The sequence below is a fragment of the Snodgrassella sp. CS2 genome, assembly GCF_050310315.1.
Taxonomy (GTDB): domain Bacteria; phylum Pseudomonadota; class Gammaproteobacteria; order Burkholderiales; family Neisseriaceae; genus Snodgrassella; species Snodgrassella alvi_E.
Genome location: NZ_JBNPBA010000003.1, coordinates 209,012 through 263,268, shown reverse-complemented (window position 1 = coordinate 263,268; position 54,257 = coordinate 209,012). Strand labels below are relative to the sequence as shown.

42 protein-coding genes and 5 tRNA genes are annotated in these 54,257 nt (G+C 40.1%); 19 read left to right on the top strand and 28 right to left on the bottom strand.

The window, feature by feature from the left end:
- The 9 genes from ACQP6D_RS06475 to gmk all read right to left on the bottom strand — a co-directional run.
- A partial coding sequence (locus tag ACQP6D_RS06475) for an ESPR-type extended signal peptide-containing protein (RefSeq protein ID WP_427857724.1) occupies nt 1–1,635 on the bottom strand: 1,635 nt, incomplete at its 3' end.
- 1,027 nt (nt 1,636–2,662) lie between these two features.
- Nucleotides 2,663–2,738 (bottom strand) — tRNA-Ile (locus ACQP6D_RS06470).
- 100 nt (nt 2,739–2,838) lie between these two features.
- Complete coding sequence (gene rpoD, locus ACQP6D_RS06465; protein WP_370386953.1) at nt 2,839–4,800, bottom strand: RNA polymerase sigma factor RpoD; 1,962 nt, start codon at nt 4,798–4,800, stop codon at nt 2,839–2,841.
- A 59-nt stretch (nt 4,801–4,859) separates the two neighbouring features.
- A complete protein-coding gene (gene dnaG / locus ACQP6D_RS06460) occupies nt 4,860–6,644 on the bottom strand; it encodes a DNA primase (protein ID WP_427857758.1) in 1,785 nt (594 codons plus the stop codon).
- 77 nt (nt 6,645–6,721) lie between these two features.
- Nucleotides 6,722–7,165, bottom strand: a complete 444-nt coding sequence (locus ACQP6D_RS06455) for a GatB/YqeY domain-containing protein (RefSeq protein WP_267408724.1) — start codon at nt 7,163–7,165, stop codon at nt 6,722–6,724.
- 161 nt (nt 7,166–7,326) lie between these two features.
- Nucleotides 7,327–7,539, bottom strand: coding sequence for a 30S ribosomal protein S21 (rpsU, locus tag ACQP6D_RS06450; RefSeq protein WP_100141358.1), 213 nt, complete (start codon nt 7,537–7,539; stop codon nt 7,327–7,329).
- 277 nt (nt 7,540–7,816) lie between these two features.
- On the bottom strand, nt 7,817–10,345 hold the full coding sequence (locus ACQP6D_RS06445; protein WP_427857723.1) for a RelA/SpoT family protein: 2,529 nt from the start codon (nt 10,343–10,345) through the stop codon (nt 7,817–7,819).
- Nucleotides 10,346–10,359: 14 nt separating this feature from the next.
- Nucleotides 10,360–10,563: a DNA-directed RNA polymerase subunit omega gene (gene rpoZ / locus ACQP6D_RS06440; RefSeq protein WP_100141356.1), complete on the bottom strand. Its 204-nt coding sequence runs from the start codon at nt 10,561–10,563 to the stop codon at nt 10,360–10,362.
- Between the two features lie 48 nt (nt 10,564–10,611).
- The gene (gene gmk / locus ACQP6D_RS06435) at nt 10,612–11,223 is read right to left on the bottom strand and encodes a guanylate kinase (RefSeq protein WP_267391045.1); all 612 of its coding nucleotides are present in this window, start codon (nt 11,221–11,223) and stop codon (nt 10,612–10,614) included.
- A gap of 167 nt (nt 11,224–11,390) precedes the next feature.
- Between gmk and ACQP6D_RS06430 the strand changes: the two genes are divergently transcribed.
- The 3 genes from ACQP6D_RS06430 to ACQP6D_RS06420 all read left to right on the top strand — a co-directional run bounded on the left by ACQP6D_RS06430 (nt 11,391) and on the right by ACQP6D_RS06420 (nt 14,302).
- The gene (locus tag ACQP6D_RS06430; protein WP_370389907.1) at nt 11,391–13,016 is read left to right on the top strand and encodes a CTP synthase; all 1,626 of its coding nucleotides are present in this window, start codon (nt 11,391–11,393) and stop codon (nt 13,014–13,016) included.
- 149 nt (nt 13,017–13,165) lie between these two features.
- Nucleotides 13,166–13,663 (top strand): DUF3465 domain-containing protein, encoded by a 498-nt coding sequence (locus tag ACQP6D_RS06425; protein WP_427857722.1) that lies wholly within the window; start codon nt 13,166–13,168, stop codon nt 13,661–13,663.
- Nucleotides 13,664–13,726: 63 nt separating this feature from the next.
- Complete coding sequence (locus tag ACQP6D_RS06420) at nt 13,727–14,302, top strand: HdeD family acid-resistance protein (protein ID WP_267408728.1); 576 nt, start codon at nt 13,727–13,729, stop codon at nt 14,300–14,302.
- A 102-nt stretch (nt 14,303–14,404) separates the two neighbouring features.
- On the opposite strand, the gene ACQP6D_RS06415 is transcribed toward ACQP6D_RS06420, so the two are convergent.
- From ACQP6D_RS06415 to pilM, 9 genes are all read right to left on the bottom strand, one after another.
- Nucleotides 14,405–15,598, bottom strand: coding sequence for an aromatic amino acid transaminase (locus tag ACQP6D_RS06415; protein ID WP_267391049.1), 1,194 nt, complete (start codon nt 15,596–15,598; stop codon nt 14,405–14,407).
- A gap of 107 nt (nt 15,599–15,705) precedes the next feature.
- Nucleotides 15,706–16,413 carry a tRNA (guanosine(46)-N7)-methyltransferase TrmB gene (gene trmB / locus ACQP6D_RS06410; protein WP_427857721.1) on the bottom strand — a complete coding sequence of 236 codons (708 nt, stop codon included), beginning with the start codon at nt 16,411–16,413 and terminating at the stop codon, nt 15,706–15,708.
- A 56-nt stretch (nt 16,414–16,469) separates the two neighbouring features.
- Entirely contained in the window at nt 16,470–17,552 is a 1,083-nt protein-coding gene (gene aroB / locus ACQP6D_RS06405) for a 3-dehydroquinate synthase (protein ID WP_427857720.1), read from the bottom strand.
- A 6-nt stretch (nt 17,553–17,558) separates the two neighbouring features.
- Nucleotides 17,559–18,101 carry a shikimate kinase gene (locus ACQP6D_RS06400; RefSeq protein WP_427857719.1) on the bottom strand — a complete coding sequence of 181 codons (543 nt, stop codon included), beginning with the start codon at nt 18,099–18,101 and terminating at the stop codon, nt 17,559–17,561.
- A gap of 266 nt (nt 18,102–18,367) precedes the next feature.
- Nucleotides 18,368–20,551 carry a type IV pilus secretin PilQ gene (gene pilQ, locus ACQP6D_RS06395; RefSeq protein WP_427857718.1) on the bottom strand — a complete coding sequence of 728 codons (2,184 nt, stop codon included), beginning with the start codon at nt 20,549–20,551 and terminating at the stop codon, nt 18,368–18,370.
- 37 nt (nt 20,552–20,588) lie between these two features.
- Nucleotides 20,589–21,125: a pilus assembly protein PilP gene (locus ACQP6D_RS06390; protein ID WP_370387425.1), complete on the bottom strand. Its 537-nt coding sequence runs from the start codon at nt 21,123–21,125 to the stop codon at nt 20,589–20,591.
- A 52-nt stretch (nt 21,126–21,177) separates the two neighbouring features.
- Nucleotides 21,178–21,837 carry a type 4a pilus biogenesis protein PilO gene (locus tag ACQP6D_RS06385; RefSeq protein ID WP_427857717.1) on the bottom strand — a complete coding sequence of 220 codons (660 nt, stop codon included), beginning with the start codon at nt 21,835–21,837 and terminating at the stop codon, nt 21,178–21,180.
- A 13-nt stretch (nt 21,838–21,850) separates the two neighbouring features.
- On the bottom strand, nt 21,851–22,519 hold the full coding sequence (locus tag ACQP6D_RS06380; protein WP_370387423.1) for a PilN domain-containing protein: 669 nt from the start codon (nt 22,517–22,519) through the stop codon (nt 21,851–21,853).
- A 1-nt stretch (nt 22,520) separates the two neighbouring features.
- Nucleotides 22,521–23,570, bottom strand: a complete 1,050-nt coding sequence (gene pilM, locus ACQP6D_RS06375) for a type IV pilus biogenesis protein PilM (RefSeq protein WP_427857716.1) — start codon at nt 23,568–23,570, stop codon at nt 22,521–22,523.
- Between the two features lie 180 nt (nt 23,571–23,750).
- On the opposite strand from pilM, the gene ACQP6D_RS06370 reads away from it, so the two are divergent.
- From ACQP6D_RS06370 to ACQP6D_RS06310, 13 genes are all read left to right on the top strand, one after another.
- Nucleotides 23,751–26,102 carry a penicillin-binding protein 1A gene (locus tag ACQP6D_RS06370; RefSeq protein WP_427857715.1) on the top strand — a complete coding sequence of 784 codons (2,352 nt, stop codon included), beginning with the start codon at nt 23,751–23,753 and terminating at the stop codon, nt 26,100–26,102.
- 339 nt (nt 26,103–26,441) lie between these two features.
- Nucleotides 26,442–27,374 carry a polyphosphate kinase 2 gene (ppk2, locus tag ACQP6D_RS06365; protein WP_100151997.1) on the top strand — a complete coding sequence of 311 codons (933 nt, stop codon included), beginning with the start codon at nt 26,442–26,444 and terminating at the stop codon, nt 27,372–27,374.
- A 167-nt stretch (nt 27,375–27,541) separates the two neighbouring features.
- Nucleotides 27,542–28,795, top strand: a complete 1,254-nt coding sequence (locus ACQP6D_RS06360) for a glutamate-5-semialdehyde dehydrogenase (RefSeq protein ID WP_427857757.1) — start codon at nt 27,542–27,544, stop codon at nt 28,793–28,795.
- Nucleotides 28,796–29,033: 238 nt separating this feature from the next.
- On the top strand, nt 29,034–29,888 hold the full coding sequence (gene htpX, locus ACQP6D_RS06355) for a protease HtpX (protein WP_267391058.1): 855 nt from the start codon (nt 29,034–29,036) through the stop codon (nt 29,886–29,888).
- 798 nt (nt 29,889–30,686) lie between these two features.
- The gene (locus tag ACQP6D_RS06350) at nt 30,687–31,874 is read left to right on the top strand and encodes an acetylornithine/succinyldiaminopimelate transaminase (protein ID WP_370389211.1); all 1,188 of its coding nucleotides are present in this window, start codon (nt 30,687–30,689) and stop codon (nt 31,872–31,874) included.
- Complete coding sequence (locus tag ACQP6D_RS06345; protein ID WP_367578317.1) at nt 31,871–32,581, top strand: Sir2 family NAD-dependent protein deacetylase; 711 nt, start codon at nt 31,871–31,873, stop codon at nt 32,579–32,581. The genes ACQP6D_RS06350 and ACQP6D_RS06345 overlap by 4 nt, the downstream gene beginning before the upstream one ends.
- Nucleotides 32,582–32,677: 96 nt before the next feature.
- Nucleotides 32,678–33,610, top strand: coding sequence for a hydroxymethylbilane synthase (hemC, locus tag ACQP6D_RS06340; RefSeq protein WP_427857712.1), 933 nt, complete (start codon nt 32,678–32,680; stop codon nt 33,608–33,610).
- Nucleotides 33,607–34,338, top strand: a complete 732-nt coding sequence (locus ACQP6D_RS06335; RefSeq protein WP_427857711.1) for a uroporphyrinogen-III synthase — start codon at nt 33,607–33,609, stop codon at nt 34,336–34,338. Before hemC ends, ACQP6D_RS06335 begins: the two co-directional genes overlap by 4 nt.
- Before the next feature lie 51 nt (nt 34,339–34,389).
- Nucleotides 34,390–35,775 (top strand): uroporphyrinogen-III C-methyltransferase, encoded by a 1,386-nt coding sequence (locus ACQP6D_RS06330; protein ID WP_427857710.1) that lies wholly within the window; start codon nt 34,390–34,392, stop codon nt 35,773–35,775.
- Nucleotides 35,772–36,974 (top strand): heme biosynthesis HemY N-terminal domain-containing protein, encoded by a 1,203-nt coding sequence (locus tag ACQP6D_RS06325; RefSeq protein ID WP_267391064.1) that lies wholly within the window; start codon nt 35,772–35,774, stop codon nt 36,972–36,974. The genes ACQP6D_RS06330 and ACQP6D_RS06325 overlap by 4 nt, the downstream gene beginning before the upstream one ends.
- A gap of 60 nt (nt 36,975–37,034) precedes the next feature.
- A complete protein-coding gene (hemE, locus tag ACQP6D_RS06320; protein ID WP_427857709.1) occupies nt 37,035–38,099 on the top strand; it encodes a uroporphyrinogen decarboxylase in 1,065 nt (354 codons plus the stop codon).
- Between the two features lie 200 nt (nt 38,100–38,299).
- Entirely contained in the window at nt 38,300–39,793 is a 1,494-nt protein-coding gene (gene cls / locus ACQP6D_RS06315; RefSeq protein ID WP_369608415.1) for a cardiolipin synthase, read from the top strand.
- A 363-nt stretch (nt 39,794–40,156) separates the two neighbouring features.
- Complete coding sequence (locus ACQP6D_RS06310) at nt 40,157–42,250, top strand: TonB-dependent receptor domain-containing protein (RefSeq protein WP_427857707.1); 2,094 nt, start codon at nt 40,157–40,159, stop codon at nt 42,248–42,250.
- A gap of 69 nt (nt 42,251–42,319) precedes the next feature.
- Here the strand turns inward: ACQP6D_RS06310 and ACQP6D_RS06305 are convergent, their stop codons facing one another.
- From ACQP6D_RS06305 to ACQP6D_RS06280, 6 genes are all read right to left on the bottom strand, one after another.
- A complete protein-coding gene (locus ACQP6D_RS06305; protein ID WP_267404852.1) occupies nt 42,320–43,423 on the bottom strand; it encodes a Tim44 domain-containing protein in 1,104 nt (367 codons plus the stop codon).
- 490 nt (nt 43,424–43,913) lie between these two features.
- On the bottom strand, nt 43,914–44,555 hold the full coding sequence (locus tag ACQP6D_RS06300; RefSeq protein ID WP_100141331.1) for a trimeric intracellular cation channel family protein: 642 nt from the start codon (nt 44,553–44,555) through the stop codon (nt 43,914–43,916).
- A complete protein-coding gene (locus ACQP6D_RS06295; protein WP_427857706.1) occupies nt 44,542–45,255 on the bottom strand; it encodes a pseudouridine synthase in 714 nt (237 codons plus the stop codon). The genes ACQP6D_RS06300 and ACQP6D_RS06295 overlap by 14 nt, the downstream gene beginning before the upstream one ends.
- 38 nt (nt 45,256–45,293) lie before the next feature.
- Nucleotides 45,294–46,685: a sodium:proton antiporter gene (locus tag ACQP6D_RS06290; protein ID WP_370387415.1), complete on the bottom strand. Its 1,392-nt coding sequence runs from the start codon at nt 46,683–46,685 to the stop codon at nt 45,294–45,296.
- A gap of 265 nt (nt 46,686–46,950) precedes the next feature.
- Nucleotides 46,951–47,526: a DUF1415 domain-containing protein gene (locus ACQP6D_RS06285; protein ID WP_267391071.1), complete on the bottom strand. Its 576-nt coding sequence runs from the start codon at nt 47,524–47,526 to the stop codon at nt 46,951–46,953.
- A 91-nt stretch (nt 47,527–47,617) separates the two neighbouring features.
- Nucleotides 47,618–48,100, bottom strand: a complete 483-nt coding sequence (locus ACQP6D_RS06280) for an Lrp/AsnC family transcriptional regulator (protein ID WP_100141327.1) — start codon at nt 48,098–48,100, stop codon at nt 47,618–47,620.
- A 662-nt stretch (nt 48,101–48,762) separates the two neighbouring features.
- On the opposite strand from ACQP6D_RS06280, the gene ACQP6D_RS06275 reads away from it, so the two are divergent.
- The 3 genes from ACQP6D_RS06275 (at nt 48,763) to ACQP6D_RS06265 (ending at nt 52,597) form a co-directional block, all read left to right on the top strand.
- Entirely contained in the window at nt 48,763–49,959 is a 1,197-nt protein-coding gene (locus ACQP6D_RS06275; protein WP_427857705.1) for an MFS transporter, read from the top strand.
- Between the two features lie 257 nt (nt 49,960–50,216).
- On the top strand, nt 50,217–51,407 hold the full coding sequence (locus ACQP6D_RS06270; RefSeq protein WP_427857704.1) for an FAD-dependent monooxygenase: 1,191 nt from the start codon (nt 50,217–50,219) through the stop codon (nt 51,405–51,407).
- A 26-nt stretch (nt 51,408–51,433) separates the two neighbouring features.
- A complete protein-coding gene (locus ACQP6D_RS06265; RefSeq protein ID WP_427857703.1) occupies nt 51,434–52,597 on the top strand; it encodes an FAD-dependent monooxygenase in 1,164 nt (387 codons plus the stop codon).
- A gap of 1,230 nt (nt 52,598–53,827) precedes the next feature.
- On the opposite strand, the gene ACQP6D_RS06260 is transcribed toward ACQP6D_RS06265, so the two are convergent.
- The 4 genes from ACQP6D_RS06260 to ACQP6D_RS06245 form a co-directional block, all read right to left on the bottom strand.
- A tRNA-Leu gene (locus ACQP6D_RS06260) sits at nt 53,828–53,918 on the bottom strand.
- Between the two features lie 39 nt (nt 53,919–53,957).
- Nucleotides 53,958–54,032: transfer RNA gene (locus ACQP6D_RS06255), tRNA-Cys, on the bottom strand.
- 20 nt (nt 54,033–54,052) lie between these two features.
- Nucleotides 54,053–54,126 (bottom strand) — tRNA-Cys (locus tag ACQP6D_RS06250).
- Nucleotides 54,127–54,178: 52 nt separating this feature from the next.
- Nucleotides 54,179–54,254: transfer RNA gene (locus tag ACQP6D_RS06245), tRNA-Gly, on the bottom strand.
- Between the last annotated feature and the right edge of the window lie 3 nt (nt 54,255–54,257).

Below are 54,257 nucleotides of genomic sequence, written 5' to 3'. Positions count from 1 at the left end.
ATTACCTTTATTATTAAGAGTAATTTTGCCGGTCTGAGTATTCTCAATATCACCAGAAAGATTACTAGAAGCATTATTATTTACAAGAATGCTACCAGCACCATCGTTTTTAATGTGACTAGTCAGATTTTTATTATTTTCAACCGAAATATTGTCAGTAGAGCGTAGACCGCCCTTATTGATAATATTTCCGCCCATAGTATTATTATTGATAATAGCAATACTGCCGGTATCGTTATTAATAATCTGATTGGGATTAACCGAACCATTACCATCTTCGTTAACTTTACCTGTGTTTTGTAAAACAATTTTACCCTTACTATTATTTTTAATGTTTCCAGAAAGAATATTTGAATTAGTTGCTTCAAGTACTCCTTCATTTTGATTACTCAATACGGAACCTTTTTCATTATTAGTAGATTCCAATACTCCATCATTATTGACTACTAAAGTTCCTCTGCCTTTATGAACTACTGTATCAACTGCACTACTAGTTTTAGCAGTTGTCGTATTGTCAAAAGTAGCTATTTCCCCATCAGCTAGATCTTCATCTGAAGTAATAATAGTGTTCTGACCATTGTTAACTTTTAAATTACCGTGATTAATATATTTACTATCGGCTCCTATTGATACCCCTGATGCAGTAATATCAGTTTCTGATGTGTCTGCCGAATTAATCGTCATTGTGGTATCTCCTTTAGATTCAAAGGTTCCACCAGCTGTAATACCAATTACAGCAGTATCTTTCTCTTCAGCCTTTTTGATAATATTTGTATTTTTTCCTACTGATATTTTTCCTCCATTAACAGTAATGCTTGAAAGAGAAGTTGTTGAATCAATATCTAAATTTCCTTTGATATCTATTAATGTATCAGGATCTCCTTTAGATTGTTGAGATATGGAAGATGCAGTTCCGTTTTGCTTAATTACAACATTGTTAGCACTAATTTTACCTCCAACGTTATTTATTGCAGTGTTTGCTTTAGTCGAGCTGTCTTTTACTCCTGTATTATCAATATTAATATCTCCATTAACATTAATTTGACTGTTTTCATTATAAATAGTGTTGTAACTACTGCCAGTTGTAGAATTATCTTTAATTGTTAAATTTCTACCTATCTCTAATGTCGAACCATTAACGTTTTTTAGGATTTCTGAACTAGCAGCCACTCCGGTATTATTGGCGTTTAAATCCTGATGAATGGTAGATTTGGATTTATTTTGATAGAAAGCTTGACTGCTTGACCCTGGTCTTGTATTTGTTGTTGTTATATTATCTGCTTCTAGTTCTGAATCGCCAACTAATGATATAGATTGTGCAGAACCTTTTTTTGGACCATCAGCAGTAATATTGGTTCCTGAAATTTTTGAACCTTGCTTGGCGGTTATTCTATTATAAATTTGCTCTGCGTCTAGGTTACATTGATCACCTGATGTGGCCTGAATATCTGGATAATTTGTATCTGCATTAATGATTGGATCACATGCTGCATATGTGCTTAAACTTGCTAGAGCTAAAGTAATAGCTACAACGATTTTGCTACAATCATTTTTGGTTTTGCCACGTACAAGTTCCGAGCAGGCTACCCATGTATTGGTAGATTCACTCCATTTGGATTTGTAGATGATATTCATCAGTTTTCCTTGGTTTTGCAGATTCTATAAAATAAATCTTAACTCTTGATTAAAATTTAATTAATTAAGCTTATATATGTAATTGGATAATGAATTAATACTAAATAGTATTAATTCATTATAGAAGATATGTTATATCGTATCCAAATAAAGTTAACTTAATGCTAATTGTTTGTGTCAGTTAGTTTGTTAGCATTTTTTGTGTGAATCATTAAAAATTCTAATATATTCATATATATAATCATTTGACATACCTATGATGTTGAATAAAACATTCAAAATAAAAAAGTGTGGTTAACTTTACTTTGTTATTTTAATACACCCTAAATGTTATGAACCTATTTATAAGTGTTAATAGAAAGTTTTGTTATTTATAGGGAATATTATTTTATGTTTTTTGAATGTGGTTGTTGCCAGAGCTTCTATTGGCGGGAAATTCAGGCTATAAAAAGAAAAATAAATAATATATAAATAAGTGTATGAATTTTGCAACTAATTGGTTGAAGAGAATGTTTTGCGTTAACTAAATTTGGATATCAAACTATATTAGTCATTATGTTGAGTTTTAATAATCAAAAAATCTTGGTTTAAAGATGGCTGAATTTAATCAAAAACATTCTTTTTATCGCTTGATTTTGTTTTTAAAAAGCAGTAAATGTTAAAGAGAGGAACGGATGTTTCAAAAAAAATAAGTTAAATATCTATATTAAATATTTAATTTTAATTATTTTTGAATAACCTTGGTTGTGAAAAGTTGCATTTGTTTAAAAGCAGAATCGAAATAATTTTATTGTAGGTTTAAACCAAAAAATGAAAAATTTTGATGTTGTTGAATTTATATCTTAGATTTTGTGGGTAAAAAAATCTCATGAGATGAAAATTCAAGCTTTATGCTAATTTTTTATTGAGATTAAATAGTAATAGTAGAATAGATAAACTAAATCTCTGATAAATAGATAGCAGATAATTAAGAAATCAGCACTGTTAAATTAGATACCTAGCTGATACAAAATCATATGAGGTTTTTTGGTGGGTCCAGTGGGTTTCGAACCCACGACCAAGGGATTATGAGTCCCCTGCTCTAACCCCTGAGCTACAGACCCGAGAAAGGCGTATTTTAGCTAATACGTCAGACGATTGCAAGGTTTTACATAAAAAATCATCCGCAGAGTGCGGATGATTTTGGTTTTAAAAGTAAAAAATTTACTGTTTGTTTTCGTCACTGTCGAGAAAGCTCTTTAGCCGGTCAGAGCGGGTAGGGTGACGCAGTTTGCGTAATGCTTTAGCTTCAATTTGACGAATACGTTCGCGGGTAACATCAAACTGTTTGCCCACTTCTTCGAGTGTATGATCTGTATTCATGTCGATACCAAAGCGCATCCGCAAAACTTTGGCTTCGCGCGGTGTTAGGCTTTCGAGTACATCTTTTGTGACTTCCCGCAGACTGGAATACATGGCTGCGTCTGCCGGTGCGACGTTATTCGCATCTTCAATGAAATCGCCCAGATGTGAATCATCATCATCGCCAATTGGTGTTTCCATGGAAATCGGTTCTTTGGCAATTTTCATGATTTTTCGGATTTTATCTTCCGGCATTTCCATCAGTTCAGCCAGTTTGGCTGAGTCGGCCTCTTCTCCGTTTTCCTGCAAATACTGACGGGATATCCGATTCATTTTGTTGATGGTTTCAATCATATGTACCGGTATGCGAATAGTACGAGCCTGATCTGCAATTGAACGGGTAATAGCCTGTCGTATCCACCAGGTGGCATAGGTGGAGAATTTATAGCCTCGACGATATTCAAATTTATCCACGGCTTTCATCAGGCCGATATTGCCTTCCTGAATTAAATCCAGAAATTGCAAACCACGATTGGTGTATTTTTTAGCAATAGAAATTACCAGACGTAAGTTGGCCTGAATCATTTCTTGCTTGGCAGCGGCGGTTTCCTGCTCACTTTTGACCATGTTTTTGTTAATCTGTTTCAGCTCATCCAGTGAAATCTGAGCGGCCTCTTCCAGATTAGCCAGTTCAGTTTGCTTTTCAATAATGGCATACTGGAAACGACGTAGTGCTTCTGTCCAGACGCGGTTTAGAGAAAGTTCTTCATCTACCCAGCCCAAATCGGTAGTGCGATTGGCAAAGCTTTTGATAAAGTAATCACGCTCCATATGCACACGATTCAGAGCTATATCGCGAATATCTCGTTCCAGCTGACGTACTTGATTGACGCGCATGCGCAGGTTTTCACATAAGCTTTCAATCTGGCGGGTAGCAAAGCGTACCTGTAATAATTGCTCTGCAATTTCCTCTTGCAGTTTGAGGTAGGTAGCGTCTTTGCTGCCTTTTTCCTGAAGTGCGGCAACCATGGCTTCATAGCGGCTCTGAATTCCATCGAAGTGTTCTAGCGTTTTTTGGCGCAGCTCTTCCAGATTAGCAGATGCTGCTAGCGCAGCGTTTTCTTCTTCGTTTTCTTCAGAATCATCGTCTACGTCAACACTGTCTTCATTGTCGTCCTCTACATCAGTATCCTCATTTTTGCTGTCGATACCAATACCCAGTTCATCGAGAAGTTCTTCATGTGGGTCGACAATAGCCTCTACAACTTCATCAACTTTGATTTCTTCTTTGCGTACAGCATCAATCAAAGCCAGTATTTCAGCTACAGAACCTGGGCAGGCAGAGATGGCCTGAATCATGTTGCGCAGGGCATTCTCAATTTTTTTGGCGATAATGATTTCATCTTCACGCGTTAATAGGTCTACCTGACCCATTTCGCGCATGTACATACGTACAGGGTCGGTGGTTCGTCCAAATTCATTATCTGCATTAGACAGAGCTGCTTCAGCTTCGGCTACCGCATCGTCGTCAGTCATGTTGGCGGTGTTATCGCCCATTAGCAGACTTTCGGCATCAGGTGCTTCTTCGGTAACCTGAATCCCAAGACCAGATATCATCGAAACAATGTTATCAATCTGGTCGGCATCCGACATTTCATCCGGCAAAGCATCATTTATTTCAGCATATGTAATGTAACCACGTTCCTTGCCCTGAATAATCAGCTGACGCAGTCGTGCACGTTGTTCCTCAGCGGTTAACGGACGGGTATCGTCTTGTTCCTTACTGCTATCAATAGTGGTTTTTTTGGGTGTTGGGTTTGCCATATTTTACTCAATATATTGCAGCAGCTATGGCGCTGCAAGGGGTTAAAATAGACGTCAGGCTAAGCTGACGGCATTTTGGGCGGGCTTAAGAGCAGCAGGAGTAACTGTTTTTCGTCGGCACTGAGACGTCCATGCTGGAGTTTGCGCTTCAACGCATCAATCTGCTGGGTCTTAAGACTATCCAGTAATTTTTGCATGCCCTGTTTGAACGTGGTGCAGTCATCTTCATTTCCTGGCTGCAAGATATCCGGTGAATCCAGATAATCATGGATAATCTGCCGAATGACGGGTTCAAATTCTGTATTACGCATCAGTTCCAACACAGCTCCGCTGTTTAACGGTGTTACGGAGGCTTGTATGCGTTCAGCCAGCGCAGCGAGGCATGCATAATCGCCGTGCAGGTCCAGATATTCTGGTAGTTCTATAAATGCGGCCCATTGCGGATTTATCAATAGTGCACGTATCTGTTTTTGTGCCAGTGACATGACAGGCGGTTGTCGGAAAGTGTTCTGTGGAAGACGGTAACTTTTCTGTCTGACAGGTGCTGATCTAGGTTGTTCTTGTCCCAATAGCTGAGCTAAATTATGTTCATCTATACTCACTTTCTGGCTGAGTTCCTGGCGCAGTAGGAAAGACAATGCTGGTGCCTTGATTTGAGCTAGCAAAGGGCTGGCAGTTTTAATCAATTCTGCTTTACCTTCCTGAGTGTTAAGGTCAATCTGTGCAGTTAGTGTTTGCCAGAAGTATGCAGACAGTGGCAAGCTTTGGTTCAGTAGTGCATCTTCAAATGTGCTTAATCCATAGCTACGTACATAGCTGTCGGGGTCATGTTCAGCTGGTAAAAAAAGAAAGTGTAAAATTTTGTCATCTTTTAATTGTGGCAAAGCATTTTCCAATGCTCGCCATGCAGCTTTTTTGCCGGCAGTGTCACCGTCAAAGCAGAAATAGATATGATCGCTTTGCCGCATCAGCAAATGTATGTGTTCTGCCGTGGTAGATGTGCCAAGTGCAGCTACAGCATATCCTAGACCATACTGTGCCAAGGCAACGACATCCATATAGCCTTCTACGACCAGTACTCGCTGTGCATCTTTGATTGCGGCGCGTGCTTCATATAGTCCGTACAGATTCCGCCCTTTATCAAATAGGGGCGTTTCAGGTGAGTTGAGATATTTAGGTTCGCTTGCATCAATAACGCGAGCACCAAAACCGATAATTTGTCCACGGGTACTACGTATGGGGAACATAATGCGATCGCGGAAGCGGTCATAATGGCGGCTGTCTTTTTCGATAACCATGCCACTGTTTACCAATGCATTGCTGGGATAGGGCTGAAAAACTTTGGCTAGAGCCTGCCAGTCGTCCGGTGCATAGCCAAGGCCATAATGGATGATGATTTCTTCACTGAGGCCGCGCTGCTGTAGATATTGCTGTGCACGCATTGAGGTTTTTAGCTGTTGTTGATAGTAGGTGGCAGCCGCAGCTGTAGTTTGCTCTAGTGTCTGCTGAATCTGTTTATGAACTTTCTGTACATGTGGATTGGAGTTTCCAGACTGTTTTGGGACAGTCATGCCGATGCGGTCTGCCAGAAATTGTACGGCTTCCTGAAAGCTCAATCCTTGATATTCCATGACGAAGCCAATGGCGGATCCATGTACACCACAACCAAAGCAATGATAAAACTGTTTGGCAGGACTAATTGAAAACGAGGGGGATTTTTCTTTGTGAAAGGGGCAGCAGGCCATGTAGTTGGCACCACTTTTTTTAAGTGGTACAAATTCTTCAATGACATCAACGATGTCTATTTTATTTAAAAGCTCGTCAATAAATTCGTTTGGAATCATGCCAACCATGCCCGTCAATTGCTGCACATAATTTCTAGACCTGATTATCCTGTCTCTTTTTTTGAATGTTGAATTAATTAGGCCAAGAGCTGTTTGATTTTCTTACTAACTTCACTCATATCGGCTTTGCCTGCCAGTGTTTTTTTCAATATGCCCATTACTTTTCCCATATCACTCGGTTGTGTGGCACCCACATTGGCAATAGCATCTTTAATGGCAGCTTCAATAGCGGTATCGTCTAGCATTTCGGGCAAGTAATTTTGGAGTAAGTTAATTTCTGCTTGCTCCTTTTCGGCAAGATCGTTTCTTCCACCCTCGTTAAACATGCGTACCGATTCTTTCCGCTGTTTAACCATTTTGCTGATAACTGCAACGAAGCGGCTATCGTCTACCTCGATTCTTTCATCTACTTCAATCTGTTTGATAGCAGCTAATGCCATACGAATGGTAGACAGGGATGCTGCATCGTGATTGCGCATTGCTGATTTCATGTCTTCCTGTAATTTTTGTTTCAGGCTCATAATGGGGCTCGCAGTAAGTGAATTGGTAATTATAGAGATTTGCTGTAAAAATACGTTTTACTTCAGGTTTTACCTGTAAAAAGCAAATACCGCAAGCAATGCCTGCGGTATTCTGATTAATTGTAATTTCCCGGTTATTAATGCAAAGCCGAAAGTTCCAATTAATAATTTTTAGGTGGCAATTGCTGGCTGCGTAGGCGTTTCTGTAAGCGTTTAACGGCTGCTGCTTTTTTACGTTTACGCTCAGTTGTTGGTTTTTCATAAGCTTCGCGTGCGCGCAGTTCGGTCATCAAGCCTGTTTTTTCAACAGAGCGTTTGAAACGACGCATAGCAACTTCAAAAGGTTCATTTTCTTTTACACGAATAGAAGGCATGTTTTTTTCCTGAATAAATAATTATATTACTGATTGTATATCAGATAGATAAATACTAAATAAAGGCCACTAAAGGCAAAGGCGGTGTTTACGGTTCCGCATTACCGTTTACAACATCACCTCCCAAGGTGTAATTGAGGCTATATCTGTTAGAATTTAAAGTAAAACGGATATAGGGTTATTTTAAATAAATAAGGAGAAGATTATGGCTGATTAAATATGATTCGTCAAGCCAGCTGGAGGGGTACGTTTGTGACATCATTAAATATGATGAGCGTTATATTCTGTTTACACGACGAATCTGAGGAACAGAATGTAAATCGCGGGTAATATGATTGAGCTGATTTAAATCTTTTACCTGTAACACAAAACGAAATTCAATAAATCCTTCCACACCTTCGAGTTTTTTTGAGGTGGTTTCTACAGATGTAATATCACCGCCATTGGAAGAAATAGCCTGAGCAATGGTGGCCAGTAATCCATGACTATCAATAGCATTGAGGCATAAAGTTGTCTGATAGTTATTTGCTTGTAGTAAATCCCAGTTTGCATCCAGTTGAAGTTCAGGGTCTGTTTTCAAAATCGTATTACAAGTATCACGATGAATAATAATGCCCTGATCTTTGATTAGCAAAGCTTTAATGGTGTCACCAGGAATAGGGTGGCAGCATTTGCCTAAATGAATATGAGTTGACTCATTGCCAGTCAAATTAATTGGTGCCAGTTTAATGGTGTCATTAAAATGCTCGCCAGCCAGTTCAGCTATATGCATGGCTACAGATACTGGCTGTAGTAACCCCATACCTACTTCGCAGAGAACATTTTCAAAAGAAGTATTTTTTTGGCGTAAATCGGTCAGATACTTGTCTTTTAAAGAGTCTGACAGTAAAACGTTTTCTGGCAGTAGGCTGGATAAGGCTTTTTGTAATAATTTTTCGCCTAAGCGTATGGCATCGGAACGATCCATTTTTTTTATTTGGCTGCGAATGGCACTACGGGCATGGCTTGAAACGGTAAAGCCGAGCCATGCCGGAGTAGGGTGGCCATTGCTGGAGGTAATTATTTCTACGGTATCACCTGTATGCAGACGGGTACGTAAGGGCATTAAATTGTGATTAATACGTGCAGAGACTGTTCGATTGCCGATATCTGTATGAACAGCATAGGCAAAATCTACAGGTGTGGCACCTTCTGGAAGAGTAATGATTTTACCTTTAGGGGTGAAGACATAAACTTCATTCGGAAATAAATCTGTTTTTACATGTTCCAGAAATTCAATGGCATTGGCACTATGTGCTTGAATGTCGAGAATACTTTGCAACCATTGATTTGTACGCATTTGTGCCTGATCAAAACTATTCTGCTCTCCATCTTTATGCATCCAGTAGCTAGCGATACCACGTTCGGCTATTGTATCCATTTCGTGTGTTCGTATCTGAACTTCAATAGGTAGCCCGTAGGGTCCAATTAAGATGGTATGCAGGCTCTGGTAACCATTGTTTTTGGGAATTGCAATGTAATCTTTAATTCGTCCAGGTTTGGGTTTGTACAAATTATGCAGAACACCCAGAGCGGTATAGCATGAAGGTATGTTATTTACAATAACCCTGAATGCATAAATATCCATTACATCGGCAAAATGGAGATTTTTACGACGCATTTTTTCATAAATGCTGTATAGGTTTTTTTCTCTACCTCTTACCTGTGCTTCAATATTGGCGCTCACAAGACGTTGACTAAAGGCTCGTAGTACTTTACCTACTATGTCGCGCCTGTTTCGTCGTGAAGACTGAATGGCTTTGGCCAGTACTTCATAGCGGTGGGGGTACAGATGTCTAAATGCTAAGTCTTGCAATTCACGGTATACATGATTCAAACCAATACGATTGGCCAGTTGCGCATAGATTTCCATGGTTTCTTGTGCGATACGCCTGCGACTGGTCGGTTTTTTAGCAGACAGTGTGCGCATGTTGTGCAGCCTGTCTGAAAGTTTGACAATTATGACACGAACATCTTGTGTCATTGCCATAATCAATTTACGAAAGCTTTCAGCCTGTGCTTCCTGCTGGTTGTTATATTCAAGTTTTTCCAGTTTGGATAGCCCGTCAACCATGTTGGCAATGGTTTCACCGAATTCGGCAATAATTTCTTCTTTGGTAGTACCAGTGTCCTCTAGTACATCATGTAATACACCGGCACATAAAGCCTGAATGTCTACATGCCATTCTGCTAATTGAGTCGCCACGGCTAGAGGATGGGTGATATAAGGTAAGCCGCTGTTACGGAATTGTCCATGATGTGCATGGGCACCGAATTTGCAAGCTCGGGACAGCATTTGTAAATCTTCTTTACTGAGGTAAGAGGCAGTGTGTAGAAGTTTATTTTCTGCTTCGTTAATAATGTCCTGATAGCTCGTTTCTATCTGTTGTTGACAGCATTGTAGCTGGTCGTTTGTGCCGGTGCATGATGAAGTATTAATTGCATCAAATATTTTCATTCCCACCGGGCCTATAGCTGAGCTGGGTAAATCACTGTCTGAAGAAGATAAATCTTCAAAGGCTATTTTGATCAGCACGGCTGCTAGTGCTTGTACTCGTTGCTGATTTTGTGCCAAAGATGTAGTAATGGCAAAACTGCGTTTAAGTAGAGCAGTTTTGCCATCTTTTTCGGCCAGAGTGTATATATAGGCACACGCTTGTTCCAGTAATTCCCAGCGTTCCTGTTTATTTAAATACTCTGTTTGTGCAAAGAGAGTGTTACGCCATTGTTTAACAGGTGGTTTATAGGTCTGGCTGGGAGGGTACATGGCTGTTTGCCTTATTATTTTTGTTGGTTGAGTAACTCTGCACCAATTTGTCCACTGGCTATCTCGCGCAAAGCAATGACTGTAGGTTTGTCATGGTCTTCTTCTACCAGTGATGTTGCGCCATTAGCCAGCTGGCGTGCTCGCAGGGCAGCAATCATGGTCAGGTCAAAGTGATTAGGGATGCGTCCGATACAGTCTTCTACAGTAATGCGTGCCATAATATAAATTCCTATAGAAATAATTGTTAAACATTAAACTTGAAATATTTATTTTCCAGATAAAATCCGAGTAATGGTTTGTTGCTGCGCCTTCGCGCATAACCCAACCGAACGGATAATTGCTAATAAATCCTGCTCTGCCTGATTAAGATCTTGATTAACAATAACATAATCAAACAAAAGACTTTGTTCAATTTCTTCACGGGATTTTGCTAAACGATAGGCTATCACGTCTTCGCTATCAGTGCCTCTATTTTTAAGACGTTCAGTGAGTTCTGTCATCGAAGGAGGTAGTATGAAAATACTGGTAGCATTAGGCAGTAAACGGCGAATCTGTTCCGCACCCTGAACATCAATTTCTAAAATAACGTTGTAACCTTGCTGGGTTAATGATTCTACAGCCTGTAAACTGGTGCCATAATAATTGCCATAAACATTGGCATGCTCAATAAAAGCATTGCTGGCAATCATATCCTCAAATTCACTACGGCTGACAAAATGATAATGTACACCATTTTGTTCACCCTCACGCGGCATTCTGGTTGTATGGGAAATAGATATGCGAATATTCGGCTGACGCGCACTCAGGCGCGAAACAAGTGTGGTTTTGCCAGTACCTGAAGCAGCAGAAACAATGAAAATATGTCCAGATTGCAACATAATATAAATTTAAGGATTACGGTGACTAATTATGCCACAGCCGTGATTATTACGCCAATCCGAGCAAGCAGATTATTGCATATACTTGCAGAGTTTGAAAAAGGGAATGTCTTTCTTTTGGTGTTATTTTCAGCTAAAATGCTAAATTCAATTTCCTGCTGATTGTCATGACCAAGTTTATTTTTGTAACTGGCGGTGTGGTCTCTTCACTGGGTAAAGGCATTGCCGCTGCGTCTACTGCTGCTATTTTGGAATCTCGTGGTCTGAAAGTGACCATGCTTAAACTGGATCCTTATATTAATGTGGATCCGGGTACAATGAGCCCTTTTCAGCACGGTGAAGTATTTGTCACTGATGACGGTGCTGAAACTGATCTAGATCTGGGTCATTATGAACGCTTTATTGATGCTACCATGCAGAAGCGTAATAACTTCACTTCTGGCCAGGTTTATGAAAGCGTAATTCATAAAGAGCGGCGTGGTGATTATCTTGGCGGTACTGTTCAGGTAATACCGCATATTACAGATGAAATTAAACGTAAAATACATGAAGGTGCTGCCGGCTATGATGTAGCAATTGTCGAAATCGGTGGAACTGTAGGTGATATTGAATCTTTGCCGTTTTTGGAAGCCATTCGGCAAATGCGTAGCCAGCAGGGCAGAGCAAATACTTTATTTGTTCATCTATCTTATGTTCCTTATATTGCCGCTGCTGGTGAAATCAAAACCAAGCCAACCCAGCATTCAGTCAAAGAATTACGTGAAATTGGTATACAGCCGGATGTGCTTATTTGTCGTATGGACCGGCCGATGCCTGAAGAAGAAAAACGTAAAATTGCATTATTCTGCAATGTAGAAGAGCGTGCTGTTATAAGCTGCTATGATGCTGATAGTATTTATGAAGTACCAAGAATGCTGCATGATCAGGGTATTGACAATATTATCTGTGAACAATTGCAATTAAACGTTCAGCAGGCTGATCTGACTGCATGGAATAAAATTGTTTATTTGGTACAACATCCGAAACATAAAGTCAAAATCGCCATGGTTGGTAAATATGTGGATTTGACTGAGTCGTACAAATCTTTATCTGAAGCATTAAAACATGCAGGTATTCAAACCGAAACAGAGGTAGACATTCATTATATTGATAGTGAAATACTGGAAACAGATGGCACTGCATGTTTGCAAAATATGGATGCTATTTTGGTTCCGGGCGGTTTTGGTACTCGTGGTGTTGAAGGTAAAATTGCAGCTGTACGCTATGCACGTGAACACAAAATTCCCTACTTGGGTATTTGTCTGGGTATGCAGATTGCACTAATTGAATACGCACGTGACGTTGCCAATCTGGTTGGTGCTAATTCTACCGAATTTGATTTAAAAACACCGCATCCAGTTGTTGCTTTAATTAGTGAATGGCAAGACCGTGATGGACAGATTGAAAAACGTGATATCAATACTAACCTTGGCGGTACCATGCGTTTGGGTGCTCAGGAAGTTAAATTGGCCGATGGATCACTTGCCAAAACCATATATGGCAATGAGTTTATTCGTGAGCGTCATCGTCATCGTTATGAAGTGAATAATTATTATCTGCCACAGTTACAGCAGGCTGGCTTAGTAATTGGAGGTGTATCTACTGGACATGAACAACTTGTAGAGGCCATTGAATTACCTGACCATCCATGGTTTTTTGCTTGTCAGTTCCATCCAGAATTTACTTCAACGCCTAAAAATGGACATCCATTATTTACTGCTTTTATCAAAGCTGCATTAGCTCATAAAAAATAGTTTACTATTTTATTCAAATTAGTATTTCAGGCTACTGGTGTTATCCAGTAGCCTTTTTTTTAGATTAACCTATTAATGTTTTGCTATCTTTGATTACATTTTGTATGATGGTTTCAGTGCTGATTCTGTAGATAGATTAATTCCCTATTATGAAAAATATTATTTTTCTGGTTATCGTAGCACTGGGTTTTTGGTGGTGGCAGCATAGCTCTGTTGATGACCAGCAAAAAAGTCAGGCACATGAGCAAATAATTGATTCATTTAAATCAATTCGCAGTAATTTTTCTAAAGAACCTTTGTCTGTATCTCAGATACGCGAAGCTATTTCTTTAAATCAGGCTCAAAATGAGAATTTGGACAGAGTTCAGGTTTATGGTGATGGCTATGTTATCAAAACTTTACCAGATGATAATAAAGGCAGCCGTCACCAGAGGTTTATTTTAAGTACAGGTAGTAGTACGGTTTTAGTGGTACACAATATAGATATCGCTCCGCGATTAGAAAATTTACAGCGTGGTGACCAAGTAGCTTTTACTGGTGAATATATCAGTAATAAAAAAGGCGGGATGATACACTGGACTCACCATGATCCTGGACACCACCATCCTGATGGCTGGCTGATGTATAAGAAGAAGCGATACCAATAGTTTGCTGAAATAGCATGTGTAATATTTATTATTTGCAGTTTACATTTATCTAAAGGAAATAATGTGAATACTCTTTCTTTTCGTAGACCATTAGCTGATTTGTTGTCTGAAAATTGGTGGATAGTACTAGTTCGTGGGTTTGCAGCTTTAATCTTTGGTTTATTAACTTGGTTTTATCCATTTATTTCGATACTGGTTATGGTGATGTTTTTCGGCTTTTATGCGTTGGTTGATGGTGTAATGGGTATTGTTCTTTCCATCAATGGACGAAAAACTCATCAGGATTGGTGGCTGATGCTAATTTGGGGCTTTATAAGTGTACTCGCTGGTTTCCTAACTTTTTTTGTGCCAGGAATTACTTGGCTGGTACTGATTACTTTTATTGCGATTTGGGCGTTAGTAAGTGGTGTTCTGCAAATTGTAGCAGCTATTCGTCTGCATAAATCTGTTGGTGGTGCAGGATGGATGATCACAGCGGGTGTATTATCCATGTTAGTTGGTATTATTTTGCTGGTAAATCCTATTCAGGGCGGAATAGCGCTGACTTGGGTAATTGGCATTTATGCTGCTTTGTTTGGTGTAGTTAATATCGCTTTGGCATTCCGTATGCGTAGACTGGGTAGGGAAAATGCTAATTGAGCTTTAATTATTGAGAAATAATAATTAATAGAATAAATGGTAAAAAAACTGGCTGGCTAAATCTTGTCCAACCAGTTTTATTTTTTTAATCAGTAATATTTCTTATTTCAAGACCTCAGCCATGGCATTGGCAACATATTCTATATTGCTACTGTTTAAACCGGCCATGCACATTCTTCCGTTTTCAACCATATATACCCCATATTCACTTTTTAAACGGGCTACCTGCTGAGGATCTAAGCCTGTAAAGCTGAACATGCCACGCTGTTTAATAAAATAGCTGAAATCACGATCAGGAATTTTCGTCTGCAAGACTTCATATAATCGAGAACGCATTTTCCGAATTCGATCGCGCATGATATACACTTCTTGCTGCCAGTGTTCATAAGATTTAGTGTTGCTAAGTACTCGGCTTACGACGTGACCACCGTAGGCAGGTGGACTTGAATATAGACGTCGTACAGTGAATTTGAGCTGACTCTGAACTAATCTGGCTTCTTCTGAAGTTGGACATACAATACTCAGACCACCTACACGTTCACCATAGAGCGACATGTTTTTGGAAAAAGAGTTACTGATATAAACGCATAACCCAATTTCTACTGCTTTGCGGATAGCATAAGTATCGGTTTCTAAATCGTCCCCAAAACCTTGATAGGCTATATCCATAAATGGTATTAGCTGTTTATTTTTAATAATATCTAAAAGCTGGTCCCACTGCTCATGACTGGGATCTACGCCAGTGGGATTGTGACAGCATGGATGTAGTAAAATAATACTGCCTACATCGAGTTGTGTCAGAAATTGTTTTAATTCTGTAAATTTGATTCCGATAGTTTTAGGGTCATAATAAGGATATTTATGTACTTCGATTCCAGCACCCTCAAATATGCTGATATGATTTCCCCATGTAGGATTGCTTACATAAGCTTTTGCCTGTGGAAACCATTGATGAATAAATTCTGCTCCTACGCGTAGTGCACCTGATCCACCCAGACTAGCTATGGTAGCAACACGACCAGATGTAATGGCTTCATGGTTTTTACCTAATAACAATTTCTGGCATGCCTGCCGATAAGCAGGCAGACCATCCATAGGTAAATAGTCGTGTGGCTGATTTTCTTCTACTAATTGTGACTCTACTGTTTTAATACATTCGAGCACAGGTACATGGCCGTTATCATCATAATACACACCTACACCAAGATTTACTTTTGAGCTGCGTGCATCCTGTTTATATTCATCCATCAGACTCAGAATAGGGTCACCTGGATAGTATTTGACATTCTGAAACATTTCAGTTCCTTAGAAAACAGCAATATTATTTGACAGAAAATGATTGCTGTAATGCAATCTAAGGTGATTGTACCCTAAATGTCTTTACTTTTTATTAATTTTGTCTGTTATTTTTTTACAAAAACTAAATCCCATACACCATGACCTAATTTTTTGCCTCGTGCCTCAAATTTGGTTTCGGGACGGTAGTCAGGGACAGCTGCATAAGTTTCAGCAGTGTTGCGCAACTCAGGAAAGCAGTTTAAAACTTCAAGCATTTGTTCTGCATATTCTTGCCAGTCTGTTGCAAGATGAACGTAGCCATTTGATTGAAGTTTTGGAAGTAGTCGTGCAATAAAAGATGCTTGAATCAGGCGCCGTTTATGATGTCGTTTTTTGTGCCAAGGATCAGGAAAAAAGATATGAATACCTTGCAGGCAGTTATCTTCAAGCATGTGTTCAACCACTTCAACTGCATCATGGCGCATCACTCTAATATTTTGTATATTCTGTTCTTGAATCAGCTTTAATAGATTTCCTACCCCAGGCCCATGCACATCAATAGCTAGAAAGTCGCAATTAGGAAGGTTTTGTGCAATTGCTGCTGTTGCAACGCCCATACCAAAACCAATTTCAAGTATCTTGGGTGCTGTTCGATTAAATATGGCATTTAAATCAATTTTATTTTTGACGAAATCAATGCCAAAATTTGGCCATTGGTTATCTATAGCACGTTGCTGGGCTTGTGTCATATGGCCTTGACGTAAAACAAAACTACGTATGCTACGCGGGTGATCTTTATTAATGTCCGATTTTGAATCAGAATATTGGGTCATGCTGTTCTGTGTTAACTTAAAGTTGATAAATTTTCTAACGTCAATTCTAACATGCTTCAACTTATATATTGGTTCAATGTTGTTGCTAGGTTTTGAGTTGTTACATTGTCAGTGATTTTTGCTTCACCCAATTGTTTCAACACCACAAAACGCATGTTACCATCGATAACCTTTTTATCATGGCTCATATGCATCAGCCAAGCTTCTAAAGACATTTTAGGAGGCGTAACAGGCAGGTTAACTTGTGATAATAATTTGATTAGACGCTGAGTATCATCCTGATGCAAATAACCAAGTTGTTCAGATAAACGGCAAGCAAGTACAGTACCTGCAGCAACAGCCTCACCATGAAGCCAGTTACCATACCCCATTTCAGCTTCAATGGCGTGGCCGAATGTATGGCCTAGATTCAAAAGAGCCCTGACACCACTTTCTTTTTCATCGGCCGCAACAATATCTGCTTTCATCTGACAGCAACGATGAACCGCATGTGCCAATACTTCAGGTTCTTGATTAATCAATGCTTCGATGTTGATTTCTAGCCATTCCAGAAATTCTATATCCCCCAACACTGCGTATTTTATAACTTCTGCCATACCTGCTGAAAATTCACGTGGTGGCAAAGTATGTAAGCTATTTAAATCAATAAACACAGCCTGAGGTTGATAAAATGCACCAATCATATTTTTACCCAAAGGGTGGTTAATTCCTGTTTTTCCACCTACGGAGGAATCCACCTGGCTAAGTAGTGTTGTAGGAATCTGTATAAATGGAGCACCACGCTGATAAGTTGCAGCAGCAAACCCTGCCATATCCCCAATTACTCCGCCACCTAAAGCCATAATGGTGGTTTTGCGTTCGGCGCGATTTTGCATTAGACCATCGTAAATCAGATTAAGTGTTTGCCAGTTCTTATATTTTTCTCCATCAGGCAAAATAATATTGAAATATTCGCGTCCTGAATGATTTAGTATTTTTTCCCATTGCTGCAGGTATAAAGGCGCTACGGTTTCATTGCTGATAAGTGCAATTTTGTTTGTAAAATAGGGTGCCAAAAGATGATTTGCGGATTCAAGCAGGTTGCTTCCAATAAATATGGGATACTGATGTGATGTGGTAGCAACGTTAAGTGTGTACATGATGATTTAAAGTTGAGGTATTTGTTTAGAATGTTGACGTAGTAAACGAATTAAACGATTTAGTGAGTGGAAGCTGTAGGGGCTATTCACATCTAAAACAGTATGTGCCGTAGCTCGATAGATGGGATCACGCAAGCTATATAATTCCTGCAATTTTGCTAAAGGGTCTGAGACTTGCAAAAGAGGGCGATTTTTATCGTGCCGTATCCTGTTTAATAGAACTTCAGGTTGCGCATGAAGATAAATCACATGCCCATTCTGCTGCAAATTTAGCCGGTTTTCAATTTTTAATATAGCACCACCACCTGTTGCTATAACAACATCTTTTTGTTGTGTCAGCTCACTAATAACAGCTGTTTCTCGAGTGCGAAAACCTGCTTCTCCTTCGAGCTCAAAAATAGTAGGTATTGATACTCCGGTACGTTCACAAATTACCTGGTCACTATCATAAAAAATGCGTTTCAGTTTATTGGCAAGTTGTTTTCCAAGAGTAGTTTTACCTGCCCCCATTAAACCGATTAAAATCAGATTGCCTGCGATGTTATCCATGTTTGTAATTGTAACTTAGTATAAGAATTTACGCATTAATTGGTAGAATAACCATCATCTGGACTTGCATTGATTAAAACAGAAACGTTGGGTGTGAAAATTTTTTTAGCTATAGTTATAGAGTCACTATAAATATCATTCTTAGTCATTAGTAATTGTATTTCTCAAATAATTTTATTTTTAAGTATGTTTGAAAATTTCTAACTCTATAAATTGAAAAAAAGTCAGCCTGTTATAAACAGGCTGACGAAGTTAAAAATGCTTACTTAATATTTTAATGGGGCACTGCTTGAATCGACTACACGAGGTGTGATAAATACGAGTAATTCATTACGTTGTTGGGTATTTTTTCTGTGTTTGAAAAGATTGCCAATACCTGGGATGTCGCCAAGTAAAGGTACTTTATCTATACTGTTTTCATTATTTTCATTGTAAATACCACCAATAATTAATGTACCACCATTCTCAATCATTGTCTGAGTCACTACATTACGCTTTTGCATACAAATGTCGCCAGAACGGAGAACATCAGGTGCAACATTTGAGCATGCTATGGGTCTGTCATTCTGTACGTTCAATGTCATAATAATATTACCGTCAGGTGTAACCTGTGGGGTAACTTTTAAGCCAAGAACGGCATCTTTGAAACTGGTAGAAGTTGCACCGCTGGAAGTTGATTCCTGATAAGGTACTTCATAACCAGATTCAATTTTTGCCTCTTTTCTATCTTGTGTTAATACTCGTGGAGAAGAGATAATTTTGGTTTTGCCTTGAGCTTGTGAGGCTGAAAGCTCTAAAGCGAGAGCCCCTGATGCAAATTTATGCACCCATGATACTACTGATGTTGGATTGGACACGCCAAGGTTGACATTAGGAAAACCAAGTTCAAAATTTGGATCACGTGTTGTACCACGATTTTGATCTTGAAGGGATACACTACCACCTATACCAGTTCGATATGTTCCCCTGTAGTAGCCGAATTTAGTTCCCAATTCACGGGCAAAACTGTCTGTAGTTTCAACGATTCGTGCTTCGATTAATACTTGTTGAGATGAAACATCAATTTGAGCAACCAGTTTTTCAAATTTTTTAATTACACTACTAATATCGGTAATGATTAAAGTATTTGTTGCAGGATCCAATAATGCGCTGCCGCGTGGACTCAAAATGCTTTTATCTGATGAACTGTTACCATCATCGGATAAATGCAAAATCTTTTTAAAATCTTCAACATTACGATACTTAAGTTGGAAAGTCTGAGAAATTAAGGGACCTAAGTCATCTAATTTTTTTTGCTGTTCTAATGATGCTGTATCCCTGTTCATCAGTTCGTCACGAGGAGCAACATTGATAACATTTCCTTCGCGACGCATATCAAGATTTCGAGTTTCCATAACCAAATTTAAAGCTTGATCCCAAGGTACATCTTTTAATGATATTGTCATTTTTCCTTGGACGCTATCACTGGCTATTATATTCATTCCTGATTCTTTCGCCAGAATCTGTAGGATTGTGCGGACATCAATGTCTTGAAAATCAAGTGAAACCCGTTTTCCTTTGAAGGATTTATTATTCGATTGTAGGCCTTTAGAGTCTAAATCAAATTTGTGTGTAACCTGAAGAACCAGATTAGTCCCACTTTTAATTTGGGAATAATCCCAGTCACCCTGCATCTGAATATTCACTTCGGTATCATTGCCAATCCTGCGTAGGCGAATAGTGCGTACAGGAGTACTGAAATCGGTTACATCCAGATTACGCTGTTGTTCTGTTAACAAAGGAACATTTTTATAAGTTAAAACCAAATTAGATGCATTGCGTCTAATTGCTGGCTCTCCTTTGTCACTCAAACCACTAATGGAAATTACACCATTACCATTTTTCCCTTTTTGAAAATCTATATTTATCGGTACAGAAGCTGATTGATCAAATGCGCTATTATTAGAACTGGCAGGCTGACGACTGACAACTTGTTCAATAATGTTATTTGTTGCTGTATAAGGTGTGTTGACTGTAGCCGGAGAAGTAGTAATTTTGTCTGATTTATTTTTTACTTTATTTTTGGACGGAATAGATTCCTGTACATATACCCAGACTTCATTGCCTTTAATTACAGCATTGTACTGGCCAGTTTTGGCTAAGGATAGCATTACACGAGATTTGTCTGTAGTTTGACCAGCTTCAATTTGCTGTAAAACTGTATCATCAAATTTGAGTAAATTTTGTGGTAAGGTTATTCCTGTCCCAGCAAAGTCCAATGCAATTCGTGCAGGATTTTCGGTTGTAAAACCTTTAGGTAACGCAGGATCCTTATCAAACTGAATTTTAATCAGACGTTGCTGGTTTGGTAACGCACCGACATTTATGGCTGTTATGTTACCGGCAAAAAGACTCTGACTCAGTAAACCCAGACCCAGAGTGGACAAAATAGATATGGTTTTAATTTTCATATTGGTACCTTCTTAATTTTAAATGGGTTACTTTTTTTCAGTTCTGACTGGATGTCTCTGAAGATGCTGTGTCAGCAGCCTGCAAGGGTAAACTAGCCCGTCTGCTAGTCCAATTGCCGTATGAGTCTTCAACTAATTCGGATATAACAATTTCATCAGGCGTTATTGCAGTAATTCGTCCATAGCTTTGACCCAGATAATTACCCAGATTAACAGTATATACGTGTCCATTTACTGAAATAAATGCAGATGGTGCTTTTCCCGCTCCTTTAATTAAACCAACATAATGCAATTCATCTAATGAAAAATTTTCTAAGATTTGTTTAGGTCGGTTTAGATCAGGTGCATTAGCGCCTTGTAAGCCTGCTTTCAGACGCGCAGAATCAAATATATTCATTTGGGGCTGTGGAGGAGGGGTGTAAGAAGGCTGAATATTTATTGTAGTTTGCTTCTGTTTCATGGGTTTGATTTTTGCCTGTTGGCTGGTATTACGCATCCATTCATGTAAATCTTCATTTGCTGCCGAACACGCACTCAGTGTAAAAATACACAGGCAGATTAGATATTTATTCATATTTTTTCCGTTGCTTATATATTAAATTACCCTAGTTACAGCTATAGGCAGCCTATTTTTGGTCGTTTTTATTTTTGTTTTGAGCTTTAATTTCTGCATCTGTTAAAGCTTTATATGTATTGGCAACTGCGTTTAAGGTAAGCGTATTATCTTTCTCATTTCGTTTTAGTACGATTGAGTTTAATGTGACTATTCGTGATAGCTTCCCTACATCACGAAGAAACTGACTTATTTGATTATAACTGCCTGTCAATGTGATATTGTAAGGTAAAGTTTGAATAACTTGTTGATCTGATTTATTTTGTGGCTGATCATCTGAGTTTGAATTTAGAACTTGTGCTGGAGTGATGCTGTCCATATTCAAACCATTTTTGGTAGCACATTCATGTAGTTCTTGAATAAGATTTGGAATTTCAGCTTGTGTTGGGAGCTGTTTTAATAATAAATGAAATGAACCATTAATATTATTAAGTTCTGCTTTCAGTACATCAAGATTAGCTGCCTGTTTACTTTTTTCAGTATAGGTTTGCTTTAGAGATTCTTCTTCATCCTTCAATTCACTAAGCCGCTCATTTAATCCACTGTAAACAAAGAAATAAGCAATAAGGAGAATCAATACAATAATACCACCGGCTATGCCTAGCTGTACAGGTTTGGCTTGTTGGGAGAGGAAATTTAGATTAATTGATTTAAGATCTATATTTTTGGCCATTGTCAATACTCCTTCAATTTGTTGGTTCAGATGCACTAGACTCATTTTCTTGATGAGGTGCTTCTGTATCCTGATTTAGTTCAGTTGATGAAGAGTTTGAGTTAAGAACCTGATTGGTTTCTATCATATCTTCTTGCTGGCCAATAAGATTATTCAAGCGTATGCGAATGCTAAATTCCTGAGTATTATTAACTCGTTTGATATTTAATAATTCAGGTGTAGTAAATAGTTGTCCTGGTAAAGCATTCATGAAAGCTGCAGTTTTAGCATCACTAAAAGCTTTACCATTAATGACATATGTATTGGCATCTTGAGCTTCTATACTAGTTATATACAATCCTAATGGTGCTAATGTATTCAAAGTATCCAGTATACGAGCCGCTTCAAAACGTTTGTTAGATAACTCTTCTACTTTTTCTTGTCTGGCTGTGAAATTTTTGCGCTCATCTTGTAATTGAGCGATCTGTTTAATTTCTCCATCCAGTTTGTTTATTCCATCCTTTAATACTTGATTACGGGCATCTTGACTGCTAACCCGGCTATCTATAGCTATGTAGCCTAATACTGCCAGACCTATACCGATTAAAGCAGCAACGGCCAGTAGAGTCTGAAATTGTTTCTTTTGTTTGGTTTGTAAAGCTTCTCGATAGGGCAGCAGATTAATTTTTAATAAAGGTAACATCTTATAATCCTCTTACGGCCAGGCCAAAGGCTACGGTTAATAAACTACTGTCCTGTTGCAATTTTGCCTGTTGAATGGCATCACCAGGCTGTGCTAACAGTATAGGGTTGATCTGTTGCGCAGGAATACTGGTTTGCTGGCTGATGCTGTCAGCAAGGCTATTGGGTGCCTGATTATTGCTGTAACCAAAAACAAGGATTTCTTCAATTTCATTTTCTTGACTAGCTGAAGTAAAATAAAATTGTAAAACTCTCTGTATTTCCTGAATAAATTGTTGTTGGAATGGCTTCGCTACAGTCTGATTGTAATCTTCTGGCTTGGTTTGACTATAGAGCATTTCCCACGCTTCTTCATCAGTCAGCTGGTAGTTTCGGCGCAAGGATTGCATCAGATGATCATAGCCAAGATTAATTTCTTGTTTATAAAGTAATTTACCATGACGCATGATAATTGCTTGTGTTTCACCGTAACCTATGTTGAAAACTGCGATACATTTTTCTGTTAATTCAGGCTGTCTGATATTTATCCATGTGATGGCGCTATTCATTATTGCCAGTATATCGACATCCATTTGTGTGGGTGTAATACCTGCATCGGTAAAAGCATCCATCAGAATATTGACATCATCCCGTTTGCTGTTGACCAGTAGCAAACTTTCTTTTCCATCCTCATTGATACTGACATTCTGATAGTCGTAACTTACATCATCCATTGAGTCATATTGACTCAATTCAGCCATGATTTGTTCTTCTTCGGTATACTCTGTATTTTCATCTCTATCGAGAAACTGGATGGAGGTTTGCTTTTGTGAAATGGCTACGGTAATGTTGCGACAATTGCTTTGGAGCATTTGTTTTGCCTGTTGTAGATGAACAACAAGTTCATCATGATTTTCGATGTTGCCGTTACCAATAATATTTTTTGGCAAAGGCACAACAACGTATTTTTCGAGACGAAATTGATTTAAACTGCGTGCATTCAGGAGCACCATGTTAATGCTTTTATCAGTAAGACTGATACCAAGACACTGTCTCGATGAAGTTGTGGCCACCTTCTTATTCTTTGAATTTATTTTGAAATTATTCAGTTTCATGAAAGGGCTTTCTGTCTGTTTATCAAACGGGTGATGAAGTGCTTAAAACTCGATTTTGTATGTTGCTAACGAAATGAAGAACAAAGTTTACTTTATTTTGAATATGTTTCGCAGCCTTTAAATGAAAATTAGTTGATTATGATTAGAAAATTATTGCTATCTACCGTTGGTTTGTTTGTAGGACTGGTGCTATTTGCTGCTGGTCTGGTGGCGATTGCAATTATGGTAACTTATCCTAAATTGCCTTCTCTAGAAGCTGTAACTCATTATCAGCCGAAAATGCCACTTACCATTTATTCTGCTGATGGCAAGCTTATGGGGCAGTTTGGTGAAGAACGACGTGCTTTTACTCGTATCAATGATTTTCCACAAGTACTGAAAGATGCTGTTGTTGCAGCTGAGGATAAGCGGTTTTATGAACATGGTGGTGTTGACTTTATTGGCATTAGCCGTGCGCTTATTTCTAATCTAACTGGTGGTGTGCAATCTGGAGCCAGTACTATTACTCAGCAGGTGGCTCGCAATTTTTATCTTACTAATGAGCGTACCTATACGCGCAAGTTCAATGAGGCTTTGCTGGCCTATAAAATTGAACAAAAACTGACTAAAGATCAGATACTGGAACTTTACTTTAATCAGATTTATCTGGGGCAGCGTGCGTATGGTTTTGCAGCTGCTTCTTTGGTTTATTTTAATAAGCCTGTACAACAATTAGATTTGGCAGAGGCGACGATTCTGGCCGGTTTGCCTAAGGCTCCTTCTACTTTTAATCCTGTTGTAAATCCACAACGGGCTAAAATGCGTCAGCGATATATTCTGAATAATATGGTTGAACTGGGCAAAATTACTCAGGCTCAGGCTGATGCCGCTTATGCTGAACCATTAAAGTATGTGCATTATCAGCAGGCTATAGATCAGAATGCTCTTTATGTCGCTGAAATGGTACGTCAGCAGATGTATGAAAAATATGGTGACGCGGCGTATACCCAAGGATTCAAGGTTTATACCACAGTAAATTCTCAGGATCAGGCAGTAGCTACTCAGGCGCTGCGTAAGGTATTGAACAATTTTGATAGAGGTTCTGCTTATCGGGGTGCTGAAGGCTTTTTTGATTTAAGCAAAATTCCAGATGATATTCGCGATGAACAGATAGAGCAGTATTTGGCCAATCGCTCAGCGGTGGATGGGATGCTACCGGCTGTGGTGACAGCTCTGAATTCCAATTCAATAGTAGTTTATATCGCTGGTGTAGGGGAGATGCGCATTGGGGGTAATAGTTATAACTGGATAAAGCGTGCAATTAACAATGCTAAATTGGGTGAAGCATCCGTGCGTGTTGGTTCGGTAGTTCATGTGCATAGAGAAGGTAATAGTTACCGTGTAGTGCAGCAACCGGAACTTCAAGGTGCAATTGTTGCTTTAGATGCTCAGACAGGGGCAATTAAAGCACTTGTGGGAGGTTACGACTTTTACCGCCGTAGTTTTAATCGTGCCACTCAGGCAAAACGGCAACCTGGGTCATCATTTAAACCGTTTATTTATTCTGCTGCTATTGCTAAAGGTTTTACGCCGGCTACGATGGTTAATGATGCGCCGATTGTTTTGCCAGGTATGGGTAATGGTGGACGTGCATGGGCACCAAAAAATTCGGATGGACGCTATGCTGGATTTATAACACTGCGACAAGCATTAACTGCCTCCAAAAATATGGTGTCTATTCGTATTTTGATGGCAATGGGGGTGGATTATGCCAGACAGTATGTGCAGCATTTCGGTTTTAGGCCAGATCAGATTCCCAACAGTTTGTCGATGGCATTGGGTAGTGGGCAGGTAACGCCAATGCAAATGGCTGAAGGCTATGCAATTTTCGCTAATGGGGGATACAAGGTTTCCAATTATGTGATTGACCGAATTTATGACAGTCGTGGTAATTTGCGCGCGCAGATGCAGCCGTTGGTGGCTAAACAGAATGCTCCCATGGCTATAGATCCGCGTAATGCATTTATTTTGTATCACATGATGATGGACGTGGTTAATCATGGGACTGCTTATAGTGCTCATGCATTGGGACGCAGTGATATAGCGGGTAAAACAGGTACGACTAATGATAATAAGGATGCTTGGTTTGTAGGTTTCAATCCGAATATAGTTAGTGCGGTATTTATTGGTTATGACCGTCCACGCAGTATGGGACGTTCTGCTTTTGGTGGTACGATTGCAGTGCCAGTATGGCTTGATTACATGCGCTATGCGTTAAAAGATAAACCGGTTGTAAATACACCAGTTCCTGCCGGAATTGTTCAGAAATCCGGTGAATTTTATCTGAAGGAATATCAGACAACTAATCCTGATCTACCACTGGATAATCGAGCTGACGGGCCGATTACGTCAAAGCAGGGAAATAGTAATAATGATGGAGATGATGATGGTGCTGAAATTCCAGTTGTTCCGCAGTCAGGTAATAATGGCCAATTAGATTCTCTTTTCTAAACGATATTAGATAAAGATATTTATTAATAAAAACGGGTAATCTGTACAGATACCCGTTTTTATTGAATATATTTTTGAAAAGAAAACTTAAATTTAAAAAATTATTTGTTATCTGGTTGAATTAGATTTTTTATTATGGAAATGAATATTTGAAAATTAGAATTTTTGAAATTACAGTGGTTTTTAGTTGTCATAGTTGTAATAGACTAAGGTTTTATTAATCTATGACATTTTGTTTGGTAAGCAGACTGTACATTGAGTTACAATACTTATACAGATTATCACATTTCTTAAAATGAAAATTTGGCTTACTCTGAGCCATAATAGGAAAGGAAGAATATGAGTGAGCAGATACTAAAGCCTGAACAATCCTCTGAAGTGAACAATCAGGATAAAGACACTAAATTAAATGTTTTTGAAAAAAGTGTGCTGGAGTATCGAGGAAAACATTCCGATGAAGATTCGTCTTCAGCACCTTTGCCGGCTAGTTATCCATACCGCACTCGGATGCGGCGGGCTACTTATGAGCGTGAGAAAGCCAGATTGCAAATTGAGCTGTTGAAAGTGCAAAACTGGGTTAAGGAATCTGGTCAGAAAATTGTCTCTTTATTTGAAGGTCGGGATGCTGCCGGTAAAGGGGGGACAATCAAGCGATTTATGGAACATCTCAATCCGCGCGGTGCCCGAGTTGTAGCGCTGGAAAAACCGACAGAAACTGAAAAAGGGCAGTGGTATTTTCAACGCTATATTGAGCGTTTGCCGACAAGTGGTGAGATGGTTTTTTTCGATCGATCTTGGTATAACCGTGCTGGTGTGGAAAGAGTAATGGGTTTTTGCCAGCCACATGAATATTTGCAGTTTATGCGTCAAACACCAGAATTGGAACGTATGTTGGTTAACAGCGGGATTTATCTGTTTAAGTTTTGGTTTTCTGTTTCTAGAGAAGAGCAGTTGCGTAGGTTTATTTCTCGTCGTGACGACCCGTTGAAACACTGGAAACTTTCGCCTGTTGATATTCAGTCTCTGGATCGCTGGGATGATTATACGGCAGCTAAGAATGACATGTTTTTTCATACGCATACCGGTGATGCACCCTGGACGGTTATTAAATCCGATGATAAAAAACGAGCCCGTCTGAATTGTATTCGCCATTTTTTGACTGAACTTGATTATCCAGGTAAGGATACCAATGCCATTGGTGCTGTTGACCACTTAATAGTGTTGAGGCCACAAACCAATTTTAAGGATTCTACCGATACACATATTGATTAGTTCTATTATGTGTGCAGGGTTCTATTAGCCTGATAATTTTTACCTATCATGTGGATTTCAGGGTATATGCAAGGGTAGTTGTAATTGGGTAAATGTATTCTTTGTGATTTTATATGAGAATAAGAATGATTTTAGTGTTTTTTTCTGGAAAGTAAATTCACGTGGAATTGACCAAATATATTACTGAAACGGCTAAAGCAGCTAAAGAGGCTTTTTATTCCCTGACTAGAGTTTCTGCTGCACAGAAAAATCAGGCTTTAATGCTGATTGCTAATAATCTAGCTGCACAACAGCACCTTATTCTTGCAGCCAATGAGGCGGATATGAAGGCAGCACGTTTGCAGGGATTGGGTGCTGCTTTACTTGATCGTCTGCATCTGAGCAATCGTAGTATTGATGCGATGATTGAAGGTGTTCATAAGGTTGCTGCACTGTCTGATCCAGTAGGTGAAATGGATGATTTTAGAACTCTGCAAAGTGGTATCACGGTTGGTAAAATGCGTGTTCCGCTTGGTGTAATTGGCATGATTTATGAATCACGCCCGAATGTGACGCTGGATGCGGCGATTTTATGTCTGAAATCAGGTAATAGTTGTTTATTACGCGGTGGGAGTGAAGCCATTAATAGCAATAAAGCTATTGCTGCTGTCATCAATTCTGCTTTGATTGAAACTGGAATACCCCAAGCAGCTGTTAATCTGATTACTGAGACTGATCGAGCAGGTGTTGATGTGCTGCTTAATCTGCCGGAATATATTGATGTGATTATTCCACGTGGCGGTAAAGGGCTGGTGCAAAGAGTGAAGGAAAAATCGCGGGTACCGGTAATCAAACATCTTGATGGTATTTGTCATGTTTATATTGATGCTTCCGCTTCTGCAGAAATGGCAATTGATATAGCTGTAAACGCGAAGACTTCGCGCTATGGTACTTGCAATACTATGGAAACCTTATTGATTCATACTAGCCAAGCAAAAAAATTATTGCCTTTACTACAGCAAAGGTATGCTGAGAAAAATGTTGAATTACGTGGTTGTGCGCAAACTGTGCAGATTTTGAAGGATGATGTTTTACCGGCTACTGAGGAAGATTGGTCTACTGAATATTTGGCTCCAATTCTGTCTATAAAGGTAGTAGACAATATTGAAGACGCTATAGAGCATATAAATCATTTTGGCAGCCATCATACTGATAGTATTGTAACCAATGATTTACTACATGCTCAGCTTTTTCTGCGTGCTGTAGACTCTGCTAGTGTTATGCTGAATGCGTCTACTCGTTTTGCAGATGGCTACGAGTATGGTCTAGGGGCGGAAATTGGTATATCTACTGATAAAATCCATGTACGAGGTCCAGTAGGGTTGCAGGGGTTAACCAGCCAGAAGTGGATTGTTTTGGGACATGGAGAGGTACGTATTTAGGGATTAGTCTGTTTTAATCATCGCTATATTCTTTTGACTTGAATGTTTCTTTCTCTATACAGAATGTCGCTTTTCAAAGTTGAATTCGTGAATTAAATCATTTCTTTAATTTTATATGATAATTTTTGTTTGTGACTTCTGATTTATAAACTGTTTGTTTCAAGTTTGGTATTTAGATTTTTATATGTCAATATTATATTGTGCTGATTAAATTCTGCAGAAATTAAAAGGGCATAATGTGAAACGCATTTTATTGTTTATTGCTACAAATCTAGCCGTTATTATCGTTATTAATATTGTTCTGAACATTTTATGTGCATTTTTGGGTATTAGGCTTAACAGTAATACGACCAGCAGTTTGTTGTTAGTGGCAGCTGTAGTGGGTTTTACCGGTTCGTTTATCTCTTTGTTGATGTCAAAATCGCTAGCTCTTGCTTCGGTCGATGGTCAGATAATCGGTCAACCTCAAAGTGCTGCGGAGGCATGGCTACTAAACACTGTAGCCCGGCTGGCAAATCAGTGGAATATTACTATGCCGGAAGTGGCGATTTATGATTCTCCAGAGCCCAACGCTTTTGCGACTGGTGCTACTAAAAATAGCTCACTGGTCGCGGTGAGTACTGGTTTGTTACATGGTATGTCTCAGGATGAAGTAGAAGCTGTGCTGGCTCATGAAATGGCACATATTGGTAATGGTGATATGGTGACAATGACATTGTTACAGGGTGTGGTAAATACATTTGTGTTTTTCTGGGCACGCCGTATTGCAGATGTTATGTCCAGAGATGAAAATGGAGAAGTGTCTCAGGGAGCCTACTTTGCAATAAGTCTGATTTTGCAGATTATATTTGGTTTTTTGGCCAGTCTAGTTGTGATGTGGTTCAGCCGTCAGCGTGAGTATCGGGCAGATGCAGGTGCAGCACGTTTAGTGGGTGCACCAAAAATGATCGCTGCTTTGCAGCGGTTGAAAGGTGAAACCAGTCAGTTGCCGACTGGTATGTCTGCTCTGGGAATTGCCAGTGAATCGGATGACTCTTTGTTTAGCACCCATCCAACGTTGGATAATCGAATTAATCGTTTGCGCCAAATGTGAAATCTGTATTTTTATAAGTAGACTGCTTTAAATCAACCTCTTATATTTATTTTGTGCAAAATGCTAGTAATTATTTTGAAGCTAAATTGCTGAGTACTATTACAAATAAGGTTCATTAGAAATTAGTAATAGCCGATTTATACTGAAGCCATAGGTTAATTGAAAAAATAGTTTGTGGATTTATGTTTTTTCGGCTTTTTATAAAAAGTATTTATAAGTTTCTGATCGAATATTTCCCTTATTTGTTTCAGTCTTAGATTTATAATTAAGGAAATTCTGAACACGGTAGTGATAAATAAACAATTTCTTCAGAATATTCTTTTAAAAATGCACTAGTTCAAACCTTTGTAATTGACTAATAAATCTGTTTTTAGTTTTAAGAATTTAGCTATAAGAGTTATTCTGGTTTTATGAATAACATATAAGAATTATAATTTATTTGGTACTTCAAATTTGATATTTATTTCAAATTTTAATGAGTTATGATCAATTTTTCTGTCTATTTTGATGAGGGTTTTGTCTTGATAGATGTTATGGAAATTAGTTATCTAAATAGTTTTTTGCATAAAACTTATGATTAATGCTGAACATATAAGTTTAGGAATTTGAAAAATGTTCGCATTTTATCTCTTTGCTTTCTATAAGCTTATTCTCAAACTAATATTTTATTCAGGTTAATCTTTACTGAATCAGTTGTTGGTATGTTTTCTTATTTGTTCATCAGGTTTATGATACATTGAGATAGCAGAACTTGATGACTTCTGATTATGATAAATGTATAGATTAATAGAGAGAAATATGCATAATTATTTAACACCGAATTTTAGTTTTGCACCTATGCTGCCTATTCGTGCTGAAGGTAGCCGTGTTTGGGATGATAATGGGCAGGAATACATAGATTTAGCAGGTGGGATTGCTGTAAATGCTTTGGGTCACTGCCATCCGCTTCTGATTAATGCGTTGATGGAACAGGCACATAAGTTATGGCACATTTCCAATATTTATACCACCCAACCGGCACAGAATTTGGCTGAGCGTCTGGTAAAACACACATTTGCTGAGCAAGTATTTTTTTGTAATTCTGGCGCAGAAGCCAATGAAGCTGCTTTTAAACTGGCCCGAAAATATGCGCGTGACCATTTTCCTGATACAGGAAAACACGAAATAATTGCTTGTATTAATGGATTTCATGGTCGTACGCTTTTTACAGTCTCTGTAGGCGGTCAACCCAAATACAGTAATGATTTTGCGCCCTTGCCTGCTGGTATCCGGCATATTCCGTTTAATGATGTTGCTGCTATTGATGCAGCGGTCAATGATAAAACCTGTGCGGTAGTTATTGAACCGATTCAAGGTGAAAGTGGTGTATTGCCTGTAACAGAAGCATTTTTGCAGGCGGCACGTCGTGCCTGTGATCGTCATCAAGCTTTGTTGATTCTCGATGAAGTGCAAACGGGGATGGGACGTACCGGTAAGTTGTTTGCACATCAGTATTATGATATCCGGCCGGATATTGTTTCAGCTGCCAAAGCACTGGGTTGTGGGATTCCTATAGGTGCTATGTTGACAACAGAAGCTGTTGGCCGCAGTTTTACGCCTGGTAGTCATGGCAGTACCTTTGGTGGTAATCCGCTAGCGTGTGCGGTGGGCTGTGCGGCATTTGATATTATAAATACGCCTGAGACCTTGCAGAATGTTTTGCGGCAAGGTGAAAAATTGAAGAAAGGTTTGCAGGAATTATCTGATGCATCTGGTGTGTTTGCTCAGGTAAGAGGACAGGGCTTATTGCTTGGTTGTGTGATGTCTGATAAGTACAAAGGACGGGCTGCGCAATTAATGCAGTTGGCTTTGCAGCATGGCTTGCTGGTTTTGGTGGCAGGTAATAATGTCTTACGTTTTGCACCTAGTCTGCTATTGACTGATGCTGATTTGCAGACTGGCTTGCAAAGACTAAAAGCTGCGATTAAAGCTTTTGTGCACATATGAGTAAGTTTTCGTCTGTGGGCCGGCATAAAATTGTTGTGTTGACAGGTTCGGGCATCAGTGCAGAAAGTGGTTTGCAGACTTTTCGTAATCATGGTGGATTATGGGATGGTGAAAAAATTGATGATATTGCTACACCTGAGGCTTTTGAGCGCCATCCTGAACGAGTATTAGAATTTTATAATCGTTTAAGGCGGAAGTTGCTAAGAGCTCAACCTAATACGGCTCATCTAGCATTAAAAAATCTGGAAACAAGATACAATGTTAATATTATCACGCAGAATGTAGATGATTTGCATGAGCGTGCTGGTAGTAGTCATGTACTACACTTACATGGTGAACTCTTAAAAGCAAGAAGTAGTGTTGATGAAAATTATATTGTCGATTGTTTTTCAGATCAGACGCTGGGAGATAAGGATAATCATGGCTTCCAGATGCGGCCGCATATTGTGTGGTTTGGAGAGACTGTGCCGATGATTGACTCTGCCATTCAGCTAATGCGTTGTGCTGATATAGTTATCATTGTTGGCACATCTTTGCAAGTATATCCGGCTGCAGGTCTGTTTCACTATGCGGCACGATCTGCAGAAATTTTTCTGGTTGATCCTCAACCACTTGAAGGATTGCAGAATATACAAATCATTCGTGCATCTGCTCAAGCTGGTGTAAGTAGTCTGGTTGATGAGTTATTGTTACGAACTGAAGCTTGACTTTGAATACATATTGGGTTGTGTAAGTAAATGCAGCTTAATCTACAGTTAATGCTAAAATTTATATTTTAATTTTTTGGTTTTATGTGTCTTGGTATGAAAAAAAATAATCTGGTCATTGCTAGTCGTGAAAGCGCACTGGCTATGTGGCAAGCACGACACATACAGCAGTGTTTGCAGGGGCTTTATCCTAATATATCTATAACTATTCAAGGTATGACGACAAAGGGTGACCAGATACTAAGCCAGTCTTTGTCTAAAATAGGCGGTAAAGGACTGTTTATCAAAGAGCTGGAATGGGCATTGCAAGCAGGAACCGCCGATATTGCGGTTCATTCACTTAAGGATGTACCTATGGAGCTGCCGGAAGGTTTTGTTCTGGCTGCTATAACTGAGAGGGCTAATCCTTTTGATGCTTTTGTTTCACAACAGTATGCCCATCTGTCGGAATTGCCAGAAGGAGCCATTGTTGGCACATCTAGTCTGCGCCGCGAAGCTCAGCTTCGGTTGCACTATCCGAATTTACACATAAAACCTTTGCGCGGTAATGTGCAGACGCGCCTCAGTAAATTAGATAAACAAGAATATGCAGCTATTATTCTGGCTGCTGCTGGTTTGGAACGTTTGGGTTTAGATCATCGTATCCGTAGTATTTTGCCGGTTGAAATTTCCATACCTGCGGCTGGTCAAGGTGCACTGGCAATTGAGGTGGCTTCTCACCGGACTGATTTATTAAACTTGTTGCAGCCTCTTCATCATGCAGTTACAGCAGCTTGTGTGACGGCAGAACGAACCATGGCAAAGTTTTTGGGTGGTAGCTGTCAAGTACCTCTGGCTGCTTATTGTGTTGAAAGCTCTGGTATGCTTGAATTGTTTGGTTTGGTTGCTTCTGTTGATGGAAAAACGGTGCTGCGTGCCAGCGCGCAGGCTTCTATGAGTGATGTTGAACAACTGGGTTTAAACGTGGCACAAAAATTAGCCAGTTTGGGCGCCAGAGACTTGATTAATGAAGTGCTGTCCGGTCAATGATTACTCAGCCCAGCATTGCATTGATGCGTCCGCGCCAGGCTGTGGCTGCTGATATAAAAAGCTGTATTCGTGCTGGATGGCAGCCATTATTAATGGAGTATCAGCAGTTGCTACCTTTTGATGATATCTTGCAGCAGCTGGCTGAGCGCAGCTTGAAACAAGATGTTATTGTTTGGGTCAGCCCTAGCGCAGTGCACATTGCTGCCAAATATCTTGTTCAGTCTGATAATGTAGTGCATGTGGCTGTAGGCGCAGCTACAGCAAAAGTGTTAATTGCTTACGGTTTTAAACAGGTCGTTTATCCGTTTGATGGCAATGATAGTGAAGCAGTTTTACGTTTAGCCATATGGCATCAGCAAAATGGAAGGATGATGCTGATTAGGGGTGTTGGCGGTCGCGAATTGCTGGTTGACAAGCTAGGTCAGCAAGGCTGGCAGGTTGAGCTGGCTGAAGTGTATAAGCGCCAGCCACAGCTGCTTAATTGGTCAGTATTGAGGCAGCCAATTAAAGAAAAGCGTTTAAAGGCTGTTTATATGACGACAAGTGCTGCTGTAAATGCGTGGTTTTCGCAGATGCCGCCAGATTTGTACGCAATTGGCAAAAGCTTGTTATACTTAGTTCACCATCCACGTGTGGAAGCAGCGCTGTCGAGTTATGATGTAACTACGATGCTGGTATCGGATTTACAGCGTGGATTGGAAATTTTGCATTCAGACAGTACAGTGTGATAGTTGTTCTGCTGAGCTGTTGTCCCAATTATCGTGCAGGGAGTATACCGAATGAGTGAACAACAAGATACGCAGTCTGGTCAGTCTCCGGAACAAGGTAAGCAGCCATTGCTGGTGAATACACAAGGTGAAGTGCGTGTACCTCCTGAATCGACTACATCCGCGGCAGCTGAACCTTCAGATAAACAAAAAGCCGGCACCCATCAAACTAAAGATTTTCAAAAAAACAACACAGGATCAGGAATGTCTGTACCTCAAGAAACCAGCCGGCCAGCTGCAGTGAAACAAGTATCTGGTACGGGTAAGGGAATAGCACTGGGTGCTTTGGTACTGTCGATACTGGCATTGGGTGCCAGTGGATTTTTATTCGTTGAGGGACAAAATCTGCTGAAAAATCAGCAGCTTCAATTTGATCAGAAAATCGAAAATGCAGGTATTGGTGCCAGTAAAACCGCAGCTACAGTGGAAACAAGTTTGGTGCGGGTTGATGAATTGAGTAAGCAGTTGCAAGATTTGCAAACGCAGCAGAAAACGCAGGGTGAAAATGTTGACCGTCTGACTCGTGCATATCAGGAGCTGGTAAAAAGCCGTACTGATTGGCTGGTTGATGAGATTGAGGCTACACTAAATTTGGCTGCGCAGCAGTTGCTGATATCGGGTAATGTTCCGGTGGCCGTAAATGTGCTGGAAAATCTGGATAGTCGTTTGGCACGTTTTGACCAACCTCAGTTACTGCCAATTAAAAAAGCCATCAGTAGTGATCTCGAAAACTTGAAAGGTCGTCCATATCTTGATGTGGCCAGTGCCTCTCTCCGTCTAAATCGTCTGGAATCTGGCGTTGCAGGCTTACCTTTAGTCGTTGATAATCAGTTGCAGCCTAATGTTTCTTCTGGTACGGCAACTATTAATCCAAATGCATCTTGGTGGCAGCGTACGTGGCAAGCTACACTGCATTCGCTAAGTAGTATGGTTGAAGTTCGGCATATCAATCATAATGATTCGATGTTAATGTCGCCGGAACAAATTTATTTTGTACGAGAAAATCTACGTCTGCGTTTGTTGGATGCGCGTATTGCGCTGATTCAGCGGCGTAGTGAGGTTTATGCCGCTGATTTGAATACAGCCGAGGCCACGGTTAAACAGTATTTTGATGGTAGCTCTGCGGCGACACAATCTTGGCTTAAAGAGCTGTCTCAACTGAAAATGTTGAATGTTCAGACCAATCAGGACAGTAATCTTTCTGCAAGTTTGTCAGCAGTGCGAGATTATCAGCATCAGGCTGGTATGGATATGTCAACTGCGTTGCCGGATTTTAGTGCTTCAAGTGCCAGCAGTGCTTCTGCTGTGGCCGAAACTCATTCAGCAAAAGCAGCCAGTGCGGAAAGCGCTAAAAATGCAACAGCAGCTTCTACCGTGCAGGGAGAACATTCATTATGAGATCTTTGTTATGGTTGATTATACTATTTATAGTGGCTGTAGCTGTGGTACTGGGTGCCAAGTATTACAGTGGTGATGTTTATATTGTCGTAGAACAGACGTTGATACGTATTAATCTGCAGCTCTTTATCGGTATGGTGCTTTTGACGGTGGTAATGCTGTATATTTTGCTGCGCATTGTTATGGGTTTTGTGCATCTCCCCGGCCATTGGCAACATTGGCGCATAAATCATCAGCGCCATCAGGTTGAAACGGCCTTGAATCATGCTGGTTTGGCTTATTTTGAAGGACGCTATCAGTTTGCTGCCCGAGAGGCTGAACGAGTGCTGCGCAATAAACAGGGTCAGCATAGCCGATCACTGGCTTTATTGCTGGCTGCTCACAGTGCAGACCAAATGGATGATATGAGTACTCGAGACCGCTATTTAAACGAGGTGGCCAAGCTGCCCGAAAAACAGCAACTCTCACGTTATCTGCTGCTTAGTCAGTCAGCTCTGGCTCAGCACAATGAGCAGCAGGCAAAGAGTGCATTGGATGCTGCGGCCAAAATCAATCCGAATTTAACTCAGCTTGTGAAACTACAACTACGCTATGACTGGGATCAGCATGATGCACGAGGAGTATTGCAGCAAGTGGATAAGCTGAGCCGTGCAAGTGCATTAAGTGATAGTGAACAGCAGCAATATAGATATTGGGCTTACCGGCAATTACTGGCTGAAGCCAAAAATCCTGTTGAACTGAAAAATAGTCTTAAATCAATACCAGTGGACGAACAAGAAAGCTTGTTGAGTGCAGATATAGTAGAAAAGTATTTACAGCTAGGGATGTACACACAGGCTGTGAAATGGGTAAAGAAATATTATCCACGTAGTCATGATGCTGCATTGTTACCAGCTTTTAATCACGCTAATCAGTATTTGAGCAGTAAAGAACAGCAAAAAAATATGATAGCAGCGGATAAGTGGTTACAACAGGAGCCACAGAATGCGGATTTGTTATTGCTGATGGGTGAGATGAGCTACCAGCAGCAATTATGGGGTAAGGCGAAAAATTATTTAGAAGCGAGCTTGCAAGCGAAAAGCAATAATGTGACCAGATTATTGCTGGCAAAAGTGCTGGAGCAATCGGGTGAAAATGAGGCCGCAGAAGAGCAGCGTACTCAGATTCTGTCCAGTATCAGTAATGATGATGAGTTGTAATTTTTTATTTTGATTTTACAGGCAGTCAGTACATTTTTTGCTGACTGCCTGAGGTAGATTATGGCAGTTTTACATAACGATACTTTTTTACGAGCTTTATTGAAACAGCCAGTCGAGTACACGCCAGTATGGCTGATGCGTCAGGCTGGACGTTACTTGCCTGAATACCGCGCTACTCGCGCCAAGGCTGGTAGTTTTCTGGCGTTATGCCATAATACCGAGCTGGCTACAGAAGTCACATTGCAACCACTGGAACGCTTTGCACTGGATGCGGCGATACTTTTTTCAGATATTCTGACTGTACCTGATGCCATGGATCTGGGCTTGCACTTTGTGGAAGGTGAGGGGCCTAAGTTTATGAATCCGCTTCGGCAGGAGCAAGATGTACAGCGGTTGCATGTACCGGATATGCAGCGGTTGCGCTATGTGTTTGATGCTGTAAACAGTATTCGGCGGGCTTTAAACGGACGTGTGCCATTGATTGGTTTCAGTGGTAGCCCGTTTACATTGGCCTGCTACATGGTTGAAGGTAGCGGTAGCCGAGATTTTCGTTTATTAAAAACTATGATGTACCAGCGGCCGCAGTTATTGCATCATATTCTGGATATCAATGCACAATCGGTTAGTCTTTATTTGAATGAGCAAATCAGAGCGGGCGCTCAGGCTGTGCAGATTTTTGATACTTGGGGCGGTATTCTCAGTGATGCAGCCTTTCAGGAGTTTGATTTACGCTATCTGCAACAGGTGATTTCTGGCTTGCATAGAGAAGCAGATGGCCGGCAAGTACCAGTAATTGTGTTTACTAAGGGCGGTGGGCAGTGGCTTGACCAGCTGGCTGATTTGGAAATCGAAGCTCTGGGGGTGGATTGGACTGTAAATTTACATCGGGCACGTGAGTTAGCTGGTGATCGAGTAGCTTTGCAGGGAAATCTTGACCCGTTGGCATTATTTGGTAATTCTGAAAGTGTTGAATGTGAAGTGCGTCGTTTACTGACCGATTATGGTAAAGGTAGCGGTCATGTGTTTAATTTAGGACATGGAATTAATCAATATACTGATCCAGAAATGGTAAAGTTTGCTGTAGAAGCAGTACATAATTTGTCAGCTCCATATCATCAGATTTAGTCATCACTAGATACTGACAACTACGGGGCTCATACAGTTTTCAGCTAAATTACCTTAATGTATAGGCAGGCACAGGAAGTGATGATTCCGGTACCTGCCAGATTTTTGTCTGGCTGTTATTTTATTTGCGTATTCATTCTTTGTTGCTTTATTTTTATAATTAATCTTTTTTTGTGTTTAAGAACAACAGGTCAGCTTTTATGTTACACAATATTCCTTGGGCAGAAATTTTTGTTGTTTTACACGTGGTGGTGGTGACTGTTCTGATGGTACGAGTGTTGTATCACCAGCGGAATACAGGTGTTTCTGTTGCTTGGATATTAATGCTGATGGCGTTTCCTCTTGTTGGTGCTGTGGCCTATTTGCTGATTGGTGAACCCAGACTAGGTTCGCGCCGATTGCGGCGCCAGCGGGAACTGGTGAAGTTTTATCATAAATTCAGTGATACCTATCTGCATGATTTCAATCAGCATGCTTGTAGTGGTCTGAATGAGCGTTATCATGGAATCAGCCTGATTGCAGCAGACAAAACTGGTTTTGAGGCTACTGAGTACAATCATCTAACTTTGCTGACACATGATGAGGAAATTATTTCTGCTATCCGCCACGATATTCAGCAGGCCAAAACGAGCTGCCTGCTGGCTTTTTATATTGTTGATCCTCAGGGTGTAATTGTCGATTTGCTGAATGATGCTATGGCGGCTGCTCAACGAGGTGTAGTGACCAGTATGCTGGTGGACAGTATTGGCAGCGCTAGATTCTGGCGTAGTGACTGGCCGCGGCGATTACGCAGTGCTGGTATTACTTTGACAGAAGCGTTACCTATACAGCTGTGGCGTACATTTTTTGTCCGTGCTGATTTGCGTAATCACCGCAAGATTGCAGTAATCGACCAGAAAATTGGCTATACCGGTAGTTTTAATCTGGTGGATCCTCGGTTTTTTAAAAAGAATGCTGGTGTCGGGCAGTGGGTGGATGTGATGATGCGCTGTGAAGGCAGTTTGGTTCAGCCACTAGCTGCTGTGTTTGCCGGTGATATGGCTGTAGAGACCGAATCTAATTTGATGCAGGTACAGCAATGGGTAGACAGCTATGGCAAACAAGCTCTAATGCAAAATTTGCAGGTTGCACAAAAAGAAAAGACCGGAGTGGTAGTACAGGTAATTCCATCAGCACCTGAACAGGGAAGTCCGGTGATTTATGACACGATTGTGAACGCTATTCATGCCGCGACACGCCGGATTATGATTACAACCCCATATTTTGTACCGGATGATGCTTTGCTACTGGCACTGACTACAGCAGCTACTCGAGGGGTGGAAGTAACCCTGATTGTACCTGAGGCTGTAGATTCGAAACTGGTTAAATATGCTTCTCGAGCTTATTATCCGATGTTGCTTCAGGCCGGTGTTAAAATTGCTTTGTTTAAAGGTGGTTTGTTGCATGCTAAAACACTAACTGTTGACAGTGATTACACGCTTTTTGGAACGGTTAATATGGATATGCGCAGTTTTTATCTGAATATGGAAATTAGTCTGGCCATTTATGATGAAGGTATGACGGAAACGATTGTTGCTTTACAAAACGGCTATCTGCGTGATTGTGAGTATATTGAACTTAAAGCATGGCAGGCGCGTTCCAAATGGTGGGGACTAGTTGAAAATTCTGTGCGTCTCGTCGGCCCATTATTGTAGCGGTTTGTGAATGTATACAAAGCTGTCTGGTACAAACCGGCAGCTTTTTTTATTAGCTGATATTGTAGATGCAGTCTGTGCAGAAAAAACTTCAGGTGTGAGTGAGAACAGTTAGTAGCTTGAGTAATCAATGTTTACTGATAAGCTGCTGTTATTAATATTTTTTAAATATTTTTTTGCTTTGATTATTATTTTTGTCAATATTTACAGATAAATAGCTGCTTATTTTATGTCTATTTCAGAATGTATAAATATTTCTGTTATATTTATGTATCTTTGATTTAGGAAGTAAATATTTACAAATAATATTTGTTTGAAAAATTTGCTTTTTATATATATTACTTATTCCAACATTTGATAATTATGTCTTACACACACTTGAAGAAATTGGTTTTGTCCCTGTCTATGTTGCCTGCTGTTGTTTATGCAGAAGATAAAGATAATGCGCAGTTGCCAGATATAGAAGTAACTGCTTTACGCACGTATGCATCGTGGCTGGATACAGCAGCATCTGTGCATACCGTTAATGCCAGAGCGCTAACTGATACACCTAAAACGAATATTTCCGATGCCCTAAAAGGGATTCCGGGTTTACAAGCTCTGGAACGGGAAAATTATGCTCAGGATATGCAAATTTCGATGCGTGGTTTTGGCGCGCGTTCAACATTTGGGGTGCGTGGTATTCGCATATACGTTGATGGTATTCCAGCTTCTATGCCAGATGGGCAAGGGCAGACTTCTAATATAGATTTGAACTCTTTAGATAAAATAGAAGTGCTTGGTGGTCCTTTTTCATCTCTGTATGGGAACTCCTCAGGAGGAACAATACTGGCAACTACCCGTGAAGGCGAAGGTAAGCCCAGTGTTAGTCTTGGATTCAATACCAGTCGTTTTGCTAAGCAGCAAACTTCATTTCAGTTGCAGAGTGGGAGTGAATCAGCGTACCTACCAGCCTATAATATCAGCTCTAATTATTTTGATACCAATGGATATCGCGAGCACAGCGATGCACGGAAGGTACTGAATAATGCTAAATTTACATGGAATCTGAATGATGGCAGTACGCTGAATTGGGTGCTGAATCAGGTACGCATCAGAGCGGCTGATCCCGGCGGACTGACACGTGAACAATGGCAGGAGAATCCGCGCCAGATTGCTCAAAATGTCAGGGATTACAACATGCGTAAGGAAATTGACCAAAGCCAGACTGGTTTAACTTGGGATAAACCCATTAATGAGCATAATAGTCTATATGCAATGGTTTATGCCGGCCGTCGTCATGTAGTGCAATATCAGTCGATTCCGGCCAAGGCGCAAACCGCTCCTAAGCACGCAGGAGGCGTGATTGATTTTACCCGACATTATTATGGAGCCGATTTGCGTTGGCTAAACAAAAACACTTTGCCCAATCTCACTCTTATTGGGGGAGTGGCATTTGACCGTGAGAATGAAGACCGGCAAGGATACAATAATTTTAACGGCAGCCATCTGGGGGTGAAGGGTAAATTGCGTCGGGATGAGTACAATACTTTATGGAATCTCGACCCATATATGCAGTTTTCGTGGCGTTTTGTGCCGAAATGGCATGTGGATGGAGGCTTGCGTTATAGTAACGTACATTTTAAAACGCAGGATCATTATCTAGCTAATGGCGATGATAGTGGAGCACTGCGTTACCATAAATTATTGCCCAGTATTTCGCTAGGCTGGGATTTCCGGGATGATGCGGCTGCTTATATTGCCTATGGCAAAGGTTTTGAAACGCCTACTTTTACTGAAATGGCTTATCGGCCAGATGGTATGGCCGGTTTTAATTTCAATCTTAAGCCTTCTACCAGCGATACTATTGAAGCAGGACTGAAATTTGACCAGCAATGGGGAATATTTTCTGCAACAGCATTTCACACTGAGTCACATAACGATATAGTCTCAGCTGTATCAGCCGGAGGCCGTAGTACATTTCGTAATGCTGACCGTACCAAAAGATATGGCGCAGAGTTAGGCTGGCAGAAAACACTGTGGCAAAATTTGGAGGCGCGGGCTAGCTACTCATATATTGATGCCAAATTTGATAGTGATATACCGGCGCTAGGAAAAGCAGTTGCTGTGCGTAAGGGAAATAAAATACCGGGAGTAGCACAGAATCAATTGTATTTTGGTTTGCAATGGCAACCGAAGCAAGGATGGCAAGGCGGTATGGATGTTCGTTATATGGATAAAATATACGTTAATGACAGCAATACGGATCATGCCCCTGGTTATGCGCTGGCATCTGCCAATATTGGTTATGAATGGGCTTATCGAGGCTGGACATTAAGCAGCTACGCACGTGTTGATAATCTGTTTAATCGACGTTACGCTGGTTCGGTGATTGTCAATGATAGTAATGGCCGTTATTTCGAACCCTCTCCTAAACGGACTTTCAGTACTGGTCTTAATATTCGCAAAGCTTTATGATAAAAAAGCACTGATTTAATCAGTGCTTTTTTCTTAAACGGCGTAATTTATCTTACGCAATGTTCTCAATTAATCCTGCTGAATTCCGGCTATTAACCATTCTTGCTGATTACTAAGCGGTTTGACAAAATGCCAGACTTCGCTGAACGGTTGCTGAGGGCTGCCCAGATTTTCACTGACTAGTCCACTGAAGCGTACGCTGGCAATGTACTGACCATTTTCCTGTGTGCTGTCTACCAGTTCGGCATTGAGGTCGCTGAATTCGGCCGTATCCTGATTCTGGATAATATCGTCGCGGATGGCGGCAAACATTTCAGGTGTAAAGTAGCGTCTAATTTCTTCCAGATTCGAGGCATTATTCATGGATTGCACATGATTAAAACGTTGCCGTGCAAAGCGAAGAAATGCTTCAGTATTGCTGCCATCAGCCATACCCGAAAAATTGTTTGGCATGACAGAGCTATTGTTGCTTAGATTTTGACCAAATATGTTGGTACGGGCACTATTACTGCTATTGTTCTGAGTGCCGAAATGATTGCTGTTTTGCTGAGTATTGTAAGGTATATTGCCCTGATTATTTTTTTTTGCTGCAAAACGGCGATACAAATAGACTCCGCCAATCACAATAATGAGAAGCCATAGCCAGCTAAACCCGCTTTTTTTCTCTGGCTGCGCCATTTGTGTCTGCTGATTAGCCTCAGGGATGGTCTGATTATCAACATTATTAGCCGCATTATTGTAATCACTTGCAGGGGTAGCGTTGGTGGTAGCAGGTTGCTGCTGGTTGTGGTTTGCCATAGCATGGCCGGCTAATGCACCAATTGCTGCTCCAGCAACACCGGCACCAATGACTCGTGCAGTACTGTTTCCACGAGGCTGAGCTTGATTGGCGTAACCATTCTGATTATTACCGTATCGGTAATCATTGCGTCCAGAATTTGAATAAGAGCGTGACATACCTGCATTATTACCTCCTCCTAGACGGCTAGACGAAGAATTTGCATAATTGCTGCGGTTGTACTGGTAGGAAGGGCTGCTATACGTGCTGGAATAGCTGGATCGTGACATACCACGGTTTCCTCCGCCTCCAATGCGTTTGGCTTCTGCTAAAGGGCTCAAGGTAAGGCTGAGGATGACAGCTGAAGCAATGTATCGTAGTTTTCGATTGTCCATTATTTGGATACTTTCATATCTTGAATATTAAATTTAACTTTACTGTACATAGCGTTGAAAAATAAGATTTCAAGCAAAAAAAACAGCAATATTTAAACTATTTTACGGTTTAATGGTAGCTTTTGCGAATTGCACTCGGCATTTTAGCGAAAAATAACTAGCATGGTATGATGAACTTAGGCGTTAAAGAGGTTTGGATTGAGTTTGTTAAACAGCGCTCACCTGTGAAGAGTTTTGCAGCTTGCTGTTATTTATTTGATAAAAATGGGGATATCTTGATTAGAAGGATTGCTGGTAGATGAATTAAATACACTCCAGATAAAAAGAACCCTCTGTGCCAAGGGGAGAAGCAGCAGAGGGCCAAAATAATGTTTCGACAAGAGAATACTAAAAAGCATTTGAAATCTTGAGGTTATACGCTTGTTGCTGCGTATGGATATCATCTTAATGACTTAGACTGTTTTTTGCAGAGAAAGTTCATGTATTTTTGTTATATTTTGTAATTTTTCTTTTTTTGAAATCCGGGCAAGGTGATGTTGTAGCGATAAACGATTAAACGGCTGATGACACCACTGATAAACAACACATTAATGCTCAGTGGTGTAACCATATTCCAATGATTCAATATGCATAATAGCAGCCCGAGTAATATTGCTATAGTTCCATAGATGTCACTACGCAAAATGATCGGGACTTCATTGACTAAAATATCACGCAGAATCCCGCCACCCACTGCAGTAACAAAGGCTAAGGTGACTACGCCAAACCAGTTTAATTTCAATGCTAAGCCGACTTCGGCACCAGTCAGGCTGAATGCAGCCAGCCCGAGCGCATCTGCTACCACAAACCATACTGCAAGAACTCGGTGACGCTGATACTGAATATGAAACAACCACGATAATAAAAGCGTAATAAAAATAGTCCACAATGAGGTATTGCTTTTAAATATCATCGGAATATGTCCGATAAGGGCATCGCGCATCATGCCGCCGCCCACTGCAGTGAGTAAAGCAACGATTATTACACCGAGAATGTCTAGCCTTTTACGAAATCCGACCAAATAGCCAGACACAGCAAATGCTACAGTACCTATGATGTTAATCAGCTGAAAAATAAGATCAGTATTGAGCATATTGCAGTTTATCGAAATCGGGTTGAAAAAAACGCCAGCCACCTACCGGTAAATCTTCGGCTTGCCAGGGACCAAATGCGCTACGGTGTAAAGCAACTACCCGATTACCCGCAGCTGCAACCATGCGTTTTACCTGATGATACTTTCCAGAAGTAATGGTAAGCAGCAGGGTATGGGAGTCGGTCAGTTCAGCCGTTTCTGCTTGTACAGTTTCATTGTCATCATGTAGCAATACCCCTTGCTTTAACTTCATACACAAACTTTCATCAGCAGCATGTTTCAGGCTAACTCGGTAAATTTTAGGTAGCTTGTGTTTAGGCGAGGTACAGCGATGATTAAACTGGCCATCGTTGGTCAAAATCAGAACACCGGTGGTATCTGCATCTAGCCGGCCAACAGCTTGCATATTTAGATGGCGCAGTGGTTCGGGTAATATGCTGAATACACTAGGATAAAACTGAGGTTTGTGTGAAGTTTCGTAGTCGGCAGGTTTGTTTAGCAGAATATAAAAATAGGGCAATGGCACAGGTGGGAGATTCACTTCGTCAATTTGCAGACTGCTGACATTCGATGGTTCTATCTCCATGCGTGCATCGGTACAAAGCTGCCCATTAATGAGTACAGCGGCATCTTTAATCAGCACCTGACATTGCTTACGGCTGCCCAGACCCTGCGCTTGCAGGTATTTCAATAAATGCATAACAAATTAACCTTACAGGCCGTTATTTTCTCGATAAATTAAAAAAATAAAAGCGTATCTACAATAAACAATGGAATAAGTATAGTTAAAGACCAACCCATGTAGCCAAAAAAACTGGGCATGGCGATATGCTGCTGCTCAGCGATTGATTTAATCATCAGATTAGGTGCATTGCCAATATAACTGAGTGCTCCCATAAATACTGAGCCCATGGAAATAGCCAGCAGTGTTTTAGAAAATTGCAGCATCAGTAATTGTGCTTCACCACCGGCAAGATTAAAAAATACCAGATAGGTTGGCGCATTATCCAGAAAACCGGATAAAACACCACTCATCCAGAAATACAGCGTATTAACAGGCGCTCCATTGTGGTGAATGAAATTGACTAGTGGCTTAAATTGACCATCTGATCCTAATTGCAATATTGCCATCACTGGTGCAATGGTAATAAAAATGCCGATAAACAGCTTTCCGACTTCTTGCATTGGTGCCCAGTTGAATTCATTCTGCTGACGCAGTGCGGATGGAGTGTACTTCAGTCCGCATAAGGTAATCAGTAGTAGTAAACCATCACGAATACAGGCTATTAAGCTAATTTCTATGCCAAAAAACTGCCAGATTGGAAAATTTTTACATAAACCAGACAATAGTATGATAACTATTACTGCCAGCAAAAACAGTAAGTTGATTTTACCCTCAATTGTCCATGTAGACTTGTGTGGTTGTGATAGAGGCTCAATTCTGGCTTCTCGTCGCCATAACCAATTATCTATACAGCTAAACAAGACTAGTAAAAGCACTGTATTCAGCAATACTGGTAAAATCATATGACTAAATGTCCACTGGAATCCTACGCCTTTTAGAAAGCCCAGAAACAAGGGTGGATCACCAAGCGGTGTTAAACCTCCACCGATATTAGCCACCAAAAAAATGAAAAATACTACTATATGAACACGATACCGTCTCTGTGCATTGGCACGCAGTATTGGCCGAATGAGTAGCATGGAAGCTCCTGTCGTTCCCATCAGTCCAGCCAGAACGGTACCGCTTGCTAAAAGTAAAACATTTAATTTAACACTGCCAATACCATTATTCCGAATTACTATACCCCCAGAAAGAGTATAGAGCGCCAGTAACAGTAGCATAAATGGCAGATATTCCTGCAGTAGAGTATGCAGAACAAGTGAAACACATGTCATGATACTGAATTGCCAGCATAGTGGTAGCAGGAAGATACAGCACCATATAGCAATAATTTTGCCACTATGGTGATGCCAAAGATGTGGTATCAGTAAAGGACTAACAGCAATGGAAAGAAGCACGCCAATAAAGGGAAGACACCACCACAGACTTAGTTCATCAGCTGGTAAGCCAGCAGCCAGCACTGTAGCAGGTATAAAGAAGCCGATAAATGCGCTGATATAGCGCAATATGTGACTTTTTTGGCACAAAATGGCTAAAGCGGACAGAGAAGAGAAATGGGATACCGGAAGCATTACAAAGGTGGTTTATTTTAACAATCGCGATTTTAACAACAAAAATAAAAAATGGTTGAAGAAAAGTTTTTTCTGCTTTAAAAGTGAGTAGAGAAAAGGAATTTAAATCAAAGATATTTAAGATGTGTTGTCTATAGATTGTAACCGACGCGCTTTAGTTAACCTATATTCTTCTGGCCTATATAAATGTAATCTCTGTTCAGTGCTTTTTTTGTAGCGGATACTTTATGCCGAGGCTAGACCATCCTTCCGTACCCATCGTGCGCAATAATGTTTTGTTGCGTTCATAAATGGATCCTGCATCAGGAAAGGCGGCCACAGCTTGATCTATACTGCTCTCTCTAATCAGATGCAGTATTGGATATGGGCTTCGATTTGTATAATTGGTAATGTCTTCAGCTTGTTCATCAGCAAACTGAAAATTTGGATGGAATGGTGCTATCTGAATGGTGCCTGTGGCATCAATATCTTCTAAAACTTGTTCGGCAAGAGCCACTACGTCGAGGAAAACCTCAAAATCAGCGAATAATTTTGGTTCAATAACTAATGTGGTTTCAATTTCAGTGGCTGGTGTCTGTAATAAAAGGCGTAATTCGTTTTCTAGCAAATCAAGAAATGCATCAGTATGTCTAGCATGGCTGATACTGAAGCGCAGTCTGTGTAGCTGGTATGGTCTGCGAGCAAAAGGGCAAAGATTCAGGCCGATTACTGCCCGTTCTAGCCATTGCTGGCAAATGGCGGAGATATCATCATCAGAATAGACATTGGCAGACATAAATCTCGATATTGCCTTTATATTAACTGTTTTAACATTTAGAAATAATTGATTAATCAGATTGTGCCTGGCTCATCGTTTTTTTCATATACTAACTGATATTCAGGTGTTCCAGTGGTAAAGAAGTCGTTGCCTTGATTTCTCTCAGAACGAAACTAGATTTGGCATCTTCCACCCCTGGTGTGGCCAGCAATGTTTCCAACACAAAATGTGAGAAAGCATTCATATCGGAAAAAAAAGCTTGAAGAATATAATCTGATTCGCCGGTTAAGGCAAAACAGTTTAGAACGTGCGGCCAATTTTGCACTGCTTGAGTAAATTCATCTCGTTTTTGTTTATTCTTGTTTACACTAACATGAATAAAAGCCTGTAATCCAAGTGCAACGTGGTTTGGGTCTAGTAGCGCAGCATAGCGACGGATGATTCCTGATTCTTCAAGCTGCTTTAGCCGGCGCAGGCAAGGTGAGGGCGATAGTGCCACACGCTCGGACAGCTCTACATTGGTAAGACGACCGTTGTCTTGTAAAACTTGCAGGATTTTTAGGTCGGTTTTATCTAAAAAACTTATTGCCATAATGCAAGGATCCTGAGGATTACTGCCGCATTGATGCAACAGGCAGCGAAACATAGATTAAAGTTAAAGTTTATGAGTGATGCAAAATTGCATTTTATTACATAAAAAAGTTTATTTTGACATTAATTTAATTTTAATACTAGTTATTCTGAATGATTTTTGTTTATCTATCTACTTTAATAATATAAAAAAATGTAGTCAGCTATTTGTGATAACTGAAAATGAATATTTTAGTGTAAAGTTTCAAAGTTAAGCTATATACGTCAAGGTTTGATTAATATTTCGTTCTGTTTTTACAAGTAATACAAGTGCAACTCATAATTATAATAAATGAATTTAAAATTACCATACCTGTGCATTTAAAAACATCTATTTGTCTTACGACACCAATATAAGCAATATCTTTTAAAGTTGTTGAAGTGCTTTAGTGCTAAATGTGATGAAAATTTATTTATTATCATGCGTGAAATTATTACTGCTGAAAATCCAAAGTTGTTCTCAAACCTATTGAAAAGCAGAAAAGCAATATTTCATATAAAGGGTATAATTACCATTCCACAAAATTTAACTCAGGTTAAAAAACATTATTCATAACCCTTTTCTTCACCTATCTTGATGATTTCACATGATTGATAAGTGAAGTTGAATAGTTTTAATCAATTATGTCTGACTTATCTGCGGCTTTAGCCAAACCTAAACTAAATCTTGCTCTCATATTTACCGTATTACTCATCGGGGCTCTGGCTTTTGTGCAAGTCTATTCTGTGCAGTCCATATTGCCTGTGCTAATGCAGGAATTTCATGCCAGTGCTGCTACTGTCGGCTCAACCGTAGGCGCTACTATTCTGGCAGTCGCATTGATGTCTCCGTTTCTAGGTATGATTTCAGATGCTTTCGGACGCAAGATGTTTATTGTTGGTTCAATCATATTTATCTCTATCCCAACACTGGCTCTGTCTTTTGTGCATAGCATCAGCTGGCTTTGGTGGCTGCGATTTGTACAAGGGTTGGCTGTTCCCGGTATCACTGTAGTATTGCTGGCTTATATAGGCGAAGAATTCAGTGGCAATCCGCGCATCAGGCTAATGAGTTTCTTTGTTTCCGGTACGGTGCTTGGTGGCTTTCTTGGCCGGTTTTTGATGGGTTATCTCACTGAATTTATCGGCTGGCGACATGCATTTATGATAATGGGTATCATCAGTTTGCTGGGGGGCTTACTGGTGTGGCGCAACTTGCCAGCATCCAAACAGTTTGAAGCTAAGCCACAGGTTTCAACCGCATTGAAGACTCTCTGGCATCATCTGCACAATCGTTACGTTCTTGCGGCGTGTGCACTAGGTTTTTGTGTACTGTTTTCATTGGTTGGATGTTTCACTTATATTAATCTGTATTTGGATCAGCCACCTTATAATCTTTCAAGCTCGCAACTAGCCAATATATTTGCGGTGTATTTAATAGGTATGATTATTACGCCGTTGTCAGCTCGTCTGATTATCAAATTTGGAACTAATCTAACTGTATTAATGGCCATGAGTTTGTCGATTTTCGGCGTATTATTAACATTATTGCATCCATTGTGGATGATTGTTTTGGCACTTGCCGTGATGAGTAGTGGTATTTTTATTACTCAGTCTTCCACCATCACTTATATATCTGCTAATGTCACAGAAGGCCGCTCATTGGCTTCTGGGTTATATTACATGTGTTACTATGCTGGTGGTTTTACGGGTTCACTGCTTTGTGGCCATGCTTTTGAAAGTGGTGGCTGGTTTATGACAGCAGTCACATTGATTAGCGCTCAACTGCTGGCTATGCTGATAGGTGGTGTACTGATGCGAAAAAAGGCTAAACTTAATTAGCCTTGAGCACATGTGCAAAGCTAGTAGACAATAATCATTTCCCAGTAATAAAGAAAAAACCAGACCACAACTTCAATTTATCAATAAGATAATTAGCTTTATCTGCCATAGAAAACACATGTGTAATGAGCAGTAAAACTGCCGCACTAAAATCTATGCCAAGTACAGATTGGGATAATGCTTATATGGCTGTTTTTACTTTATCGAGTGGTAAATTACGTTAGAATCTGTTTTTTTTGATTGTAAAAGGGTGCATCATGCAACCATTGTCACATTATCCGATTGTGATTATCGGTGCTGGTCCGGTGGGTATGCTTGCAGCCCTGATGTTGCAGCAACAGGGAAAATCTGTATTATTGCTTGAAGCTCGTGCCGCCGGCAGCAGATTGACCGATCAGCGTACACTGGCTTTGTCATATCACAGTATTCAAATATTTCGTCATGCTGGAGTGGAACTCCCAGACGATGTTTTTACTTTCATTCAGAAGGTGCACGTTTCGCGGCAGCATCATTTTGGTCGAGTACTGTTGTCAGCTCAGGATATAAATCTGCCTTATCTCGGTGCCACCATTGATTATGTGAAATTGGTTCAGGCCTGTGAACAAGCACTGACTAAACTTCGGGTTCCCGTACAATGGCAGACTAAGGTAGAAAAAATACATACAACGCCACATTGGGCTTCTATCCAGTGCCAGAGCCAGTTTCAGACACGCATAATCACTGCGCAATGGCTAATTCTCGCTGAGGGCGGTAATTTGGCCGCAGACTTACCTGATATTCAGATATGCAGCCACGATTATCAGCAACAGGCCTTGGTCAGTACTCTTAAATTTGAATTCCCCAATCAATCCGTTGCTTATGAACGGTTCACCCTTAACGGTCCATTGGCATTATTGCCGTATACAAATGATTTTCGTCTGGTATGGACATGTACGCCGCAAGAAGCAAAACACCGCCAGCAGACGGATTTGGATACAATGAATCAGCAGTTACAAATGGTGCTGGGAAACCGTCTTGGCCGGCTTTGTCAGATAGGCAATGTGGCAACTTTTCCCCTACAATTGCGGCAGCTTAGCCGTGTTTACAGCCAGCGAGTAATCTGTATCGGTAATGCAGCTCAGACCATGCATCCGGTGGCTGCTCAGGGACTGAATTTGGGTGTACGTGATGCAGAAACACTAAGTGCAGTATTTGGCTCATTTGATATTGCAAAACTGGATAATGATATTTTGGCACGAAACTATGCACAAGCACGTGCTTATGATGCGAATGCGGTTGTAGGATTCACACATGCTTTGGTTCAACTGTTTGATCATGCCCATAGTGGTCTGGCTTACGGCCAGAGTTTAGGGATGAGCATTCTGGGTGCTATACCAGCTTTCAGACAGTCATTTACCAAACAATTGGTTTATGGTCTGAATTCATCCTTCACAGATTTTGCTGAATAAGAATATTGGCATGATAAGGACGTAAAATGCAGCATAAGCAGCAAACAGATTTTGACATCATTGTTCTTGGTGGTGGGCTAATTGGAGCGACATTGGCACTTATATTGCAGCAGCAGGGCAAAAGTGTATTACTAGTAGAAAAAGCACCACCAACAACCAACCTGACCAGTCTGACTCAATCATGGGATGCGCGTATCTATGCAGTTAGCCCAGCCAACCAACAGCTTTTAAATAAATTAGGTGTATGGCCTGCTGAGAGAGTACAGCCAGTAAGCCATATGGAAGTATATGGCGACACCAACGGGCATATCAGTTTTGATGCAGCCAGCGTAAAAGTACCTTATCTGAATTACATGCTGGAAAACCGCTATTTGCTAGCCAGAATATGGCTTGCTTTGGTAGAGACTGATGTAACCATTCTGCAAAGTAAGCCCCAAATGATAAGCACTGACGTCTGGTCAGCACAGCTTATATTGGAAAATGGCTCTTCTTATCGCAGTCAGTTACTCATAGGTGCTGATGGTGCTCAATCGTGGCTACGGCAGCAGGCAGGTATTACAGTAAACGTTTCACCGTACAAGCAGCAAGGTTTGGTAGCTAATTTCAACACAGAAGAATATCATCACGGCTGCGCTTACCAGTGGTTTAGTCATGGCGATATTCTTGCTTATCTGCCTTTACCAGGGCATCAAATTTCCATTGTTTGGTCTACAGCTTCTGCAGACAAGCTTTCACATCTGAATGGTGAAGATTTTGCCTGTAAAGTAGCTGAAGCAGGCAATTATCAGTTGGGTGAATTAAGCCCGATCACTCCGGTATTTGCTTTCGACCTTATTAAGCGCCAGCCGCAGACTATCATCAGTCAGCGTATAGCTTTGATTGGTGATGCAGCACATACCGTTCATCCTTTGGCTGGACAAGGTGTTAATCTGGGTTTCGCAGATGTAGAATATCTCAGTCAATTGCTAGCACATGCCGAGGATTTAGGTAGCTGGTCTTTGCTCAGACAATATCAGCGTTCCCGTTTGCTAGCAGTGCGCACAATGCAGCAGGGTTGTGATGGATTGTTCAGACTGTTTGCCAATAATTACCTACCCGGAATAAGCTGGTTGCGCAATCAGGGAATGAATATGGTGAATAATTTAGATTTGTTTAAAAATCAGCTAATTCGTCAAGCTATGGGTCTGTAATAATCTCAAGCCTAACCACTGTAAAATATATTTTAATTGATGAGTAAAAATTTAAATTCCTGTATTTAAATATTTCTATTTATAAAAATGTATGAATTGTTGAAAATTTTAATAAATAATTAATTTACAGTTTCGTTGCTGCTCGTTTTTCCAATCAATATGAATGTGTAAAATACTCTTCGTTTAAAAATGGATATAAATATATATTAATAGGTACCCAGATAAAAGTGCTATATTATCAATCATCAAATGTATTAATCTGGTACACCAGCCCATTTTGATCAATAACCTTTATCTTATCACATCATAATATCAAGGCTGAATTAAGACTTAATTGCTGCATATTTTGCATGGGTGGCTTTTTAAGTTATTTCTTTCTCTCAGGTAGTGACTTTTGTGACATAAAAAGCTATAAAATTAGCTGCTAGACTCAAAAATGATTGAATTATTAAATATTAATCCTGATGATATAGGGATAAAATACGCATAAACAGAATAAAATTATTTTAATATTATTGATTATGTATTTTTATATTGATGAATTTATTTAATTTTTATCAAGTTATTATACTGTCTGTAACTAGCTTGATGTCGAAAGCTTATCTGTTTATTACTATTTTCAGGTTAGAATGTTTGGAATAAATATTTTAACTTTCACAACGCATGTGTTTTTTACTAATTTGTGATTGTTAAGCTTCGGATATTCTTAGAAATACGTGTTATTTGTATTATTTATTATTTTTTGGTTTTTTAGCCTGAGGAATTAATAGAGCATAATGTAATGATTTGGCTTTTTCTTAAGCTCACACATCGGCTTATTAAAATTTAAAATAAAGAAAGTTAATACGTATATTAAGATTGATATTTGTAATGCCTAAAACTCAAGTTTTAGTTCGAGTACTTTGATTGAGCAATATCAGAAAAAAACTCAAGCTATATCTGAACTGATTAAAGGCTTACCATTGGATGCAATATTATTTGGATTAATTATCACAGTTAAATTCTAGTTTGTTTTCTCAAGTTTGCATAGAAAACTGCTGATATCACACTCAAATCTGTAACTGAATAAGACTGTACGAAGATAATCAAAAAATTTGCTGTGTACCAATTCTTTGTAGAGATGTTATATTCTGCTATAAATGGGATTAAAAATTTGAACAGTTTTAAACATCTAAGGTCTGAACTCATTTGTACAAATTTCTGTATTTATGAGTATAGGCGAGTATAGAATGGTGCCCGGAGCCGGAATCGAACCGGCACGGCCGTTTTAAGAGCCGACGGATTTTAAGTCCGTTGTGTCTACCTATTTCACCACCCGGGCGGATGGAAATTAATACAAAAGATGTATTAATTTTTTTGTTGGAGGCGGGGGCACGGATTTAAACCGGCCTACACAGCTTTGCACACTGTGGCATAGTCACTCTGCCACCCCGCCATAAAACTATTCAAATTATCTGGAGGCGGGAGTCGGAATCGAACCGGCGTACACGGATTTGCAGTCCGCTGCATGACCACTCTGCCATCCCGCCTTAAATCTTAAATATTTACTCAATCGGGTAGAGCAACTACTAAATAAAAATCTGGAGCGGGAAACGAGTCTCGAACTCGCGACCTCAACCTTGGCAAGGTTGCGCTCTACCAACTGAGCTATTCCCGCATT

What these genes read in the sequence shown, in the direction of transcription:
- ACQP6D_RS06385 (WP_427857717.1), bottom strand. Translation starts at nt 21,837, where the DNA reads ATGGCCAAAAATATAGATCTTAAATCAATTAATCTAAATTTCCTCTCC.
- ppk2 (WP_100151997.1), top strand. Translation starts at nt 26,442, where the DNA reads ATGAGTGAGCAGATACTAAAGCCTGAACAATCCTCTGAAGTGAACAAT.
- ACQP6D_RS06310 (WP_427857707.1), top strand. Translation starts at nt 40,157, where the DNA reads ATGTCTTACACACACTTGAAGAAATTGGTTTTGTCCCTGTCTATGTTG.
- aroB (WP_427857720.1), bottom strand. Translation starts at nt 17,552, where the DNA reads ATGTACACACTTAACGTTGCTACCACATCACATCAGTATCCCATATTT.
- rpoD (WP_370386953.1), bottom strand. Translation starts at nt 4,800, where the DNA reads ATGGCAAACCCAACACCCAAAAAAACCACTATTGATAGCAGTAAGGAA.
- ACQP6D_RS06270 (WP_427857704.1), top strand. Translation starts at nt 50,217, where the DNA reads ATGCAACCATTGTCACATTATCCGATTGTGATTATCGGTGCTGGTCCG.
- ACQP6D_RS06275 (WP_427857705.1), top strand. Translation starts at nt 48,763, where the DNA reads ATGTCTGACTTATCTGCGGCTTTAGCCAAACCTAAACTAAATCTTGCT.
- ACQP6D_RS06300 (WP_100141331.1), bottom strand. Translation starts at nt 44,555, where the DNA reads ATGCTCAATACTGATCTTATTTTTCAGCTGATTAACATCATAGGTACT.
- rpoZ (WP_100141356.1), bottom strand. Translation starts at nt 10,563, where the DNA reads ATGGCACGCATTACTGTAGAAGACTGTATCGGACGCATCCCTAATCAC.
- rpsU (WP_100141358.1), bottom strand. Translation starts at nt 7,539, where the DNA reads ATGCCTTCTATTCGTGTAAAAGAAAATGAACCTTTTGAAGTTGCTATG.
- ACQP6D_RS06325 (WP_267391064.1), top strand. Translation starts at nt 35,772, where the DNA reads ATGAGATCTTTGTTATGGTTGATTATACTATTTATAGTGGCTGTAGCT.
- ACQP6D_RS06265 (WP_427857703.1), top strand. Translation starts at nt 51,434, where the DNA reads ATGCAGCATAAGCAGCAAACAGATTTTGACATCATTGTTCTTGGTGGT.
- ACQP6D_RS06350 (WP_370389211.1), top strand. Translation starts at nt 30,687, where the DNA reads ATGCATAATTATTTAACACCGAATTTTAGTTTTGCACCTATGCTGCCT.
- hemE (WP_427857709.1), top strand. Translation starts at nt 37,035, where the DNA reads ATGGCAGTTTTACATAACGATACTTTTTTACGAGCTTTATTGAAACAG.
- cls (WP_369608415.1), top strand. Translation starts at nt 38,300, where the DNA reads ATGTTACACAATATTCCTTGGGCAGAAATTTTTGTTGTTTTACACGTG.
- ACQP6D_RS06390 (WP_370387425.1), bottom strand. Translation starts at nt 21,125, where the DNA reads ATGAATAAATATCTAATCTGCCTGTGTATTTTTACACTGAGTGCGTGT.
- ACQP6D_RS06285 (WP_267391071.1), bottom strand. Translation starts at nt 47,526, where the DNA reads ATGTCTGCCAATGTCTATTCTGATGATGATATCTCCGCCATTTGCCAG.
- pilQ (WP_427857718.1), bottom strand. Translation starts at nt 20,551, where the DNA reads ATGAAAATTAAAACCATATCTATTTTGTCCACTCTGGGTCTGGGTTTA.
- ACQP6D_RS06455 (WP_267408724.1), bottom strand. Translation starts at nt 7,165, where the DNA reads ATGAGCCTGAAACAAAAATTACAGGAAGACATGAAATCAGCAATGCGC.
- ACQP6D_RS06400 (WP_427857719.1), bottom strand. Translation starts at nt 18,101, where the DNA reads ATGGATAACATCGCAGGCAATCTGATTTTAATCGGTTTAATGGGGGCA.
- gmk (WP_267391045.1), bottom strand. Translation starts at nt 11,223, where the DNA reads ATGTTGCAATCTGGACATATTTTCATTGTTTCTGCTGCTTCAGGTACT.
- ACQP6D_RS06335 (WP_427857711.1), top strand. Translation starts at nt 33,607, where the DNA reads ATGATTACTCAGCCCAGCATTGCATTGATGCGTCCGCGCCAGGCTGTG.
- ACQP6D_RS06415 (WP_267391049.1), bottom strand. Translation starts at nt 15,598, where the DNA reads ATGTTTCAGAATGTCAAATACTATCCAGGTGACCCTATTCTGAGTCTG.
- ACQP6D_RS06430 (WP_370389907.1), top strand. Translation starts at nt 11,391, where the DNA reads ATGACCAAGTTTATTTTTGTAACTGGCGGTGTGGTCTCTTCACTGGGT.
- ACQP6D_RS06425 (WP_427857722.1), top strand. Translation starts at nt 13,166, where the DNA reads ATGAAAAATATTATTTTTCTGGTTATCGTAGCACTGGGTTTTTGGTGG.
- hemC (WP_427857712.1), top strand. Translation starts at nt 32,678, where the DNA reads ATGAAAAAAAATAATCTGGTCATTGCTAGTCGTGAAAGCGCACTGGCT.
- trmB (WP_427857721.1), bottom strand. Translation starts at nt 16,413, where the DNA reads ATGACCCAATATTCTGATTCAAAATCGGACATTAATAAAGATCACCCG.
- ACQP6D_RS06330 (WP_427857710.1), top strand. Translation starts at nt 34,390, where the DNA reads ATGAGTGAACAACAAGATACGCAGTCTGGTCAGTCTCCGGAACAAGGT.
- ACQP6D_RS06305 (WP_267404852.1), bottom strand. Translation starts at nt 43,423, where the DNA reads ATGGACAATCGAAAACTACGATACATTGCTTCAGCTGTCATCCTCAGC.
- ACQP6D_RS06370 (WP_427857715.1), top strand. Translation starts at nt 23,751, where the DNA reads ATGATTAGAAAATTATTGCTATCTACCGTTGGTTTGTTTGTAGGACTG.
- dnaG (WP_427857758.1), bottom strand. Translation starts at nt 6,644, where the DNA reads ATGATTCCAAACGAATTTATTGACGAGCTTTTAAATAAAATAGACATC.
- ACQP6D_RS06380 (WP_370387423.1), bottom strand. Translation starts at nt 22,519, where the DNA reads ATGTTACCTTTATTAAAAATTAATCTGCTGCCCTATCGAGAAGCTTTA.
- ACQP6D_RS06295 (WP_427857706.1), bottom strand. Translation starts at nt 45,255, where the DNA reads ATGCATTTATTGAAATACCTGCAAGCGCAGGGTCTGGGCAGCCGTAAG.
- ACQP6D_RS06345 (WP_367578317.1), top strand. Translation starts at nt 31,871, where the DNA reads ATGAGTAAGTTTTCGTCTGTGGGCCGGCATAAAATTGTTGTGTTGACA.
- ACQP6D_RS06280 (WP_100141327.1), bottom strand. Translation starts at nt 48,100, where the DNA reads ATGGCAATAAGTTTTTTAGATAAAACCGACCTAAAAATCCTGCAAGTT.
- ACQP6D_RS06445 (WP_427857723.1), bottom strand. Translation starts at nt 10,345, where the DNA reads ATGTACCCTCCCAGCCAGACCTATAAACCACCTGTTAAACAATGGCGT.